Source organism: Neisseria sp. P0018.S001 (assembly GCF_051957355.1).
In the GTDB taxonomy this organism is placed as follows: Bacteria; Pseudomonadota; Gammaproteobacteria; order Burkholderiales; family Neisseriaceae; genus Neisseria; species Neisseria subflava_A.
The window spans coordinates 1-57,671 of the sequence record NZ_JBQCWN010000005.1 but is presented as its reverse complement, the minus strand read 5'-3'; the positions used below and the strand labels follow the sequence as shown (position 1 = coordinate 57,671).

The window sequence follows — 57,671 nt, the reverse complement described above, 5'->3', positions numbered from 1 at the left end:
TGATTTACGGTGCGTCTTATACCCTGTGGATGTACAAACGCGTTATTTTTGGTACGATCCACAATCCGCACGTTGCCGAAATGAAAGACATCAATTGCCGCGAATTTGCGATTTTGGCAATTTTGGCGGTTGCTGTATTGGGCATGGGTCTGTATCCGCAAGCGTTTATCGAAGTGGTGCATCAAGCGGCAAACGATTTGATTGCCCATGTGGCACAAAGCAAGATTTGAGGTGTGTAAATGAACTGGTCTGATTTGAATTTAATGCCCGCCATGCCCGAAATCGTGCTGCTTGCGCTATTGGGTGTCGTATTGCTGGCAGACTTGTGGATTTGCGATAAAAACCGCTATTTGACCCATCTGATGAGTTTGGGAACGGTCATTATTGTGGCTATTACCCAATTGGCGGTATGGGAGCAGGGCAGTGTCGATGCCTTTCACGGTATGTATATTGCAGACGGCATGTCCTGTTTGGCAAAACTGGTGCTGTATGCACTGACGTTTGGTCTGTTTATTTACAGTAAACCGTACAATCAAGACCGCCAAATCTTTAAAGGCGAGTTTTACACCCTGTCATTGTTTGCCCTGTTGGGTATGAGCGTTATGGTCAGCTCGGCACATTTCCTGACTGCGTATATCGGTTTGGAATTGTTGTCTTTGTCGCTGTACGCCATGATTGCCCTGCGCCGCGATTCCGGCCGCTCTGCCGAGGCTGCGCTGAAATACTTCGTATTGGGCGCGTTGGCCTCCGGTTTGCTGCTCTATGGTATTTCTATGGTTTACGGCGCCACCGGTTCCCTTGATTTTGCTTCCGTCTTGGCTTCTGCTTTCAATGAGCAGGCCAATGAATGGTTGTTGAAATTGGGTATGGTGTTTATTGTGGTCGCCATTGCATTTAAATTGGGTGCGGTTCCATTCCATATGTGGGTGCCCGATGTGTACGATGGTGCGCCGACCTCTGTTACCGCCTTTGTGGGTACTGCTCCGAAAATCGCCGCCGTTGTCTTTGCGTTCCGTATCCTTGTTACCGGCATGGGTACCATACATTCAGACTGGGCGCCGATGTTGGCCATTCTTGCCGTTGCTTCTTTGGTGGTCGGTAACCTTGCTGCCATTATGCAAACCAATATCAAACGTATGCTTGCCTATTCCACCGTATCGCACATGGGCTTTATCCTGTTGGCGTTTATGGCAGGCGCGGTCGGCTTTACCGCAGGTTTGTATTACGCCATTACCTATGCTGTGATGGCGGCAGTCAGCTTCGGTGTTTTGATGGTATTGTCTACCAAAGACATTGAGTGTGAAGAAATCAAAGACCTCGCTGGCCTTAACCACCGCCATGCATGGTTTGCCTTCTTGATGTTGCTGTCCATGTTCTCCATGGCAGGTATTCCGCCGCTGATGGGCTTTTATGCCAAGTTCGGCGTGATTATGGCGCTCTTGAAACAAGGCTATGTTTGGTTGTCAGTGTTTGCCGTCATCATGTCTCTGATTGGCGCGTTCTACTACCTGCGCGTGGTCAAAGTCATCTACTTCGATGCGCCTGACCATGACCAGCCGGTCGGCAGTAACTATGCCGCTAAATTTGTCCTGACGGTCAATGCCTTCCTGCTGCTCCTCTGGGGTATCATGCCGCAAACCGTTATCGACTGGTGTGCCAAAGCATTGGAAAATACCCTGTAAGCTTCAAACAAAACCAACGGCGGCTGTTCCAAAGTCGCCGTTTTTGTTAGGATTCGCATTCGGATGAAATATACCCAAAGTTCAGACGGCCTCAAGCCTTTGAACAATCATCAAGCAGGTATCATCAAGATATTGAATATCCCACGGATAATGATGGGCAAGAATGCCCATTTAACATGTTAAAATCACACGCAGGCCGTCTGAAAACAGAAAGACCATCATGACCGCATCCATGTACATTCTTCTGCTGTTGGCACTTATCTTTGCCAACGCACCATTTATTACCACCAAATTCTTCGGCATCATCGCCCTGAAACGCAAACACATCGGCCATCACTTGATCGAATTGTTGGCAGGCTTCCTTCTTACCGCGATTCTCGCCTATATCCTCGAATCGCGCGCCGGAGCCGTACATGCCCAAGATTGGGAGTTTTATGCGACCGTTGTCTGCCTCTACCTGATTTTTGCCTTCCCATGCTTCGTATGGCGTTACTTTTGGAATGAGCGGAATAGAGAGTAGGATTTGAATAAGGAAAAGGCCGTCTGAAAGATTTTCAGACGGCCTTGTATTTGAGAATGTAGGTGGCAATGACTACATCTTTGAGTTAGGTAGATATGGATTCAATAAAGACTTTATCTTCTTTTTGGATAAAAGTAGCGGAGAGACAATAATCTGTCTCATAAACACATCCCATAATTTTGACTTTATTTTTGTTTTTCCATTCAATACCGGCAACAATGGTCTCCAAAGGATAGTCTTTAGTTTCTGAGAAAGGCGTTACAGAACGAGATTTTGGTAATTGTGCCATTGTTACGGTTGTTTTGGGTATGCCGTTTTTTAAAATGGGAAACCAAAGAAAAGGGATGGACTCACCTTTCTTTTTATTCCATTGAGCAGAATATTTGCTAAAAGCAGTAATGGCATCGCTTAGTCCCCCTTGGTAAAAGCATCTTTGGCTTTCCCCAATCATTTCTTCTACGGGCTTTTTACAATGTAAGTTTCCAGCCAAAGAAAAAGAGGGGAGGATGAATAGAACTGTAAAAATAAGTTTTCGCATAATTAATACCCCGTATTTAGAGTCAGAAGACTGATGGAAAAGATAGAAAAGGCTTTTTTCATTTTTTATCTCTCAATGGTTGAATGAAATATAAGTCTTTAAAAGTGATTAAAAAGAAATCTCATATCGAGATTTCTTTACGTAGTTATGTGTAACATTTGCAAACATTGTAACATAGTAAATTCAATGCTACAGTTATTTGATATGTTTAATCAATTTAGATAATTGGTCATTATAACCGATTATCGGTATATTTCCCGAGGAAATTCATTTCGATTGAAAAGAGTAGAGTTGTTTATATCTATTAGCAATAAAATTCGTTCTTTGTGTGGATGGAAACAATGGTCTCAAGATAGAAGCTTAGTTTCCAAATAAATTCAGGAAAAGGCCGAGTTGATGTAGTTGCTTGAAACAATAAAGGCCGTCTGAAAGATTTTCAGACGGCCTTTATTTTGTTTGATGTTAAATATCGGTTAGAAAACAAGGATGTTGGGGCGTAAAGCCTTGTCGTGGGGGCGGTTTAACGGTACTATTCTCGGTTAATCCTGTTTTATTCCTATGAAATTGAAAGTATAAGATGATTAATGATATTCAAAAGACAGCTGAAGGCAAAATGCAGCGTTCTCTGGAAGTATTGAAAGACAATTTGGCTAAAGTGCGTACCGGCCGTGCGCATACCGGCCTGCTTGACCAAGTGGAAGTGGAATACTGGGGCAGCATGGTGCCTGTGAGCCAAGTAGCGAATGTGACGCTTTTGGATGCGCGTACGATTGGGGTGAAACCTTTCGAGAGCAATATGGCTTCAAAAGTTGAGAAAGCGATCCGTGATTCCAACTTGGGCCTGAACCCTGCTTCTGTCGGCGATTTGATCCGTGTCCCTATGCCTATGTTGACTGAGGAACGCCGTAAAGATTTGATCAAAGTGGTACGCGGCGAGGCGGAAGAAGGCCGTGTGTCTATCCGCAATGTGCGCCGTGATGCAAACGACCACATCAAGAAATTGTTGAAAGACAAAGAGATTTCTGAAGATGAAGCCCGCCGCGGCGAGGAAGCGGTTCAGAAGTTGACCGACAAATACATTGCTGAGGCAGACAAGCTCTTGGCTGCCAAAGAAGAAGATTTGATGGCGATTTAATCCTGTGTGCAAACCGTTCAGACGGCCTTTGGACGGTTTGCTCCTTGAAAGGCAGACATGAAAAGCAGTACGCAGACGATTTTGGAACACTCTGCCATCCCCCGACATATTGCTGTGATTATGGACGGCAACGGACGTTGGGCAAAGAAGCGTTTTCTTCCCCGTGTGATGGGGCATAAGCGCGGCTTGGATGCGCTGGAGAACATGGTGAAGCATTGTGCTGAACTGGGTGTGCAGTATTTGACCGTGTTTGCTTTTTCGACTGAAAACTGGCGACGCCCCGAGGAAGAAGTTTCTTTTCTGATGGGGCTGTTTTTGCAGGCTTTGCAAAAGCAGGTGCGCCGTTTGCACGATAACAATATGCGCTTGAGGGTCATCGGCAGCCGCGAGCGGTTTAATGCTGAAATCCTGAAGGGGATTGAGGCGGCCGAGGCGTTGACGGCAAATAATACCGGTTTGACTTTGAGCATTGCCGCCGATTATGGCGGCCGCTGGGATATTTTGCAGGCGGCAAATCAGTTGATTGCTGAGGGAGTCACTGAGATTACGGAAGAGGCGTTGTCGCGCTATTTGATGTTGGGCGATGCACCCGAGCCGGATTTGTTTATCCGAACCGGCGGCGAGACGCGCATCAGTAATTTCCTGCTGTGGCAGATGGCGTATGCAGAATTGTATTTTACGGATACGCTGTGGCCTGATTTTAATGAGAAATCGCTGAATGAAGCGATTGTTTCGTTCCAAAAACGGGAACGCCGCTTCGGGCGGACTTCCGAACAGCTGCCGGTTGAGCAGCAACGGGGTTGAGAACTATGTTGAAACAACGGATTTTGACGGCGCTGTGGCTCTTGCCGCTGATGCTGGGTATGCTGTTTTATGCACCTATGTGGCTGTGGGCGGCGTTTTGCGGCCTGATTGCCATGCTGACTTTGTGGGAATATGCCCGCATGAGCGGCTTGGACAAGCTGAAAATCAATCATTATTTGGCGTCAACGCTGGTGTTCGGCGTGATTGCTTATGCCGGCGGTTGGCAGCTGCCTGATTTGGTTTGGTATGTCGTATTGGCGTTTTGGCTGATTGTCATGCCTTGGTGGCTGAAAGCGAAATGGAAGCTAAACGGCGGCTGGCAGGCTTACACGGTCGGTTGGTTGTTGGTGATGCCGTTTTGGTTTGCACTGGTTTATCTGCGCCCTCAGCCTGAAGACGCGCTGTCTTTATTGGCGATTATGGGCTTGGTGTGGGTGGCCGATATTGGCGCGTATTTCTGCGGCAAGTCGTTTGGTAAGCACAAAATTGCGCCGACCATCAGTCCGGGTAAAAGCTGGGAAGGTGCGATCGGCGGCGCATTATGCGTTGCTGTGTACATGACCATCGTATGGAAAGCCGGTTGGCTGGCTTTTGAAGCCGGTTGGTTCAAAACGATTTTGATCGGCTTGATTCTGACCGTGGTCAGCGTGTGCGGCGATTTGCTGGAAAGCTGGCTCAAACGTGCGGCCGGTATCAAAGACAGCAGCAATCTGTTGCCGGGGCACGGCGGCGTGTTCGACCGTGTGGACAGCCTGATTGCCGTTATCAGCATTTATGCCGCCTTTGTATATTTGTTTTAAACCGCCTGTCTCACATTGTTGAGGGAGCTGATTATGTCCGAACAAAAACAGATTTCATCTTTATCGATCTTGGGCGTATTGTTGGCACTGGGATTGATGGCTGCGGCGTTTATTTTGGGCGTGCAGTTTAAAAATCTGCGCCAACCGGGGACGATTACCGTAAAAGGTTTGGCGGAGAAAAACTTCCAATCCGACAGCGCAACGTGGAATACGGGCGTGAACGCGCACGGCGAGAGCTATCAGGAAGTTTTGGATTTGCTGACGGCAAGACGCAAGAAGCTGTCTAAATTTTTGGGCGAGCAAGGCTTTACGGCGGCTGAAATGAAAGTGGGACTGCCCGAAGTGTCGCGCGTTTTCAATGAAACCCGCGATGAACTGGGCAACGTAACCCGCACGCCCAACGGCTACGATGGCGACCTCAATATTGTGGTCAACACCAAAAAACTGGACAAAATCCAAGCCGCCCAGCGTGCCATTTTGCATTTCCGTGCGCAAAACGAATTTATCCGCTTCGACAATCCTCAATATTTGCTGGGCAATTTGGAAACCATCAAACGCGATTTGATTACGCAGGCGACTGAGGATGCGCAGAAACGCGCGGCCGAATTTGCCAAAACCGGCGGCGGCAAAGTGGGCGCCATGCGTTCTGCTTCGCAAGGTTCGTTCAATATCTATGCCGACACCGGCAGCAGCGAGGACGACGAGTACGGCGGTTCTTACGATAAAAGTACCGTCGGTAAACAAGTCCGATTGGTTGTTACCATCGAATACGGCATTGAGTAATTCTTTCAGACGGCCTTTGTAGCTGGGAGGCAAAAGGCCGTCTGAAAATTGGAAACGGCAAAGAAATTTATTTCAAATACACTAAATACCGTTTGCACAGCACATAAAGAACACACCATGACACAACAAGTTCTGACCATATTAGGCAGTACCGGCAGCATAGGCGAAAGCACTTTAGACGTTGTTTCCCGCCATCCCGAAAAATTCCGCGTGTTCGCGCTGGCAGGGCATAGGCAGGTGGACAAGCTGGCGGCACAATGCAAACAGTTCTGTCCGGAATATGCTGTTGTCGGCGATGCCGGTCATGCGGCCGAGCTGGAAAAGAAACTCAAACAAAAAGGCATCAGTACGCAGGTTTTATATGGTGCTCAAGCCCTGATTGATGTGGCTTCTGCCGATGAAGTCAGCGGCGTAATGTGTGCCATTGTCGGCGCGGCCGGCTTGCCGTCGGCTTTGGCCGCCGCTCAAAAGGGCAAAACCATTTATCTGGCCAACAAAGAAACGCTGGTGGTTTCCGGCGCATTGTTTATGGAAACCGCCCGTCAAAACGGCGCCACCGTCTTGCCGATTGACAGCGAACACAACGCCATCTTCCAAGTATTGCCAAGGGATTACACAGGCCGTCTGAATGAGCACGGTATCAATTCGATTATCCTGACCGCATCGGGTGGCCCGTTCCTTAACACCGATTTAAGTACATTTGATAGCATTACGCCCGAGCAGGCGGTCAAGCATCCGAATTGGAGTATGGGGCGAAAAATTTCCGTCGATTCCGCGTCAATGATGAATAAGGGCTTGGAGTTGATTGAGGCGCATTGGCTGTTTAACTGTCCGCCGGAAAAACTGGAAGTCGTCATTCATCCGCAATCTGTGATACACAGCATGGTGCGTTATCGCGATGGTTCGGTATTGGCGCAGTTGGGTAATCCCGATATGCGTACGCCGATTGCTTATTGCTTGGGCCTGCCCGAACGTATCGATTCCGGCGTGGGTGAGTTGGATTTCGGCGCATTGTCCGCATTGACCTTCCAAAAACCTGACTTTGACCGTTTCCCATGTCTGAAATTTGCCTATCAGGCCATGAATGCAGGCGGCGCCGCGCCTTGCGTGTTGAACGCTGCCAACGAAGTTGCCGTGGCCGCTTTTTTAGATAAACGCATCAAGTTTACCGATATTGCCAAAGTCGTTGCCCACTGCCTTGCCCAAGATTTTTCAGACGGCCGTCACGATATCGAAGGCCTGTTGGCGCAAGACGCGCAAACACGCAGACAGGCAGAAGCCTTTATCGGCAAACAATAAAGCTTCAATGACAGGCCGTCTGAAACGCCAACCGCTTGGCATTTAGGCAGACAAAATGGAACAACTGCCTTTATAATCGGTTTTCAGACGGCCTTATCCGTTGCTCATCACATTCCACTCAGGGGATTTTTTTGCAAACCTTTTTAGCCTTTATCGTCGCCATTCTGATTTTGGTCAGCCTGCATGAGTTCGGACACTATATTGTTGCCCGCTGGTGCGGCGTTAAAGTCGTGCGCTTTTCTGTTGGCTTCGGTAAGCCCTTTTTCACTCGAAAACGCGGCGATACCGAGTGGTGTCTTGCCCCGATTCCGCTGGGCGGTTACGTTAAAATGGTCGATACGCGCGAAGGCGAGGTGGCGGAAGCAGATTTGCCGTACGCCTTTGACAAGCAGCATCCGGCCAAGCGCATCGCCATTGTCGCCGCCGGCCCTTTGACCAATTTGATTTTGGCCGTTTTGCTTTACGGTTTGAGCTTTTCCTTCGGCGTAACCGAGTTGCGCCCCTATGTCGGCATGGTCGAGCCTGCCAGTATTGCCGCCAAAGCAGGTTTTCAGGCAGGCGATAAGATTGTTTCGGTCAACGGAATTGCCGTTAAAGACTGGAGTGATGCGCAAACCGAGATGGTGCTGAACCTTGAAGCCGGTCCTGTAAAAGTCGCCGTTCAGACGGCCTCAAATACCCAAACCATCCGCATAATTGATGCCGCCGGCACGCCTGAAGCAGGTAAAGTTGCGAAAAACCAAGGCAACATCGGCCTTTTGCCTTTTAGAATTACTAACCGCATCGGCAAAGTCTTGGCCAATAGTCCGGCCGAAAAAGCAGGTTTGAAGGAAAACGACAAACTGCTGACCGCCGATGGGAAGCCCATCGAAAGCTGGCAGGCATGGACGGAACTCTTCCGCGCCAGCCCCGGCAAACGAATCGAACTGACTTACGAGCGCGACGGTAAAATACTGGCGACCGCTATCCGGCCGGACAGCGTTGAGCAGTCGGCAGGTGTGCTGGTGGGTAGAGCAGGGCTCGCCGCCCAGGCGGATAAAGAGTGGGATAAAACCATCCGCTACCGTTATACGCCTTCCGTTGCCCAAGCCTTTGAATTGGGTTGGAACAAAACTGTCAACTATTCGTGGACGACCCTCAAATTTTTCGGAAAACTGGTTACAGGCAATGCCTCTTTAAACCATATTTCCGGTCCCCTGACCATTGCCGATGTCGCCGGACAGTCCGCCAAACTCGGATTGCAGAGCTACCTCGAATTTCTGGCCTTGGTCAGCATCAGCTTAGGCGTGTTGAACCTTTTGCCCGTGCCCGTTTTAGACGGCGGACATCTGGTTTTCTATACCGCCGAATGGATACGCGGAAAGCCTTTGAGCGAGCGCATACAGGCAGCCGGCCTGCGCTTCGGACTGGCAGCCATGCTTTTGATGATGGCTGTGGCTTTCTTTAATGACATCAACCGTTTGTTTGGATAATTTATGAAACTGAACCAGATTGCTTCCGCTTTAATGGTATTGAGCCTGTCCCCACTGGCATTGGCTGACTTTACCATTCAGGACATCCGCGTCGAAGGCCTGCAACGCACCGAGCCGAGTACCGTCTTCAACTACCTGCCCGTTAAAGTCGGTGATAATTTCAATGATGCGCGCAGTGAAGAAATCATCAAAAAACTCTACGCAACCGGTTTCTTTGACGACGTACGCGTCGAGACCATGGACAATCAAGTCCTGCTGACCGTGATTGAGCGTCCGACCATCAGCTCGCTCAATATTACTGGCGCGAAAATGCTGCAAAACGATGCCATCAAGAAAAACCTTGAAGCATTTGGTTTGGCGCAATCCCAATACTTCAACCAAGCAACGCTGAACCAAGCCGTTGCCGGTTTGAAAGAAGAGTATTTGAGCCGTGGCAAACAGTCTGTCCAAATCACTCCGACCGTAACTAAACTCGCCCGCAACCGCGTGTCTATCGATATTGCCATCGAAGAGGGCAAATCTACCAAGATTACCGATATTTCCTTTGAAGGCAACGAAGTTTATTCCGACCGCCGCCTGCTGAAACAAATGTCCCTGAGCGAAGGCGGCATGTGGACTTGGATCACTAAGAGCAACCAGTTCAATGAGCAAAAATTTGCTCAGGACATGGAAAAAATCACCAATTACTACCAAAACAACGGCTACTTCAACTTCCGTATTTTGGATACCGACATCCAAACCAACGAAGACAAAACTAAGCAAACCATTAAAGTAACCGTCAGCGAAGGCGACCGCTTCCGTTGGGGTAATGTACGCATCGAAGGCGATACGCTGGAAGTGCCGAAAGAAGATTTGGAAAAACTGCTGACCATGAAGCCGGGCAAATGGTACGAGCGCGCGCAAATGTCCAATTCGCTCGAAGCCATTCAAAACCGCATGGGTCAGGCAGGTTACGCATTCAGCGAAATCAATGTCCAACCGATTCCAAATGCCGAAACGCATACCGTTGATTTTGTACTGACCGTTCAACCGGGCCGCAAAATCTATGTAAACGAAATCAACATTACCGGTAACAACAAAACCCGTGACGAAGTCATCCGCCGCGAGTTGCGCCAAATGGAATCGGCGCCTTACGATTCTGCCAAACTGCAACGTTCTAAAGAGCGCGTTGAGTTGTTGGGCTACTTCGACAACGTTCAATTTGATGCGGCTCCTGTGGCCAATACGCCTGACCAAGTCGACCTGAACATGAGCCTGACCGAACGTTCTACCGGCTCGCTCGACTTGAGCGCAGGTTGGGTTCAGGATACCGGTTTGGTGATGTCTGCCGGCGTGGCTCAAGACAACCTGTTCGGTACGGGTAAATCCGTTGCCTTGCGTGCTTCCCGCAGTAAAACCACAGTAAACGGCTCATTGTCGTTTACCGACCCATACTTCACACCTGACGGCGTAAGCTTGGGCTACGACCTTTACGGCAAGACTTACGACCCGCGTAAAGCTTCTTCCAGCGCGAAACAGTATAAAACCACGACTTTCGGCGGCGGTTTGCGTATCGGTATTCCGGTTACCGAATATGACCGTGTGAATTTCGGTTTGGCCGCAGAGCGTCTGACCGTGAATACCTACAAAGGCGCGCCTAAACGCTATGCCGACTTTATCAACCAATACGGTAAAGGCGACGGCAGCGGCGTGGGTAGCTTCAAAGGCTGGTTGTACAAAGGTACCATCGGCTGGGGCCGCAACAAAACCGACAATGCCTTGTGGCCGACTCGCGGTTACCTGACTGGCGTAAACGGTGAAATCGCCTTGCCGGGCAGCGACCTGCAATACTACACCCTGACCCATAACCAAACTTGGTTCTTCCCGTTGAGCAAAGATTTCACATTGATGCTGGGTGGCGAAGTCGGTTATGGCAACGGCTACGGCAAAACCAAAACCATGCCGTTCTTTGAAAACTTCTACGGCGGCGGCTTAGGTTCTGTCCGCAGCTTTGAAAGCGGTACGTTGGGCCCGAAAGTCTATGACGAATACGGCGAGAAAATCAGCTACGGCGGTAACAAAAAAGCCAACGTTTCCGCAGAGTTGCTCTTCCCGATGCCGGGGATTAAAGACTCACGTACCGTCCGTCTGAGCCTGTTTGCCGATGCAGGCAGCGTGTGGGACGATAAAACCTACAACGACAGCAGCAGCAATTCTTATTACACCAATGGCGCGCTCCAAAACGTGTACGGCGTAGGCACAACGCACAAATCGACATTTAAAAACGAATTGCGTTACTCTGCCGGTGCTGCCGTGACTTGGCTCTCTCCGCTGGGTCCGATGAAGTTCAGTTATGCTTATCCGATTAAGAAAAAAGAAGGCGACGAAATCCAACGCTTCCAATTCCAACTCGGTACGACATTCTGATGATGTTTAGGCCGTCTGAAACCGGGTTTGTCCGTTTCAGACGGCCTCATGGCAGATTGGCGGCAAGCTTATTGCAAACCGCTCGTTTGTTTTCAAGCAAGGATTTTTATCATGAGTAAAATAGCCGACACCCTCCGTGTCCTCGCCGTAGCCCTGCCGGGTTTCGTGCTGTTGCCGCAAGCGGCGGCGGATGGAGTGCAGAAAATCGGTTTTATCAATACCGAGCGCGTTTATCAGGAATCCAAGCAGGCGCAAAACATTCAGATGACTTTGGAAAAAGAGTTCAAAAGCCGTCAAACCGCCTTGCAAAAGCTGCAGCAGGAAGGCGAGGCTTTGGAGCGAAAACTGAGCGGCGACAAGCTCAGCGACAGCCAAAGGGAAGCGGAAACCCAAAAATGGCGCAATCTGGTACAAAAATTCCGCAAACAGCAGACCGAGTTGGCTGAAGACTACAACTTGCGCCGCAATGAAGAATTCGCCGCGCTCCAGCAAAATGCCAACCGCGTCATCGTCGATTTAGCCAAACGCGAAGGTTATGACTTCATCTTGCAGGACGTGATTTACGTCAACGGCCGCTACGACATTACCGACAGCGTTATTAAAGCCCTAAATGCTCACTGACCCTGCTCGGCAGCGAATGTAACCATACAGACAAACCTAAGGCCGTCTGAAACCCAAACCGGCATCTTTCAGACGGCCTGACATCTTGACGGCAGATTATCATGACTTCACAAGCATACACCCTGTCCCAAATCGTTTCCCAACTCGGCGGCGAATGGAAAGGCGAAGACATCGCCATTACCGCCGTCCGTCCGTTGGATCAGGCGCAGGCAGAACACATCAGCTTTTTGGCTAACCCGAAATACAAAGCCGAAGTACACGACAGCCAAGCAGGCGCAGTGATTGTGTCGCCGAAAGCCGCAGATGAATTTGCGGGCCGCAACCTGATTGTGGCTGCCGACCCTTATCTTTATTTTGCCAAAGTGGCACGATTGTTCTCGCCGATTGTCAAAGCACAGGGCGGCATACATCCGACTGCCGTTATCGAGGCCAGCGCCAAAGTACCGGCAAGCTGCGAAATCGGCGCGAATGCCTATATCGGCGCGAATACCGTATTGGGCGAAGGCTGCCGTATTTTGGCCAATGCCGTTGTTCAACACGATTGCACGTTGGGCGATGAAGTCGTATTGCATCCCAACTCCGTCATCTATTACGGCTGCACTTTGGGCAACCGTGTCGAAATCCACAGCGGCGCCGTCATCGGCGCGGACGGTTTCGGCTTAGCCTTCGCCGGCGATTCATGGTTTAAAATTCCGCAAACCGGCGCAGTCACGCTGGGCGATGATGTGGAAATCGGTTCGAACACCAATATCGACCGTGGCGCAATGAGCGACACGACCGTCGGCAACGGCACCAAAATCGACAACCAAGTCCAAATCGGCCACAACTGCAAAATCGGTTCGCACACCGTTATCGCCGCCAAAACCGGTATTTCCGGCAGCGTCACCATCGGCAATTATTGCATTATCGGCGGCGGCGTCGGCACGGTCGGACACATCGAAATCGCCGATAAAACCACCATCGGCGGCGGTACATCAGTTACCCACAGCATTACCGAAAGCGGCCAGCATCTGGCCGGTATTTTCCCGATGTCGGGCTACAAAGACTGGGCGCGCAATGCCGTTTATATCCACCGTTTGAGCGAAATGAACAAACGCCTCAAAACGCTGGAAAAACAGCTTGCCGACAGCGACGAAGCCTAAAGGCGGCGCAAACAGTCCGCGCCCCGCATCCGAATACGTTTAAACCCAATACAAATAAGGAAAGACGAACATCATGGACGTACAACTCCCGATCGAAGCCAAAGACATTCAAAAACTTATCCCACACCGTTATCCGTTTTTGCAACTCGACCGCATTACTGCGTTCGAACCGATGAAAACCCTGACTGCGATTAAAAACGTCACCATGAACGAGCCGCAGTTCCAAGGCCACTTTCCCGACCTGCCCGTGATGCCTGGCGTGTTGATTATCGAAGCCATGGCGCAAGCGTGCGGCACACTGGCCATCCTCAGCGAAGGCGGCCGCAAAGAAAACGAATTCTTCTTCTTCGCCGGTATCGACGATGCCCGTTTCAAACGCCAAGTCATCCCCGGCGACCAACTGGTTTTTGAAGTCGAGCTGCTGACCAACAAACGCGGTATCGGCAAATTCAACGCCGTTGCCAAAGTCGACGGCCAAGTTGCCGTTGAAGCCGTGATTATGTGCGCCAAACGCGTGGTGTAAGAATGGGACAGGCCGTCTGAACGTTCAGACGGCATCTTGCAGGCAATACCTGTATCAGACAGCAAGGAGACAGCATGACCCTTATCCATCCGACCGCCGTCATCGACCCTAAAGCCGAACTCGACTCCAGCGTCAAAGTCGGCCCATACAGCATCATCGGCCCCAATGTGCAAATCGGTGCGAATACCGAAATCGGCCCGCACGTCGTCATCAACGGCCATACGACCATCGGTGAAAACAACCGCATTTTCCAATTTGCCAGCCTCGGCGAAATTCCGCAGGACAAAAAATACCGCGATGAGCCGACCAAGCTGATTATCGGCAACGGCAACACCATTCGCGAATTTACGACGTTCAACCTCGGCACGGTTACCGGTATCGGCGAAACCCGTATCGGCGACGACAACTGGATTATGGCCTACTGCCACCTCGCCCATGACTGCGTGGTCGGCAACCATACCATCTTCGCCAACAACGCCTCACTCGCAGGCCACGTTACCATCGGCGACTACGTCGTCTTGGGCGGCTACACGCTGGTGTTCCAGTTCTGCCAAATCGGCGACTACGCCATGACCGCGTTTGCCGCCGGCGTACACAAAGACGTACCGCCGTACTTCATGGCTGCAGGCTACCGCGCCGAACCGGCCGGCCTCAACAGCGAAGGTATGCGCCGCAACGGTTTCACTGCCGAACAAATTGCCTCCGTCAAAGATGCGTATAAAACCATTTACCATCGCGGCATTCCGTTTGAAGAGGCCAAGGCAGACATTCTGAAACGTGCCGAAACCCAAAGCGAATTGGCGGTATTTAAAGACTTTTTTGCACAATCCACACGCGGCATTATCCGTTGATGGATGGATTGAAGGCCGTCTGAAACTTTTTCAGACGGCCTTTGGATTGCAAAAATCCGCGCAGTAGGGCAGGTTTCCTGTCTGTTTGCCGCCGATGCCGTCTGAAAACGGGCGGGCAAATGTCTGCCCAAAATCTTTTAGCTTTTAAACCTCAACACATGAATTCCAATCCTTCCCCCCTTATCGCCATCAGCGTCGGCGAAGCTTCCGGCGACTTGCTCGGCGCACACTTAATCCGTGCCATTAAGGCGCGTTGCCCGAATGCGCGGTTTACCGGCATCGGCGGCGAGCGCATGAAGGCGGAGGGTTTCGAGAGTTTGTACGATCAGGAAAAGCTGGCGGTACGCGGTTTTGTTGAGGTCATCAAACGCCTGCCGCAAATTTTGAGAATTCGCAAAGGGCTGGTGAACGATTTAATCCGCCTCAAGCCGGATGTGTTTATCGGCATCGATGCGCCGGACTTTAATCTCGGCGTGGCGGAAAAACTCAAGCAGGCAGGCATTCATACCATTCATTACGTCAGCCCGTCGGTTTGGGCGTGGCGGCGCGAACGGGTCAATAAAATCGTACATCAGGTCAACCGCGTGTTGTGCCTGTTTCCGATGGAGCCTCAGCTTTATATCGATGCCGGCGGCAAGGCCGAATTTGTCGGCCATCCAATGGCGCAAACCATGCCCGTGGAAGCGGATAGGGCGGCGGCACGGCAGAAGCTGGGCGTGCCTGCGGACGTGCCCGTGTTTGCGATATTGCCCGGCAGCCGCGTGAGCGAAATCGATTACATGGCGGCGGTGTTTTTTCAGACGGCCTTATTGCTGCTGAAACGTTATCCGCAGGCACAGTTTTTGCTGCCTGTGGCGACGGCCGCAACGCGCAAACGCATTACCGAAATTTTGGCGCAGCCTGAGTTCGCCGCCCTTCCCATTACGTTGACCGACAAGCAGTCGGATACGGTTTGCACCGCTGCCGACGTGGTATTGGTCACCAGTGGTACGGCGACTTTGGAAGTGGCCTTGTGCAAGCGGCCTATGGTCATCAGCTACAAAATTTCGCCGCTGACTTATGCGTATGTGAAAAACAAAATCAAAGTGCCGCATGTCGGTTTGCCCAATATTCTGTTGGGTAAAGCCGCCGTTCCCGAGCTGCTGCAACACGATGCCGTCCCTGAAAAACTGGCGCAGGCCGTTGCAGACTGGTATGACCGCCCTGAGGCAGTGGCCGCATTGGAACAGGATTTCCACGCCTTGCATCTGCTGTTGAAGAAAGATACGGCGGCATTGGCGGCGGCGGCAGTATTGGAAGAAGCCGGATTTTCAGACGGCCTGAAAGACAATTAAGGAAAATACATGAATTTATTGGGAGCCTTGGCCAAGGTTGGCAGCCTGACGATGGTGTCGCGCATTTTGGGCTTTGTGCGCGATACGATTATTGCCCGTGCGTTTGGTGCAGGCATGGCGACGGATGCGTTTTTTGTCGCGTTCAAACTGCCCAACCTGCTGCGGCGCGTGTTTGCAGAAGGCGCATTTGCCCAAGCCTTTGTACCGATTTTGGCGGAATACAAAGAAACCCGCTCACCCGAAGCCACGCAGGCGTTTGTGCGCCATGTGGCCGGTATGTTGTCGTTTGTGCTGGTCATCGTTACCGCGCTGGGTATACTTGCCGCGCCGTGGGTGATTTATGTTTCTGCGCCCGGTTTTGCCAAAGAAGCCAATAAGTTTCAGCTCTCCATCGATCTGCTGCGGGTGACATTTCCTTATATCTTTTTGATTTCCTTGTCGTCTTTTGTCGGCTCAATACTCAACTCCTATCATAAATTCGGCATTCCCGCCTTTACGCCGACTTTTTTGAACATCTCCTTTATCGTCTTTTCCCTGTTTTTCGTACCGTATTTTGATCCGCCTGTTATGGCTTTGGCGTGGGCGGTATTTGTCGGCGGCGTGTTGCAGCTGGTGTTCCAACTGCCTTGGTTAGCAAAATTGGGCTTCTTGAAAATGCCCAAACTCAGCTTTAAAGACGCAGCGGTCAACCGCGTAATGAAACAGATGGCCCCGGCTATTTTGGGCGTGAGCGTGGCGCAGATTTCCTTGGTTATCAACACCATTTTTGCCTCATTTTTGCAGTCCGGCAGCGTGTCGTGGATGTATTACGCCGACCGACTGATGGAATTGCCGACCGGCGTTTTGGGTGTGGCACTCGGTACAATCTTGCTGCCTACCTTGTCCAAACACGCCGCCAGTCAGGATACCGAGCAGTTTTCCGGCCTGCTCGACTGGGGTTTGCGCCTGTGCATGCTGCTGACCCTGCCTGCCGCCGTCGGCCTTGCCGTATTGTCTTTCCCTCTGGTTACAACCTTGTTCATGTACCGTGAATTTACGCTGCACGACGCGCAAATGACCCAACACGCGCTGATTGCCTATTCCTTCGGCTTGATCGGGCTGATTATGATTAAAGTATTGGCCCCCGGCTTCTACGCGCGCCAAAACATCAAAACCCCCGTTAAGGTCGCTATTTTCACGCTGATTTGCACGCAGCTGATGAACCTTGCCTTCATTTCGCCGCTCAAACACGTCGGTCTGTCCCTCGCTATTGGTTTGGGCGCGTGTCTGAATGCAGGCTTGCTGTTTTTCCTTTTGCGCAAACACGGCATCTACCGCCCCGGCAAAGGTTGGGCAGCGTTTTTAGTTAAAATGGCCATCTCTTTGGTCGTCATGGGCGGCGGTTTGTGGCTGGCGCAATATTATCTGCCGTTTGAATGGGTACACGTCGGCGGCTTTAAAAAAGCAGGCCAACTCTGCATTCTGATTGCCTTGGGCGGAGGCCTCTACTTCGTTTCCCTCGCCGCGCTCGGTTTTCGTCCGCACCATTTCCGCAGGGTGGAAAAATAAGCAGCCGTAGTGCGTATTGCTTTGGCTTAAAGGCTATTCGCTAAAAAGGCCGTCTGAAATATTTTCAGACGGCCTTTTCTTGCGTTACGTTTTAACTGTAAAGCTTCGCTCCTTTTTTGACGAACTCAATCGCTTTTTCTTCCATGCCTTGCTGTTGGGCTTTTTGCTTGTCGGCGTAGTCGCGCACTTCCTGCGTGATTTTCATCGAGCAGAATTTTGGGCCGCACATCGAGCAGAAGTGGGCGATTTTCGCGCCTTCTGCAGGCAGGGTTTCGTCGTGGAAGCTTTCGGCGCGTTCGGGGTCGAGGCTGAGGCGGAATTGGTCGCGCCAGCGGAACTCGAAACGCGCCTTGCTCAGAGCGTTGTCGCGCAACTGTGCGCCTGGCCAGCCTTTGGCGAGGTCGGCGGCATGGGCGGCGAGTTTGTAGGTGATGATGCCGGTGCGCACGTCTTCTTTGTCGGGCAGGCCGAGATGCTCTTTCGGGGTAACGTAGCAGAGCATGGCTGTGCCGTACCAGCCGATGTTGGTCGCGCCTATGCCCGAGGTGATGTGGTCGTAGCCGGGGGCGATGTCGGTAACGAGCGGGCCGAGGGTGTAGAAAGGTGCTTCAAAGCAATGTTGCAGCTCTTCGGTCATGTTTTCTTTCACGCGTTGCAGCGGTACATGGCCGGGGCCTTCGATCATAACCTGTACGTCGTGTTCCCATGCTTTGGCGGTCAATTCGCCCAAGGTGTGCAGCTCGGCAAATTGGGATTCGTCGTTGGCATCGGCAATGCAGCCGGGACGAAGGCCGTCGCCGAGGCTGAACGATACGTCGTAGGCTTTCATGATTTCGCAGATTTCGTCGAAATGTGTGTAGAGGAAGTTTTCCTGATGATGGGCGAGACACCATTTCGCCATGATGGAGCCGCCGCGTGATACGATGCCGGTCAGGCGGTCGGCCGTCATCGGTACATAACGCAGCAATACACCTGCGTGCAGGGTGAAATAGTCCACGCCTTGTTCTGCCTGCTCGATTAAGGTATCGCGCACCAAATCCCAAGTCAGGTCTTCGGCAATGCCGCCGGTTTTTTCCAAAGCTTGGTAAATCGGCACCGTGCCGATGGGGACGGGCGCGTTGCGGATAATCCATTCGCGCGTTTCGTGGATGTGCGCGCCTGTGGATAAGTCCATAATCGTGTCCGCGCCCCAACGCAGCGACCATACCATTTTTTCGACTTCTTCGGTCAGGCTGGAGGTTACGGCGGAGTTGCCCAAGTTGCCGTTGATTTTGACGCGGAAGTTGCGGCCGATAATCATCGGTTCGAGTTCGGGGTGGTTGATGTTGGCAGGGATAATCGCACGTCCGGCGGCGATTTCTTGGCGCACGAATTCGGGCGTGATTTGGTCGGGATGGGTTGGGATATTCGCGCCGAAACTTTGCCCTGCGTGTTGTTTCAAGAGCTTGGCGTATTCAGGCCGTCTGAAAAGTTCGTCCAGCTTCATGCGTTCGCGTATGGCGACAAACTCCATTTCCGGCGTAATGATGCCTTGGCGGGCGTAGTGGAGCTGGGTTACATTGCGGCCTGCTTTGGCGCGGCGCGGACGGGTGATTTGGTTGAAGCGCAGATGGGCGGTTTTCGGATCGTGTGCGCGTTCGGTGCCATATTCGCTGGAAAGCTTGGGCAGGATTTCGGTATCGTCGCGTTCATCCAGCCATGCGGTGCGGACGTGTGGCAAACCCTGTTTTAAGTCGATGTGTGCCGCCGGGTCGCCGTATGAGCCGCTGGTGTCGTACACTGGAATTGGCGGATTGGCTTCCGTACCTTGTGCCGTGTAGGTATCGTCCTGACGGATTTCGCGCAAAGGCACGCGGATGTCGGCGCGGCTGCCCGGGATATAGACGCGGTTGGAATTGGGATATTGGAAGCGGATGCCGATGTCTTCGCTCAAGTCGGAAAGACGGCGCGCCTCATCGCCGGTTTTTTTAGCGGTAGTCATAAAAAATTGCTCCTGTTTTTCGGTTATGAAATGGAAACAGGAGCATTGCTTTTTTTTCAGACGGCCTTGTGGATATCTTCAATCAACCGTCTAAAAACACATTTGCCGAAACTCCCCACGCAGGTATTATCCTGTTCGGGTGTAAAGGGTATTTCTCAGCCGCTCGGTTTGAAAGCAGCACCCCTGTTTCTTTATTAAGGAAAAATTAAACCATGCGGATGGTTTTTTGTAAAGCGGCGTTTTTCGCATTTTCTGTCAAAAACGCTTGACAGCGATTCCGTCTTTCCGTATAGTTACAACTTCTGACGCGGGATGGAGCAGCATGGTAGCTCGTCGGGCTCATAACCCGAAGGTCGTAGGTTCGAATCCTGCTCCCGCAACCAAATATAAAAATCCCCTGCAATCGCAGGGGATTTTGCTTTATGCGGTATTTATTGTTGCTTGGATTGATTGAAAGAGGCCGTCTGAACCATTGGGTTTCAGGCGGCCTTTTTTATGTGCTGATGTCATCAGCGGCTAATTCGCTTTTATTTTGTGAGTTTGCGTTTTTCAGACGGCCTATTGTTACTCCGGATCGGTATCGTTGCGTAGGTATTCTTTCAAGCGTTGCAATTCTTTTTTGTCCAACCATTTATTGCGCGAACGTTGCAACAGGATCACCAATGCGGCGATTTCGTTACGCATATTGGTGCTGAGCCAGAGGAAGCCTTGCCAGTCGTAATGCAGGCGGGCGGCCGGTTTGCTTAGTTCGGTATTGAGCGAAGTATCGATGCGAATGCGGCGGGCGTAGTGGCCTTTGATGAGGCGGACGGTCAGCCGAAGCTCGCGTTGGAGTTGGTTGAAATGGCGGTCGAGCAGGCGGATTTCGCTTTCGTTGAGCGTGGGCGCGCGCAGTTTGGCGGCTGTGGTCAGGAGCAGCTCGGTGGTGTTGACGATTTTGCGGTGGGCATGCTGCATGGCTTCCATCATATTGTTGCTGATGTGGCTTTCACCGGATGTTGCGGCCAGATGGCTGCGGCTTTTGACCATGCGGGCGTTGATTTTGCGCATTTTAATCATGTTTTGCTCCAAACGCTCGCGCGTCATGCGCTTACCGTTGCTGATTTCTGCAATCATTTTGGCGCAGTCGGTGAGGTTGTCGGCAAGCATGAAGCGCCACATCAGGGTGGAGCGCAGGGGCAGAAGTTTGGCGGCGGCAATGGCGATGGCGGCACCAATCAAAACGTTCATGGCGCGCATCAGACCGCTGTCGAGCCAATGGTGGCTGCTGTCGCCGATGAGCATACACATGGTCAAACCGGCAAGCATGGCGACGTAGCCGTTTTTGCCGACCGCAGACCAACCGGCCACCGCGCTGGCGGCACCGATAATCAGATAGAAGAAAACGCCGTCTTGCAAATAATGCTGGTTCAACCATAAAACGGCCAAACCGACGCCCAAACCGATGGCCGTGCCGAGCATGCGTTCGACTGCTTTGGAGTAAATCGCGCCTTGGAATTGCAGCATGCCGAGGACGACAAAGACGGTCATGCCGATCCACTCGCCGTGTTGCAGGTGGAAGACTTTGGCCAACAGGGTGGAAAACACGATTGCCAAGCCGAGGCGGAAGGCGTGGATATGGCGGCGATAGCGGTAGCGTTCGTAGGCGTTGAGCCAGCGTTCGGAAAAATGGAGGCGTTCGGATTGGGCAGGCATGTTGTAAGACGTATGGGTATGTGGGGATGTAAATTATAACTGATTGGTAAAGCAGATGAAATTTGAACTGCTCCCAAACGGCTTGTCCTATTGCGGATTTTATCTGCCGCAAGCGGATATAATGGCGGCTTTGAATCAGACAGGCGGTGAAGAAATGGCGACGGTTTTAAGCGCAGGCGTGGACGAAGCGGGGCGCGGCCCTTTGGTCGGCAGCGTATTTGCGGCGGCAGTGATTTTGCCGGAACATTTTGACCTGCCGGGTTTGACCGACTCAAAAAAACTGAGCGAAAAAAAGCGCGATATGTTGGCGCAGATGATTAAGGAACAGGCGGTTGCATGGAGCATTGCCTTTGCCGATCCCGACGAAATCCTGCAACTGAACATCCTGCACGCAACCATGGCCGCGATGAAGCGCGCAGTCGAGGGGTTGTCGGTCGTGCCTGACAAAGTATGGATAGACGGCAACCGTGTGCCGAAAGATTTGAATGTCCCTGCAGAGGCCGTGGTCAAAGGCGACAGCAAAATTATTGAAATCTCCGCCGCTTCGGTTTTGGCCAAAACCGCGCGTGATGCAGAAATGTATGAATTGGCGAAACGCTATCCGCAATACGGGTTTGACCGCCACAAAGGCTACGGCACGGCGCAACATTTGGCCGCATTGAAACAATACGGCGTATTGCCGGAACACCGCCGCGATTTCGCACCGGTCAAAACCTTATTGGCACAAGGCAATCTGTTTGAAGAATGAAAGCATAGCAAAAGGCCGTCTGAAAGATTTCAGACGGCCTTGTTTTTTAGGAAAGTATCATTTCAACGCAGCCAAACACTCTTTAATCAACTCAGGGCCGCGATAAATCAAACCGCTGTACACCTGAACCGCACTGGCACCCAAGCGGATTTTTTCTGCCGCGTCCGCGCCGTTCATGACGCCGCCGACGCCGATAATCGGCAGCTTGCCGTCAATGCGTTCCGCCAAAAGTTTCAACACCTGATTGCTTTTCTCGCGAACGGGCAAGCCGCTCAAGCCGCCTTGTTCGCCTGCGAGCGGATGGCTGTCCAAGCTTGATTTGTCGATGGTTGTGTTGGTGGCGATGATGCCGTCCATTTCCACAGATTTGACCACATGGGCGATGTCGTCGATTTGCGCTTCGTCCAAATCCGGCGCGATTTTGACCGCCAGAGGCACATATTTGCCATGCGCGGCTGCCAGTTGCGCCTGTTTGTTTTTCAAGGCCTCCAACAATGCGCTCAATTCGTCGCCGCCCTGCAAGGCGCGCAGGTTTTTCGTATTGGGGGAGGAAATATTGACCGTGATGTAGCTTGCGTGGGCGTAGGCTTTTTCCAAGCAAATCAGATAATCGTCGGCCGCATTTTCAATCGGCGTAACGGCATTTTTGCCGATGTTGATGCCCAAAATGCCTTTAAAACGGCTGTTTTCAATGTTGCGGATCATTGCGTCGATGCCGTGGTTGTTGAAACCCATGCGGTTAATGATGCCTTGGTGTTCGGGAACGCGGAAAAGGCGCGGCTGCGGATTGCCCGGCTGCGGCTTGGGCGTTACCGTGCCGATTTCGACAAAGCCGAAACCCAAAGCGGCAAACGCATCGATGCACTCGCCGTTTTTGTCCAAACCCGCCGCCAAGCCGACCGGATTGGGCAGCTGCAAACCCATCAGCTCGGTTGGCCGGGTGTGGCTGTCTACTTTGGGCAGCAGGCCGAGTTTTTCGATAGAACGCAAACTGTTGAGCGTGAAATGATGGGCCTTTTCTGCATCGAAACGGAACAGGATAGGGCGGACGAGTGAATACATGGCGGCGGCTTTCTGAACGGTTGATGAATTTGGCGTTATTCTACCTGAAACCGTCAAACTGCCCCAAACGTCTGTATCGATATGATTTTATTGTTTGGCGTCAAATGAAAATAAATAGGGCTTTTGCGTGTAATCGGATAGTTCATTAAAATGGTAAGAGAGAGGCTTTTCAGACGGCCTGATGGATGTATCAAAAGGCCGTCTGAAAAGTTTTGATTTGATTGTTTACCTGATACAGGAAGATTTTTTATGAAACAGGCGGTTGATCCTTATGCGAGTTTCCGTGAACTGACGCTGCGGGGGATGATACTCGGCGCGTTGATTACGGTGATTTTTACGGCATCCAATGTGTATTTGGGCTTGAAGGTGGGCTTGACTTTTGCGTCTTCGATTCCGGCTGCGGTGATTTCGATGGCGGTTTTGAAGTTTTTTAAAGGCAGCAATATTCTGGAAAATAATATGGTGCAGACTCAGGCTTCGGCCGCGGGGACGCTCTCCAGTATTATTTTTATTCTGCCGGGTTTGCTGATGGCCGGTTATTGGGCGGGCTTTCCGTTTTGGCAGACTACGCTGCTGTGTATGTCCGGCGGTATTTTGGGCGTGATTTTCACTGTGCCTTTGCGTTATGCGATGGTGGTGAAGAGCGATTTGCCTTATCCGGAAGGCGTGGCGGCGGCCGAGATTTTGAAGGTCGGCGACCATGATGCGGACCAGCAGGAAGGCGGCAGCGGTATCAAGGAATTGGTGTCGGGCGGCGCATTGGCCGGTTTGATGAGCTTCTGCGCAAGCGGTTTGCGCGTGGTGGCGGACAGTGCGAGCTTTTGGTTTAAAGGCGGTGCGTCGGTGTTCCAAGTGCCGATGGGCTTTTCGCTGGCTTTGTTGGGCGCGGGCTATTTGGTCGGACTGACCGGCGGTATCGCGATTTTGCTGGGTATCTCGATTGCTTGGGGCGTGGCCGTGCCTTATCTGTCGGCACATATTCCGCAACCTGCCGATATGGAGATGATTCCTTTTGCGATGTCTTTGTGGAAGGAAAAAGTTCGTTTTATCGGCGCGGGTACGATCGGTATTGCGGCTATTTGGACGCTGTTGACTTTGATGAAACCGATGGTCGAGGGTATGCGCCTGTCTTTCCGCAATTTCGGCGGTGCGCAGATGACCGAACGCACGGAACAGGATTTGTCGCCTAAGGCGATGATTGCCTGGGTGTTGGCGATGATGCTGGTGTTGGGCGTGTCTTTCTTCCACTTTATCGGCGACTCGCATATTTCCGGCGGTTTGGCTTGGCTGTTGGTGGTTGTATGTACGCTGCTGGCTTTGATTATCGGCTTTTTGGTGGCGGCGGCTTGCGGTTATATGGCTGGTTTGGTTGGTTCGTCTTCCAGCCCGATTTCGGGTGTGGGCATCGTCTCTATCGTTATTATTTCGCTGGTGTTGCTGTTGGTTGGTGAATCCGGCGGCTTGATGGCTGATGAGGCAAACCGCAAATTCCTGCTGGCGTTGACGCTGTTTTGCGGCGCGTCTGTGATTTGTGTGGCTTCGATCTCCAATGACAATCTGCAGGATTTGAAAACGGGTTATCTGGTAAAAGCGACGCCTTGGAAACAGCAGGTTGCGTTGATTGTCGGCTGCGTTGTCGGTGCATTGGTGATTTCGCCTGTGTTGGAGCTTTTGTATGAAGCCTACGGCTTTACCGGCGCGATGCCGCGCGAAGGCATGGATGCGGCCCAAGCACTTGCCGCGCCTCAGGCAACTTTGATGACCACCATCGCCCAAGGTATTTTCTCGCACAATCTGCAATGGGATTATATTTTTACCGGCGTGGGCATCGGCGTGGCGTTGATTGCGGTCGATCTCACATTGCGTAAATCTTCCGGCGGCAAGCGCGCTTTGCCGGTATTGGCCGTGGGCATGGGCATTTACCTGCCGCCGTCTGTGAATATGCCGATTGTAATCGGCGCGGTATTGGCGGCGGTGTTGAAATCCGTCATCGCCCGCCGTCAGGAAAACCGTGAAGGCCGTCTGAAAAATGCGGAACGTATCGGTACGCTGTTCTCCGCCGGTTTGATTGTCGGCGAGAGCCTGATCGGTGTGATTATGGCGTTTATCATCGCCTTCTCCGTAACCAACGGCGGTTCGGATGCGCCTTTGGCCCTGAACCTGGAAAACTGGGATACGGCCGCCAAATGGCTGGGCTTGGCGTTTTTTGTTTTCGGTATGTTCGTGTTTGCACGCCGCGTGTTGAAAGCAGGACGTTAAGTTTGTAGGTTGAGAAAAGGCCGTCTGAAACCCAAAAAATTGGGGTTTCAGACGGCCTTTTTAGTGGAAATTTGTTTGGAATGATTTTAGGAAGTTTGGGTATAATTGTTGCGGGGCTGGTAGCAAAAAAGCCCCATTGCAGTGGGGCTTTGTGCTGAAACCGCCCTAGAAAGGATGGTTTCAATCATGAAACATACCACTCGCACGGGTCGTTCATGGCTGAGACTGCGGACAGTCGTTAGGATTATCTTAACCCTGTTCCTGCTCTTAGTCAATTAAACGGCTGAAAACAAAAAACTGTTTTTCAGTTTCCGCCTGTTTGTCATGAACAGGCGGTTTTTTATTGTTTAACGCTATTCAAACAATCTGCAATCGCTTTGGCAATTTTGGCACTGGCGCCTTGGTGTTGCGAAATGAATTGCTCGGTGTGGCTAATTAGCTGTTGACGCAGCGTTTCGTTGTCGAGGTATTGGCGCGTGGTTCTGTACCAGGCTTTGGCAGTTTCGACGCGGACGGCGGCTTTGGCTTCGACTGCGCCTTTGCAGGCTTGGGCGAAGTTGTAGTTGGAGTAGCCGAAGAGGGTGGGGACGCGGCAGGAGATGGGTTCGATGATGTTTTGGCAGCCGGCATCGACGAGGCTGCCGCCGACGAAGGCAATGTCTGCGCTGAGATAGTAGGCGGCAAGCTCGCCCATGCTGTCGCCTATCCAAACCTGTGTATCGGGGGAAACGGGTTGTCCGTCGCTGCGTTTTTGGACGGTATAACCAAGCGATTTGGCGGTATCGTAGGCCGTCTGAAAGTTTTCAGGGTGGCGCGGTACGATGACCAGCAAGGCATTGCCGCGGTAGCCCTGCCATGCTTTGAGGAGCAGCTCGGCTTCGTCTGTGCCTTTGTACACGCGTGTGCTGGCGCAGACGACGACGGCTCGTGCGCCGATGCGTTCTTTAAAGGCAGCGGCAAGCGGGCGCGAGTCGTCGGGGGGCGCGATGTCGTATTTGGTGTTGCCGCAGACGTGGACGTTGGACGCGCCGATAAGGTGCAGGCGTTCGGCATCGGCGGCGGTTTGGGCAAAGCAGCCGGAGAGGCTCTGCATGGCAGGCTCGACCAGCTTACGGATTTTGAGGTAGCCGCGTTGGGATTTTTCGGAGAGGCGCGCATTGGCCAAAAAGAGGGGAATGCCTGCTTCTTGGCAGCCGTGCATCAGGTTGGGCCAGATTTCGGTTTCCATCAAAATGCCGCAGATGGGGCGGTGTTCGGCTAAAAATCGGGCGACCCATTCGGATTTGTCGTAGGGCAGGTAACGGCATTGCGCCTCGGGGAACAGGGATTGCGCGGTGGCGCGGCCGGTCGGCGTCATTTGGGTAATCAAAAACGGCGAGTCGGGAAAATGGCGGCGTAATGCCTGCACCAAAGGTTCGGCCGCACGCGTTTCACCGACGGATACGGCGTGTATCCAAATCGGGCGTTGCACGGGATTGGGATACGCCTGCCCGAAACGCTCGTCCCAATGCTCGAGATAGGCTGGGGATTTGAGGGCGCGGCGGCGCAGGTGGCGGCGGATCAGGAAGGGGGCGAGGTGCCACAACGTGGCGTAAAGGCGGCGTATCATGCTTACGGGTCTTGTGTCGGAATAGGCCTATTTTATCGGAAACTGAAACGGAAGATATAGCTTTGATGCGTGTTTTACGCAAAGGAAACAGGCCGTCTGAAAGGTTTCAGACGGCCTTTAATACAGGCATAAACGCGTTTACTTCACTTGCGCCATGTATTTTTTCAGACGGCCTTTGCTTTGCATGGCGCGGTTTTCCATTTCATCGACAACGGCTTGCGCTTTGGCTTTGTTCACCGGTTTGCCGACCTGAATCACGCCGCTCATGTTCATCATGCGGTGCGGCGGACAGGTGTAGACGTACACGCCTTCTTTGTCGAGTTTGAGCGTGAAGTCTTTGCCGTCTTCGGAAAGGAAGTCGGCAACGCCGTCGGGCAGGGCTTTGCTTTGCACCCAGTGGCCGCTGTTGGCGGCTTTGAAGGTAACAGTGTCGCCGACTTTGGCGTTGACGTAGCCGGGCTCGAACACCATGCTGCCGTCTTTGCCGTTGTCGAGCATTTTGACTTCGTGGTTGGCGGCGTATGCGCTAAGGGACGCGGTCAGCATCAGGAGGAAGAGGGTTTTTTTCATGGAGAAAGTCCTTTCTAAGGATATAGTGGATTAAATTTAAATCAGGACAAGGCGACGAAGCCGCAGACAGTACAAATAGTACGGCAAGGCGAGGCAACGCCGTACTGGTTTAAAGTTAATCCACTATAAAAAATATGGGACGGGCTGATGAGTCTAAGAGGCAAACCTTGGGCTTACCGCCCTCTCCCGCAGGAGAGGGGATAAGTTGCAGGGAGTTTGCAGGCCGGATGCTCACATCCGACATTTGCAGGAGCGGTTAAGTTACGCACTCTTCCGCATCGGGCGGATAACGGGCAGGCCTTTGCTGCAGTACAAAAGCTCGATGTCCACTTTGTACAATCTGCCGATCATGTCCGCCTGTAACACGTCCTGCGGCGCACCCTGCGCCTGTACTTTGCCTTCGCCGAGCAGAATCACGCCGTCTGAAAACTGCGCGGCGAGGCTCAAATCGTGCAAGACCATCAGCGTAACCAGATTGTGTTCGTGCGTGTATTGCACCACGCGCTCCAAAAGATTGAGCTGATGGTGCATATCCAGCGCGCTGACCGGTTCGTCCAGCATCAGGATTTCAGGGCGGCGCAGCATGACTTGGGCAAACATGACGAGCTGCCGCTGTCCGCCGGAAAGCCGCATGACGTCGCGGTGTGCCAGATGGCCGATACCCAGCTCAGCCATGATACTTGCGGCTTCGTGCAGCAGTTCGTCACCGACGTGCATGTGCAGCGCGTCCATGCGGCCGAGCAACACGACTTCCAGCGCGGTCAGCGAGGCTTCGGCGGCGGTGTCCTGCGGCATATAGCCTATGCGTTTACGCCAGCTTTGCAGGTGGATTTTGCTCAACACTTCGTCGCCGTAGCGGATGGTGCCTTTGTGCGCGACTTCGCCGAAAATCGTTTTCATCAGTGAGGATTTGCCCGTGCCGTTGGGGCCGAGCACGGAATAGACTTTGCCTTGTTCCAGCGTCAAATCGATATTGTCGGCGACCACATAATCGCCGCGCCGGATGTGTACGTTTTCAAGTTTCAACATTTCAGACGGCCTATCGTTTCGTTAATACAATCCAGAAGAAGAATGGCACGCCGACAAACGACGTAACAATCCCCACCGGAAACAGCGCGCCCGGGATAATCACCTTGGACAACACGCTGGCCACCGACAAAAACGCCGCTCCCGTCAGCATTGCGCCGGGCAGGAAGAAACGTTGGTCTTCGCCCAAAAGAATCCGCGCCACATGCGGGGCAACCAAGCCGATAAAGCCGATGACGCCGACAAAACTGATTGCCGTTGCCGTCATTACCGCCACCAACACCAGCGTTTTCAGGCGCAAAAGTTGCAGATTGATGCCCAGCCCGACGGCGCGTTCCTCGCCCAAGCGCAGCGCAGTCAACTTCCACACATCGCGTGAAAGCAGCAGCACGCATACCGCCGTAACCGCCGCCGTAACGATGACCGTTTCCCAAGTTGCTTTGTTCAAACTGCCAAACAGCCAAAACAAAATCTGCTGCGAAATCTCAGGCGCGGCGATAAATTGAATCAGCGACAAAATCGACTGAAACAGAAACAACAGCGCAATCCCCACCAACACCAGCATCGCCGAATTGAAGCGGCGTGCCGAGGCAAACAGAAACAAGATGCCCGAAGCCAGCATGGTCATCACAAACGCGCCGATGGGAACGGCGACCGTTTCAGGCAGCCCGAAACCGCCGAACGCAATCACCGCCGACGCGCCCAAACCCGCTGCCGCCGCCAAGCCCAGCGTATAAGGGCTGGCCATCGGGTTGTTCAGGAGCGTTTGAATTTCCGCACCGCCGACACCTAAAGCCGCGCCGACCACCAAGGCCATCACCGCAATCGGCAGGCGCAAATCCATCACAATCAGGCGGTTCATTTCATCGACTTCGGGTTTGCCCAGCAAAACATTGACCACTTCGCCGACGGGCAGCGTGTCCGTCATCGCAGGGCCGGTGGCAATGTCGAATAGGAAACTGACCGCTGCGATGACTAAAAACATCAACACAATCAACCAACGCTTGCCTTCCAACTTGCGCTGGTTTTTCACAATCTCGGCGACAACCGAATCATTCATGTTTCAAACCTTTAAAAAAGAGTGTTGTGAAAGGGGAGAACAGGTTTGCCTTTTTCTTCCGCAAAAATTTCAGACGGCCTTCCGATTTAAAAGGCCGTCTGAAAATCTAAATTACCTTATTGTCCTTTCGGATAGAGGTAGAACGTGCCGTTCGGTACGACGGGCAGGTTTTGGCGGTAGAAGTCCAGATAGGTCTTCTCAGGGTTGAAATCCTTAAACAACTGCGGATAAATCGCTTTGGCCATAAACTGAATCGACGCGCTGTCGGACAGCGTGCGCGAGTTGGCGTGGTAGGCGGCGTAGAGGCGGTTGTTTTTAATCGCAGGCAGGTTTGCCCAGCCGGCGCGTTTGGCAAAACCTGCCAAGCGTTTTTCCGCTTCCGTTTTCGGAATGCCCCAGCCCATGACCATGGCGGCAGGGTTTTTCTTCAATTCGGTTTCGCGGCCGGTAATCACGATCACGTCGGGTTTGGCGGCGAGGACTTTTTCAGGATTGATCGGGCCGTAGAATTCGACCGAAGAAGCGGCGATATTGTTGCCGCCGACCAGCGTCGCCATCGAACCCCACATGCTTTTGCCGAAGGTAACGCTGTGCTCTGCAGGGCCTTTGTTGCCGAACTCGACATAGACTTTAGGCTTGGGCAGGTTGGCTTTTTGGACGCGCGCTTGGATGGTGTCGGCGATGCGTTTGTAGTCCGCCGCCAGTTTGTCGGCTTTTTGCTGCTGGCCGGTCAGCGTGCCGATGAGCTTGGTCGATTGAACGTGTTTGGCCACCGTTTGCGCGTTGTAGTCCAACACGACGATGGGGATGCCGGCTTTGTTGATGCGGTCGAGATCGGAACCCAAAGCCTTGTATTGCCATTCGGCCAAAACCAGCAAATCGGGTTTCAGCGCCAATACTTTCTCAATCGAGAATGTGCCGACTTCCACTTCGCCCACGTCGGTCAGCTGATTCAGTTTAGGCACGGCTTTGCTGAATGCCGCCCAGCTTGGCGGCGCCCAGTCGGCCCAAACTGCTTTGGAAAAACCGACGACGTTGTCCAGCGCAGTTTTACCGCCGATGGCCATGTAGTCTTGGTAATAGAAGCCCAACACCACGCGCTTGGCAGGCAGGTCGACAGTTACCTTACGGCCGAGGATATCGGTCAGCTGAACGGGTTTGGCAAAAGCGGATACGGAGCCGACTGATAAAGCGGCGGCGGCAATCAAAGCAGAAAGTTGCGTAAATCTCATGAATCATTCCTTTAAAATATGATGATAATTACTATCATTTTATAAATTTACAAGGTATTGAATCTTTTTTCAAGTAAACGAGTGAGTAGACATATTTCGAAATAAAAAGTTTCATCATTAAAACGAAGGGATAGTGTTTATATAGGGCTTGGGTGTACTGAAGACCTAGTAAAAAGGAATGATATAGGGTACCTAAAGCCATAGTGGGCAGTAGCTGGAATAGATCGGTAAAGGGTTTTTTATTGCAAAAAAATAAAAGGTATTCGGTTGAAAACAAGGCCGTCTGAAACCTTGCAATCAGGGTTCAGACGGCCTTTAATGCAGGCATAAACGTTTTTACTTCACTTGCGCCATATATTTTTTCAGACGGCCTGCAAGCAATATTTGGGAAAAGTGAAAAAGGTCGGTTTTTGAAATGGCGAAATAGGGAAGAAGGGGGCTTGAGGGAGAATCGGGCGCAAACCCAAAATGGGGACGAATAAAAGGGCGTGTATCGAAACACGCCCTTGCCGGAGGTTCAGACGGCCTGTGATTCCGCCTGTTCGCTTTGGTTGAGGATTTTAATCAGTTTTTCGGCTTTTTCCGGATCTTCGCAGCGCAGGATTTTGGCGGCATCGTTTTCGAGATGGCCGGTGTGGCTGTGCAGGATGATGTTTTTAACCGAAAGCAGGTTGTTGGGGTTCATGGAGAAGCGGCGCAGGCCCATGCCGAGCAACAGTCGGGTGAAGACGGTATCGCCGGCCATTTCTCCGCAGATGGACACGCCTTTTTCCATGCGGTTTGCGGTGCGGATGATGTGTTGCAGCGTTTTGAGGACGGCAGGGTGGCCGGGTTGGTAGAGGTGGCTGACGCTGTCGTCGCCGCGGTCAACCGACAAGAGGTATTGAATCAGGTCGTTGGTGCCGACGGAGATGAAATCGACGAGCTTAAGGATGCTGCCGACGGTCATGGCGGCGGACGGGATTTCAATCATGCAGCCGATGCTGACCGGGCCGAAGGTTTCGCCGCGTTCGGTCAGTTGGCGTTGGGCCGTGTCCAGATGGATAAGGCATTGGCGCACTTCGGAAATGGATGTGATCATCGGCCACATCATACGCACGGTGCCGTGGGCGGCGGCGCGGAGGATGGCGCGCATTTGGGTGCGGAACATGACCGGCTCGGCGAGGCACAGGCGGATGCCGGTCAGGCCGAGTGCGGGGTTGAGGCTGCCGTTGGGCGTGCTGTTTTGGCCGAACCAGCGCGGATTTTTATCGACGCCCAAATCGACAGTACGGATGGTGATGTTTTTGCCTTTGAGTTTTTTGACGATGCCGGCATAGACTTCGTATTGTTCGTCTTCGGTCGGCATGTTGTCGCGGTTGAGGTAGAGGAATTCGCTGCGGAACAGGCCGACGCCGTCTGCGCCGAAGTTGTGCAGGGCTTTGATGTCTTCGGCGGATTCGATGTTGGCGAGCAACTCAATGTTGATGCCGTCGGCCGTGGTGGCGGCGGTTTTTTTGATTTTGTTGAGTTCGCGTTTGTGGCTGCGGTATTCGCGAGCGAGGCGACGGTATTCGTTGAGGACGACTTCGTCGGGATCGATGATGAGGATGCCGTTGATGCCGTCGACAATGACGATTTCGTTTTCGGTGATGAGTTTGCGGGCGTTGTGCAGGCCGATGACGGACGGGATGTCGAGGCTGCGGCCTAAGATGGCGGTGTGGCTGGTCGGACCGCCGGCATCGGTTACGAAGGCGGTAATGTGCTGCTCTTTGAACAATACGGTATCGGCAGGCGAGAGGTCGTGCGCGATGAGGACGGTGTCGTCAAACAGGTTGCCGGCGAGGTTGATTTCGTTGCTCTGGCCGACAAGGTTGTTGTGGATGCGGCGGACGACTTGGAGCATGTCCTGTTTGCGTTCGCGCAGGTAGTCGTCGTCGATGCTGTCGAACTGGGCGGCGAGCTTGTCGCTTTGCTGTTTCAATGCCCATTCGGCGTTGATTTTTTGCTCGCGCAAAATGTCGATGGGTTCGCGCGAGAGGGTAACGTCGGTCAGCAGCATCAGGTGCAGCGAGATGAATGCGCCCAATTCGGTCGGGGCGTTTTCGGGAATTGCGCCGCGCAGCTGTTCCAATTCTTTGCGCGTGGCTTTGATGGCGTTGTCGAAACGGGCAACTTCGGCATCGAGTTTGTCAGGATCAATGTCGTATTGGGGGACTTCCGTTGTGCCGCGCGTGATGAGGTGGGCGTGGCCGATGGCAATGCCTTTGCCCGCGGCTACACCGTGTAGGACGATGCTCATTATTCGCCCTCGCCGAAGTAGTCGTTGATGAGGTCGGTCAACGCCTGCATGGCGGCGGCTTCGTCTGCGCCTTCTGTTTCCAGCTCAATCACGCTGCCTTTGGCGGCGGCCAGCATCATCAGGCCCATGATGCTTTTGCCGTTGACGCGGTTGCCGTTTTTGGTGACCCAGACTTCGCTTTGGAATTGGGAGGCGGTTTGGGTGAATTTGCTGGAGGCGCGCGCGTGCAGGCCGAGTTTGTTGATGATTTCGATTTCTTGTTTGAGCATGGATGTCCCCTAAATGTTCGTAAAGTGAATGTTTTCAGACGGCCTTAGCCGTGTTCTTTGCACACCAGGTCTTCAGGTGCGGATGTAATGGCGAAAATGCCCCGGATGGCGGCTTCTTTGACGGTTTCGGTGAAGTCGGAGAGATTTTCGGCTTGTGATGAGTATTGGATGGCTTTAATCATCATCGGGGCGTTGAGGCCGGTCAGAATGGCGGATTTGTTTTCGCGCACCAGCCGGCGTGCGGCGTTGCACGGGGTTGCGCCGAAGATGTCGGTCATGATCAGCACGCCGCGGTTGTCGGGAAATTCCTGCAACGCGGCGATGGCGTTGTTGATGATGTCGTTTTGATCCTCGTCGGGCTGTACGCCGAGGATGTGGAGATTTTCGGGGAAGCCGTTGGGGAAGAAATGGTCGGCCAAACCGCGATAGGCTTCACCTATGGTTTCATGTGTAATGATTAACAAACCTATCATGATGTGTTCCTAGCATGGGGGTTGAGGCCGTCTGAAGATTTTTCAGACGGCCTTTGTTTTATTTATTGTTTAAGGCGTAGATTTCGCCGAGGTTGCGCCAACAGCCGGCGGCATCCATGCCGTAGCCGAAGACGTAGCGGTTGGGCACGTTCAAACCGACATAATCGGCTTTGGTCGGTTTTTCTTTGTCGATCAGTTTGTTGGCAAATACGGCCGCACGGCAGCTTGCCGCGCCCATTTCCAACAGTTTTTCCTGAATGGCGGCCATGGTGTGGCCTTCGTCCAGAATGTCGTCTAAAACGACTACATGACGGCCTTTGATTTGCTCGGGGTCGGGCATGCGTTTCCAGTTGAACGCGCCGCCTGCGAGCTTGTCGCCGTAGCGGGAAACGTGGACGTAGTCAAAGTCCAAAGGGAAGCGCAACAGCGGCAGCAGCTGCCCTGTAAACACCACCGCACCACCCATCACAGGCAAGAGCAGGGGGTATTTGTCGCCCAAGTCGCGGGTGATGTCGTCGGCAACTTTTTGCAAGGCCGCGCGGCATTGTTTTTGGTCAAACAGCAAGTCGGCATTGTCCAGCATGGCCTGGGTTTCAAGGCGTTTGGTTTCTAAGTCGGTCATGATAGGTCGTGTTGAGTGCGGTTAAAAACAAATTATATAGCGGATTCAATCAATTTTCGATACAAGGCGCGGCAATAGTGTAGTGAATGTGAAGGGAGTTTGAGCCGACCACGTTCAGACGGCCTTTTGCCCTTCCGCTTCGTCCACCAGCAAAAATGCCGTCAAAGCCAAAGCGGTCAATACCGCCGTCAACACCATCGCCCGTCCGTAATTGTCCGCACCGGCGCGTCCGAGATAATCGTAAATCAAAGTGGTCAGCGTCTGCCATTCGGGGCGAGACAGGAACAATGTGGCCGCAAATTCGCCGATACACGTTGCCGAAGCCAAAGTCAGGCCGCGCCGCAAAGCCGGTTTTAATAAAGGCGCGGTGACATAACAGGCCGTCTGAAAACCGTTTGCGCCCATGGTGCGCGCCGCCGCTGCGTAATCTTTGGGCAAACCGTCCCACGCGGCCAGTACGTCTTTGGCCACAAATGGATACGCCAACAGCGCGTAAGTCGCGGTCAGTAGCCACAGCGAAGCCGTCCACTGCGGATAGAGCAACAATACGCCAAACGCGATGCACACGGGCGACACCATAAACGGCAAAAACATCAGCGCGCGCAACCACGCCATTTGCCGTGCCGCCGCCGCATACAGCACGCCCAAAACCGTCGCCGCCGCCACCGCTGCCGCAGAGAAACGGATGGTGTTCCACACAGCCGCCCAAGTCTGCGCTTCAAACAAAACCGACCACGAAGAGCCTGCCGATACCGCCTTGAGCCACACCGCCGCCAAAGGCAGCAGGCAGCACACTGCCAACATGGTCAATACCGTTGCTGTCAGCCATTTTTCCCAAGCCCATATCGGCGCACGTGGAGGCAAAGGCGAGACCGACTTATCCACAGCCACGCGCCTGCTCCAATACGCATACAAACCGCCTGCCGCCGCCGTGACCGCCAGCACCAGCCACACCAACACCGACGCACGCGCCATGTCCAACTCATACGCCACCAGCCGGTAGATTTCCACTTCCACCGTCGCAAAACGTTCGCCGCCGAGCAGCAAGGCCAGCCCGAAGCCTGAAAAACAATATAAAAACACCAGGCACGCGCCGCCGGCAACCCACGCACGAACCACCGGCCACTCGACCCAGACAAACCGCCTCCACGCGTCCGCGCCCAAAGATTGCGCCGACAGCAACCGCGCCTGCGGCACACGCACAAATCCCTGATACGCCGAGCGCACCAAAACCGGCAGGTTGAAAAACACGTTGCCGTAAATCAGCAGCCACGGCGTGTCCTGCCAACCTGCCGCCAGCATACCGTGTGCGCCAAACAAGGCTAGCACGCCCATGCCTGCCACCAAAGTCGGCATCACAAAAGGCAGCATCAGCAGGCGTAAAACCGTGCGCCGTCCGGCAAAGTCCATCCGAGCCAACACCCACGCCGCAGGCACGCCCAAAGCCGTGACCAAGACGCAGGTCAAAATTGCCTGCGCCACCGTCCAGCCCAAGCGCAGGCGCATATAGTCATCAGCCACCACTTCCGCCCAAGCGCCTTCGCCGTCGTAAAACGCCAACGACAGCAAAGGCGCGGCCACCATAATCGCTAAGAAACCTAAAGGCAGAAGCAACAGCGCAAACCGCCGAATCCAAACCTGCATCGATGCGTACCCGAGAATAAAAACGCCTATTTTAGCCCGAGTTCGGTATAGAAGGTGGTATTCCTGCCCTTGTTTTCAGACGGCCCGGGCAGCCTGACGGATAAAACCGCCGTTTCTTCAAATTTTCCAAACATTTACGAAATCTCTTCAAAAAGGCAACATAATTGTTTGGGCATTTTTGTTACAATGCCGCCGATTCAAAAAACCAAACAAATCAAAAACAAGGAAACATTATGACCGCTACACGCCCACAAACCTACGATGCCGTCGCGCGCGCGTTGCACTGGCTGACCGTACTCGGTTTCATCGGCATCCTCTCCACCATTACCGTTTGGACCATCTACGATGGCGAAGAATGGGTCAAATCGCTCTTCGGCGTGCATAAATCCATCGGTTTCATCACGCTGCTGGTAATTGCCGTGCGCATTGTTTGGGCTTTGCTCAATGCGTCCAAACGTCCTGCCGCCGACAGCTTTGCCGCCAAAGCAGGCCACCTTGCCCTTTACGTCCTCATGCTCGCCGTTCCCGTTATCGGCATGATCCGCCAATACGGCGGCGGCCGCGGCCCGTTGAAAGTATTCGGTGTCGAAGTGATGCAGGGTTCGCCTGAAAAAATCGAATGGATGTCCAACCTCGGCAATATGGCGCACGGCAAACTCGGCTGGCTGCTCTTCGCGCTTGTCGCCGGCCACATTGTCATGGTTGTCGTCCACCGCATTCAAGGCCACGACGTTTTGTACCGTATGATCGGCCGCCGTTCTTAAGTGTAAAACGGTAAACAGCCAAGGCCGTCTGAAAACAGTTTGACCAAGCAAAACTGTTTTCAGACGGCCTTTTTGTATTTGTGTTAATCTGCAAAAGTAGGTCAGGCATTTTGCCTGATGTTGTTCAAATACTGTAAACCGTACCGAGAAACACCATGACTGCTCCCATTCTCGCCATCACCTCCGGCGAACCGGCCGGCATCGGCCCCGACATCTGCCTTGATTTGGCTTTCGCCGACCTTCCTTGCCGCCCCGTTGTTTTGTGCGACAAAAACCTGTTGGCGCAAAGGGCCGAACAGCTTGGCAAATCCGTCATCCTGCGTGACTTTCAAGCCCAAGCGGCCGATCTGTTGCCCAAGGGCGAACTCGAAGTCCTGCATATTCCCTTAGCTGCCGAGTGTCGGGCGGGCGAACTCAATCCTGCCAATGCCGCGTATGTGCTCCGGCTGCTGGATACGGCGTATCAGGGCATTTCAGACGGCCTGTTTGCAGGTATGGTGACCGCGCCGCTGCACAAAGGCATCATCAACGATGCCCACGCAGGCAACGGCTTTTTCAGCGGTCATACCGAATACCTCGCCGAAAAAAGCCATACCGAACAAGTCGTCATGATGTTGACCGGCGGCGGCCTGCGTGTGGCGCTGGTTACCACCCATCTGCCGCTTAAAGATATTTCCTCTGCCATCACGAAGCCTTTAATCGAGTCGGTTGTCCGCATTCTTGAACACGACCTGCGCCATAAGTTCGGCATAGCCAAACCGGTCATCCTCGTTACCGGCCTCAATCCCCACGCCGGCGAAGGCGGCCATTTGGGACACGAAGAAATTGACACCATTATTCCGGCGCTTCATGCCCTGCAGGCCGAAGGCATAGACGCACGCGGCCCTTATCCGGCCGATACTGTGTTCCAACCCTTCCTGCTCAAAGATGCCGATGCCGTCCTTGCTATGTATCACGACCAAGGGCTGCCGGTGCTCAAATATGCCGGTTTCGGCGAAGGTGTGAATATCACCCTCGGCCTGCCCTTTATCCGCACCTCCGTCGATCATGGCACGGCCTTGAACTTGGCAGGCACGGGCAAAGCCGACTCCGGCAGTTTGATTACCGCCGTCCGCGCCGCGCTTGATATGGCGCACAATATGCAGAAACAGGCCGTCTGAAATGTGGAGGTTTAATCGTTTGCAGGCGTAATGTGTTCCTGTAACAGCATCATCAGGGATATTTGCCTGCCGATTTGATGAAGCCGATGGATGTTTGGACAATAATCAGCGTTTTATTTTAAAAATCATATAAAAAAGGCCGTCTGAAACCCCGATGTTTAGGGTTTAAGACGGCCTTTTGGTTTTTTGGTTTACCAAATTTCAGACAAAGTTTCTTTGACTTTGGCCTTCACTTCCGCACCAAAGCGGCGGCTGAGCATTTTGCTGAAATCGTCTTGCGGCGTGTAGTTGACCAGCTCGGGGGCTTTGACGACATCGCGGGCAACGCTGTAAATGCTGCCGAAGTCGTCAATCAGGCCGACCTGTTTGGCTTCTTTGCCGGTATAGATGCGGCCGCTGAAAACGTCGGGATACTGTTTGTCTTTCAACCTTGCGCCACGGCCGAGTTTGACGGCTTTGATAAATTCTTGGTGGATATCTCCCAACATGGTTTCCCAAATTTGGGTTTGCGCCGGTGTTTCAGGCGTGAAAGGGTCGCCCATGCCTTTGTTGCTGCCGGCGGTTTTCAGACGGCGTTTGACACCGGCTTTGTCCATCAGGCCGGTAAAGTCGAAACCGCCGCCGATCACACCGATGCTGCCGACAATGCTGGAAGGGTCGGCGTAAATTTTGTCGGCTGCGGCAGCAATGTAGTAGCAGCCGGAAGCGCACATGTCTTCGGCAACGAGGTAAACAGGGATGTCTTTGTGTTCGGCTTTGAGGCGGCGGACTTCGTTAAAGGCCGTGTTGGACACGACAGGCGAACCGCCGGGGCTGTTGGCGCGGATGATGATGGCCTTGGCGTTGCCGTTTTCGTAGGCGGCTTCCATGCTGTCGCGCAGGATTTGGACTTGGTCGTCGATGTCGTTGCCGATTTCGCCGGTCAGGTCGATAACGGCGGTGTGTTCGCTGCGGGCATGGATGCTCGTGGTTTTTCCATCTTCTTCTGCGAGGCCGAAGATCAGGCTGAGGAAGATGAGGACGGCGACGCCGCGCCAGATATTGCGCCAAATGCGGGCGCGGCGCTGTTCTTGGTAGGCGGCGAGGAGGACTTCGCGCAGGGTGTTGCGCTCCCAGTTGTCGACGGGTGTGGAGGCTGAAGAGGGTGTGTTTGGGGCATCGCCTTCACGGTGGATTCGGTATTGCATGATGTGATGTGCTTTCTTGTAGGCCGTCTGAATGTTCAGACGGCCTTATCGGTTTTAGTTGATGGAATAGCCGCGCAGGTATTGCGTACGTTCGCGGGTCATGCGGGTTTCACACTGCAGGCGCAGGTATTCTGCTTGTGCGGCGTTGTCTGCGGACGCGGCGGCTTGTTGGCAGTTGAGTTTTTTGCTTTGAATCCAGGCGCGTTGTTCGCCGAGGATTTGTTGCTTGACATCGCTGTCCATGCCGCCCCAGAGGTCGTTGATCTCGCCGTCTGCCTGACGGTTTTGCGCGCGCGCGTTGTCAAGTTCGCTTTGGCTGAGGCCGGGCGGCTCGTTGCGCGGAGTTTCACGGTCAGGGTGCAGGACTTCGTAGTCTGAATCGTCATCATCATCGGTTAAACCGACGGCTTGGCTGGCGGCGTTGTTTTCAAGTATGTCTTGCGGATCAACAGTCGGCGGCTCTTCTGTGTTTTGGTTTTGCAGCAGCTTGATGGCCTGCTCTTTTGATACAGGTTTGCCGTCTATCATGACGATGCTTTTCACGCCGTAGGGCAGCAGGGTGGCGGAAAGGGTTTGGGCTGTGGTGCTCAGGGTGTTGTCTTCGAGAACCAGTTTGCCGTCTTTGTCGGGGGTATAGAGCAGGGTGGTGCTGAACGTGTTGTTTTCAAAAGTCAGGTTGCTGCCCATCAGTTTTTGTTCGAGCATGTCGGACAACGGGGTGTTGCCGTAAATCAGCGGGCTGTTGTCTATGGCCGTTTTGAGGATGGTGTCGGGAATGCGGATTTTGAGGTTGGCGCGGCAGATGGCTTTGCCGTTGTCTTCGGTTTCTTTGGGGTCTTCAAGCAGGGTTTCTAATTCGAGGCCGGCGGCGATGATTTTGTCGGCATCGACGAATTGGCGGCTGTCATTGCGGGCAAAGGAGCGCGCTTGTTGTTTGAGGGTGTCTTCGATGGTGGTACGGATGTTTTGCAGTGTGGCCGGTTGGGCGCAATCAAGCGCGACTTTCGGCTCTTCTTTGTTGCATGCGGCAAGAAGAATCGTGCTTAAAATCAATACGGAAGCGGTTTTTTTGTACATGGGTACTCCTGAAGATGACGGCCTTTCAGACGGCCTGACGTGCCTATCATAACAAAAGCACTTGCAGCAAGTAAATGCGGCAAGTGCTTTTCTATGTCAGACGTATCAGCCTTTGATGACGCTGACAAAGCCGGAGAGGATGGCGGCGTTGAGCAAGTCAACGAAGAACGCACCGACCATAGGTACAATCAGGAAGGCTTTGTGCGACGGGCCGAAGGTTTGGGTCAGGGACTGCATGTTGGCAACGGCGGTCGGGGTGGCACCCAAACCGAAGCCGCAGTGGCCTGCCGCCAATACGGCAGAGTCGTAATCGCGACCCATGAAGACGTAGGTAACGAAAGTGGCGTACAGAATCATCACAACGGTTTGTACGGCCAAGATGATGGTCACAGGGCCTGCCAGACCGGTCAACTCCCACAGTTTCAGATTCAGAAGAGCCATGGCAAGGAAGAGTGACAGGGAAGCGTTACCGAATACGTCGATGGCGCGGTCAAACATATTGACTTTGAAGGCTGCGGTCAGGACATTGCGGATGACCACACCTGCAAACAGACACCATACGAATTTAGGCAAGTCGAAGAAGGCTTTGTCGTAGCCATCCACGATTTCGGCAAATGCCAAACAGCCGGCAAACATAGCCAGGGTTTCGACAGCAGACTCGGCAGTAATCAGGCGGGTGCGCTGTGCTTGTTCGAAGATGTCGTCGGCAGCATCGTTGTCGTCGGATTTGGCAGTTTTGACGACAGGTTTACGGCCCAATTTGTTGATCAGACGGCGTGCAACAGGACCACCGATCAAACCGCCGAATACCAGGCCGAATGTTGCAGAAGCCATACCCAAGCCGGTTGCACCGGTCAGGCCGAATTTGCTTTCAAAGTCAGGACCCCATGCACCGGCAGTACCGTGACCGCCGGTCAGGGTAATCGAACCGGTAATCAGGCCAATCAGCGGATCCAAGCCCAATGCGCTCGCCAAGCCGACACCTACGAAGTTTTGGACGATGATGAATGCACCCACCACGGCGGTAAAGATAACCAAAGGCAAACCGCCCGCTTTCAGACGGGAGAAGTCGGCGCTCAAACCGATGGATGTGAAGAAGATGAGCATGAACGCATCTTGCAGCGGTTTTTCAAATTTGAAGCTGACGCCGTAGGCTTCGTGCAGGGCGAACAGGACGATAGCGGCAATCAAACCGCCGGCGACCGGCTCGGGAATATTGAAGTCTCTTAAGAATTTGATTTTTTGAACCAGAAATTTACCAACCAGCAACACGAGCGTGGCGGCAATCAGTGTGTAATAACTGTTGAATTCCCATTCCATGTTGTTTCACCTCCTAGAAATGTTTTTCCGAGCATCCGTTTTTGTTCCGGATGTAGTGTGTTTCAACGCTTGGCGTTATCCGCCGAGTGTCATGGTATTAATGCGCGGACAAGGTGCTTTCAGAAAGAAATGAAAACAATGACGTGTCCGTGAAAAATAACTGGCAAATATTAGGGGAATAGTTAAAGATTGTCAAAAAATGCGAGTGTAAATCTTTTCAGACGGCCTTTTGCCCGATGGTATGGTGCGCTTCGCGGCGCCATTGTTCTAATAGGGATGTTAAAGATTCGGCCGAAGTGTGGCCGTTGCTGATGGCGGCCTGCAGCCAGTAGCAGGCGGTCGGAACATGACAGCCGACACCTTGCCCGTGATAGTAAAAACAGGCGAGGTGGTATTGGGCGGAAGGGTGGTTTTGTTCGGCAGCGATGGCGTACCAGTGTGCGGCCGCCCGAGGGTCTTGCGTCGTACCGAGGCCGTAATGGTAGATGCGGCCTAAGGCTGCCGCCGCGTTTTTATGGTGGAACTCGGCAGCTTCCATGTAATTTTTGCGCGCAGCATTGTAGTTGGCGGGACGGCCGATGGCGTGGGCTTGTGCTTCCGCCAAACGGTATGTGGTCTCGGTTTGTTGCTGTTGCAGGGCGGCAGTTTTGATTTGATCGTATTGTTGCGGATGGTACAGTGCGGCGTCGCTGATGAGTTTTTGTGCCGCGGCGGCGGAACCTAGCGCGGCGGCCCGGTGGTAGTAATCATGCGCGATATGGTTGTCGGCTTTGATGCCGAGGCCGTAGCGGTAGAGGTCGCCCATGATTTTTAGGGCTTCAGGATAGTCTTTCTCGGCGGCAGCTTTGGCATAGCGCGCCGCTTGGAACGGGTCGCGTTCGGAAAGTTCGCCGGTCAGGGCGTATTGGGCCAGCTTGGCCTGTGCTTCCGCTTGCTCCTTCTCGGCAGCACGACGATACCATTCTAAGGCTTCAGGTTTGTGTTGGGCGGCAAGAAGGTCGGCCAGCAGGGTTTGTGCGGCAGTGTGGCCGGCTTGCGCGGCTTGTTCGAGGTATTGTTCGGCTTGTGCGTGGTTTGGGTTGATACCTGTGCCGTAGAAGTAGATTTGACCGAGTTGCCAGCAGGCGGCAGTCACGCCGAGCGTGGCTGCTTTTTCGTATTGTTCGATGGCTGTCGCAACGTCGCCTTGGCGTTGATGATGGCGTGCCAGATGGTAATAAGCAGGCGCGGCATATCGGGCGGCGGCAAGCTCCGCCCAGTAAAGGGATTGTGGATCGTTGCGTTGCGCGTGGTAACGCATGAGGATTAATTGGGCTTCGAGGTGACCTTGCTCACCCAGCCAGGCGTAGTCGTTGAGAAGCTGTCCGGTCGGAGTGCCGTTGTGTTCGCGTTGTTGCAGCAGGGTAAAGAGTGTCTTAGGATGGCGTTGAGCCGCGGCGGCTTCCAACCATGGAAGTGCCTGCTCCGGATGACCGTTTTGCAGCAGATGGTCGCCCAATACAAAAGCGGCTTCCGTATATCCCTTCTCTGCGGCCTGTTGCAGCAGGGGCAGGGCTTGGGCGGTATTGGATTGTTCCAAAAGGGCGGCGGCTTGCCGGTAGAGGATATCAGGAGCGGCGGTCATGGTTTGCGGGCGGATATAAAGTGGAAGACGGATGCTGCGGCATATGGGCGGCAATACCCGCTGAGGGCTTTGTAAAAATATAGCTCGCCATAGTTTTGTAAAGTGTATTGCCTTGCTGGCTTATCTTTAGGATGTTTGGCTTGTTATATTGTTTTGCCTGGGAGTACATCCATATTTTGTGTGTTATTAAGGCCTCAGCTTGAGTTGGTATGCTTTTATGACATCTCAGTTATTATACTGTCTTTGTAATTTATTGTTAATGATAAATGCAGTTTTTATGTTTTATTTACATGGTAGTAGCTAAGATATTGTTTGCTTCAGGCCGTCTGAAATGTTTTTCAGACGGCCTGAACTTTTCCTTCACTAAGTCAGGTTGTCGGTGTGGAAGAGTCGGAAGTGTTTTTGTGAGGAAAAAAGACCTTACTGTAGAAGTTACCGTTAATTTGGGTCACGTTGAGGTGGTACATTCGGTAGGCATGGAACAGCTCTTTATCAGGCGGTGTCGGATGATTCCAAAATTCTGCCAAGGTATTTTGGTCAGTAATGCCGGGAATATCATAATAGGCACGGCCGAGCACTTTGACAGGCATATTGTGAATCAGGCCGGACAGGCCGCTGGTGCTGTTGATGGTGACCATGCCGAGGCCATGGCGCAGGAAAGCGGGCAGGGGAACATCATGGACGTAAGTCACGCGGCCTTTGAGTTCGGGGTGTTCTTTGATAAAGCGTTTAATGTCGCGCCAGTAGTCGATAAAGCCGCGGTCCATCGGATGATGCTTGATGATGATGTTGGTATCGGCAGGCGCGTGTTCGGCAAATGAACTCAAAACATGGAGCAGGAAGTTGCGGACGCTGGGAAAGTCGCAATGGATACGGACTTGGCTGTCGTTGAATACCTGCAGGGGAACAATAAAAAACTTGCCGTATTTGCCTGCTTCCACACGTTTGGCGATTTGGATGTCTTCAATATAGTAGTTCAAACGCTTGAGGATGGAGAGCGACCACAGTTTGAGGTAATGGCCGGCATTGGGCGCGCGGTGGTGGATGTAGTCGGGGTATTTGCGTGGATTGCGGAACAATTCGATATAGTAACGGATGGCGTTTTTTGCCATGGGCGTAAACCCGCCGCGTACCGGCGTTGGCGCTTCATATTCTTGCTGGGCAAGCTTAGGGAATTGTTCAAGAAAAAAGTCGGCACGGCGCGGTAACGGAGAAAATGCGTTGACGCCGTCTTTTTCTAATGTGATGTAGTAGGGGCGGAAATAGCCTTCTTCAAACGCCCAGAAACTGGCTTGGTTTTCGGTTGCAATGCGTTTTGCAATGACGTGATAAGGGCGTGTGTCGCCAAAGCAGACAACGGCCTGGATGTGATGTTGAACGATGTATTCTTGCAAAAATTAAGGAAAGGCATCGTAGTCGTCGTTAAAAACAACGGTATAAGCTTGAGTGGGCGGATAAAAATAGTCGTCGCCTGCATTAAAGTTGAATTTATGTACGGTTTTGCCGTTTGCAGTCAGCCAGTCGGCAAGACGCAGAAAAAAATTGCCGACAGGACCTTGAAGTAGCAGGATATTTTCTGCGCTTTCAAGCAGGTTTTGCAGGTTGTTTTGGAGGACGGTCTGTTTCATGTCGCAATGTGGTTTTGTTTTTTTATGTAATAGTTTTAGGTTGAACTTTCAAGCATACGCCAAGAGAATTAACGATGCAAAGGCAATAATGACTCAATAGAGGCAAGTTTATGACGTATCGTTAAATTAGATGGTATTTATTTAAAAGATCGATATAGTTGTTTGATTTTACCTAATTTTTTGGCAAAGTACCCGCGATGTAATCCGTTGTTGTTTTTTTGCATATTTTTTTATCGTATCAGGATTTGGGCAGCGGTTTCCGCATTGATGGCCTGATGGGTTTCGGGGTGGATATAGTCGGGATAGTGGATGAGCGTGCCGGCAATCAGCTGCCAAAGCTCAAGCCTGCGGCTGCGGCGCGGAATAGGGAGCAGATCTTGGGTAAGCCCCCAGCCTGTATAGAAAGGAAGGCCGTAGCAGCTGACTTTCTTGCCACGCAACAAGGCTTCAAAACCGGTCAGCGAAGTCATGGTATGTATTTCGTCTGCGTATTGGAGACAGGTCAGGATGTCGGTTTGCTCGGCGGTTTGGTCGGCATATCGTGCAGCATCTTCAGGGGAAATATGGCCGATGCGGTTACCGCTGACTACATCGGGATGCGGTTTATAGATGATATAGGCATCGGGATTGCGTTCGCGTACGGTACGGAGCAGATCCAGATTGCGATAGATTTGGGGCGAACCGTAGCGGATAGACGCGTCATCCTCAACCTGGCCGGGAACGAGAATCACGGTTTTGTTGGTTGATGGGGCGGTAAAGTCTGAGTTGCCGACGTTGTATTTGCTGATGTGGTTTTCGGTCAGCATTTTTTGCAGCTTCAAGGCCGTCTGAAAGTCTCGATCGTCGAAGTTTTGGTTTTGCAGGATGTGTTCAAGACGGGACGGGGTTTCGGCATTGAAATAAATGCCCATATTGTCGGTAACAAGCGACAGCGGCGGCACTAAATTAGAACCGAGTCCGACCGAGCGTATAAAGCCGTCTTCCATGCGCAGCAGGGGGATATGGTGTTGTTCGGCAAAACGGACGATGGCCTCTTTGCCATTGCCCCAAGCAAGGATGTGTGCATCGTCGGACAGTTTGACCCCTGCTAGTTTTTGGGTGGAGGAGATAAATTTCAGACGGCATGAGGGTACGTTAAAGAACGGTTTGGCAACCGCGCGTTTCCACAAAGACATGCCGACGCAATACAACTCGCCACGCAATTTGTCGTTTTTGCGTTTGACCGTCGTCAGATAGTCGATGACATCAAAGAGGCTGCCTGCTTCACCGGTATTGGGGTTGAGGTAGCGGCTGTATTGCAGATAGGTCGCGGCGAAGAGTTGTAGCAAGTTGCGGGGGGCGCGGCGTTGGGTTTGAACAAGGCGGTTGATTTCAGGATGGCGGTCGTCACTCACGCCCCATCCGGCATACCACGGCAGGCCGAAGGTGGTCAGCGGTTTGCCGCACAAAAGCGCCTCAAAACCCATTTGTGAGGTAACGCAATAAACTTTATCGACGTTTTGCAACAAAGAAATCGGATTGATGTCCTCTGCCAAAAGATGGACGCGGTGTTGCTGCGCCAGCTGGGTCAGATAGCCTTGTTTTTTGCCGCACAAAACATCGGGATGGGTTTTGACCCAGATATCGGCTTGCGGGTTTTCATTCAAGGCCGTCTGAAACATCAGTTCAAACGTAGAGGCATCTGCGCCGCCATATTGGATGGCCATATCGCCGAAGGTTTGATCAATGATGAGGACGGTTTCGGGTTTGGATGGGGAACGCAAAGGATGATCGTCTGAAAGTTCGGGCGCGTGGTTGTATTTGGACAGGTGGTGTTGCAGGATGGAATCCATCGCCTGTCGCGCCTGAGCCAAGGTTTTAGACGGCATGGTATCGGCGGCGAGAATCAGTTGTTCCAAACGCGAAGGACGCGTGGTGTCGTAGTAGATGCCGATGTCGTCATAGACGATGGAGTAGGGCGGATAACCGGTGACACCTAGTCCGAGCGATCGCAAAAAGCCGTCTTCCAAAGCAATAAAGGGAAGCTGGTGTTCGGCGGCAAAAGCACGCGCTTTGTGTGTCGTCGGGCGCAAACCCCAGCCAACAACAGCCTCTGCTCCTTTTCCATCTTTGCAGATATGAAATTCAGGCAATAGGGTGGAGAGATGGGGGATTTTGCGAATGCCACGAGAGGGAATGTAGGCGTTTTTCACAATGCGTTTTCGTCGATTATTGTTATTAATGGATTGTAGGCCGTCTGAAAAGAGGAACATTCTTTCAGACGGCCTGAATAGTCTTAAAACGTGACTGCTTCGGTCAATACTTTGCCTGCCAAGTCTTTAGGCGACAGGTTTGGCTCGCCTTGCAGCGGCCAGTCGATGCCGACGGTCGGATCATTCCAAATCAGCGAGTGTTCGGCTTTTGGGTTGTAATAGTCTGTGCATTTATAGACGAACTCGGCTTCATCGCTCAGTACATAGAAGCCGTGAGCGAAACCTTCGGGTACCCACAGTTGGCGTTTGTTTTCTGCGGACAGAATCTCGCCTACCCATTTGCCGAAAGTGGGGGAGTCTTTACGCATATCGACAGCCACGTCGAATACTTCGCCGACAACCACGCGCACGAGTTTGCCTTGTGTGTTTTCAGTTTGATAGTGCAGGCCGCGCAATACGCCTTTGCTGGATTTGGAGTGGTTTTCCTGCACAAAGGTGCGGTCGCAGACTTGGGTCTTGAACCACTCGTCGCGGAAGGTTTCCATAAAAAAGCCGCGCGCGTCGCCGAAGACTTGCGGCTCAAGCAGTTTTACGTCGGGAATGGCGGTATCAATGATGTTCATCGTTTTATCTTTCATCTAAAGGCCGTCTGAAAAGTTTCAGACGGCCTCAAATATTATTTTTTCAACAGGCGCAGCAAATATTGGCCGTATTGGTTTTTCGACATCGGGCGTGCCAGCTCTTCCAGTTTTTCATCGGAAAGCCAACCGTTGCGCCAAGCAATTTCTTCCAGGCAGGCGATTTGCAGGTCTTGGATGTTTTGTACGGTTTGGACGAATGAAGCAGCTTCGTGCAGGCTCTCGTGAGTGCCGGTGTCCAGCCATGCAAAACCGCGTCCCAAAAGTTGCACCGACAATGAACCGTCTTCCAAATACATTTGGTTGAGGTCGGAAATTTCCAATTCGCCGCGGGCAGACGGTTTGATTTGTTTGGCGAACTCGACGACGCGTTGGTCGTAGAAGTACAAGCCGGTTACCGCCCAATCGGATTTGGGCTGTTGCGGTTTCTCTTCGATAGACAGGGCGTTGAAGTTTTCGTCAAATTCAACCACGCCGAAACGCTCGGGATCTTTGACCTGATAACCGAATACGGTTGCGCCGTGGGTCTTGGCGGCGGCCTGTTTCAATGTTTGCGTAAATGATTGGCCGTAGAAAATATTGTCGCCCAAAACCAAGCAAACATTGTCGTTGCCGATAAATTCTTCACCGATGATAAATGCCTGTGCCAAACCGTCCGGACTGGGTTGAACGGCATAGCTGATGGAAATGCCGAAATCGCCGCCGTCGCCAAGCAGGCGCTTGAAAGAGGCGTTGTCTTCGGGCGTGGTAATCACCAAAATATCGCGGATTCCTGCCAGCATCAGTACGGACAGCGGATAGTAAATCATGGGCTTGTCGTACACGGGCAGCAGTTGTTTGGATACTCCGCGTGTGATGGGGTAGAGGCGTGTGCCGCTGCCACCTGCAAGGATAATGCCTTTCATGGGTTTTCTCCTGAGTAGTGTGTGTTTGCGTGATTCTCAGACGGCCTAATAGTGGGAACAGGCCGTCTGAAAACTTATTTTCCGGTGCCTAAACGCTCTAAACGATAGCTGCCGTTCAATACGTTTTGCCACCAGGTTTTGTTGTCCAAATACCATTGCACTGTTTTGCGGATGCCGGATTCGAATGTTTCCTGAGGTTTCCAGCCCAGCTCCCTGCCGATTTTGGCAGCGTCGATGGCGTAGCGCACGTCATGGCCGGGGCGGTCTTGTACGAAAGTAATCAAATCTTCATAACGCGCCACGCCGGCCGGTTTTTCAGGAACAAGCTCTTCCAGCAGGGTGCAGATGGTTTTGACGACTTCAATATTGGCTTTTTCATTGTGGCCGCCGATATTGTAGGTCTCGCCGACAACACCTTCGGTAACAACCTGATACAGCGCGCGCGCGTGGTCTTCGACAAACAGCCAGTCGCGGATTTGCATACCGTCGCCGTAAACGGGCAGCGGTTTGCCGTCAAGCGCGTTCAGAATCATCAGCGGAATGAGTTTTTCCGGGAAATGGTAAGGGCCGTAGTTGTTGGAGCAGTTGGTTACAATGGTCGGCAAACCGTAAGTACGCAACCATGCGCGGACGAGGTGGTCGCTGGACGCTTTAGAGGCAGAGTAGGGGCTGGACGGCGCGTATGGCGTGGTTTCGGTGAACAAATCGTCCGTACCGTGCAAATCGCCATAGACTTCATCGGTAGAAATATGGTGGAAACGGAAGGCTTCGCGTTTTTCAGACGGCATTTGTTGCCAGTAGGCGCGGGCTGCTTCAAGCAGATTGAATGTACCGACGATATTGGTTTGGATAAACTCGCCTGCCGAATCGATAGAGCGGTCGACATGGCTTTCCGCAGCCAAGTGCATCACGGCATCAGGCTGGTGTTGTGCGAATACGCGGTCGAGTTCGGCGCGGTCGCAAATATCCACTTGCTCAAAAGCATAGCGAGGATTGCCTGCTACCTCGGTCAAAGATTCCAAATTGCCGGCATAAGTCAGCTTATCGACATTGACGACAGAGTCTTGGGTGTTTTGGATAATATGACGGACAACGGCAGAACCGATAAAGCCCGCACCGCCGGTAACAAGGATTTTTTTCATAAGTTTCAGAGGATAGTCAAAATAATATAAACGGATTATAGCAGACAGAAAGTGTGTTTTTCAGATAAAGAGGCCGTCTGAAAACATCTCTTTCAGACGGCCTGTATCAGGTCAACTTAATCTTCGTAGCCATTTGGGTTGTTGCTGACCCAACGCCATGAGTCTTCCATCATCTGCGCCAAATCACGCTTAGTTTCCCAACCGGTCTGCGCTTTGGTGTAGGCGGGATCGGCGTAGAAACAGGCCAAATCGCCATCGCGACGCGGTTTGATTTGGAACGGAATGGTCAAACCGGAGGCTGCTTCAAAGGCACGGATGATTTCCAATACCGAATAAGCACGTCCCGAACCTAAATTAAACAGGTGTACGCCTGAAACATCGCTTTTCGCCTGCATCGCCGCTACATGGCCTTCCGCCAAATCCATCACATGGATATAGTCGCGCATACCCGTACCGTCGGGAGTAGGGTAGTCATCGCCGAAAACCGACAACTGCGGCAGCTTGCCTGAAGCCACTTGGCAGATATAAGGCAGCAGATTGTTTGGGATGCCGTTTGGCTGCTCGCCGATCAAACCACTTTCATGCGCACCGATAGGGTTGAAATAGCGCAACAAAATCACACTCCAACGCGGATCGGCCTTTTGGATATCCGTCAAAATGCGCTCCACCATAGACTTAGACGTACCGTAAGGGCTGGTCGTATCCCCCGGTTGCATATCTTCCGTATAAGGCACTTTACCCGGATCACCGTAAACCGTAGCAGATGAGCTGAACACAATCTTAAATACGCCGGCACGCGCCATTTCTTCAGCCAAAACCAAACTGCCCGACACATTGTTGTCGTAGTATTTCATTGGTTCGGCCACGCTTTCACCGACTGCCTTCAAGCCGGCAAAATGGATGACGGCATCAATATCGTGTTCCGCAAAGATTTGACGCAACACTTCACGATCACGGATATCCCCTTGGTAAAAAGGCGCAGACTTGCCGGTAATCTTTTCCAAGCGCGGGAGGATGTTGGCAGACGAATTGCACAAATTGTCCAAAATCACGGCATTAAAGCCTGATTTCAGCAGGGAAACAACGGTATGAGAACCGATAAAACCGGTACCGCCGGTGATAAGAATAGTCATTGGTTTTCCTTATACAGCATATGTTATCTTGTTTTGAATGAAGTGTATCAGTATTATCCTTTGTCTTCCCAAAAATTATCTTACGTTGTGCTGTCCTATCAATCGTTCAGATGGAATATGAAGGAATATATGAACATTACCCAAATCCTCTCTCAAGAACTCTCTGCCACCACTGCGCAAATTAATGCCGCTATTGAGCTTTTAGATGACGGTGCGACCGTCCCCTTTATCGCCCGTTACCGCAAGGAAGCCACGGGTGGGCTGGACGATACGCAGCTGCGCCAGCTTGCCGAGCGGCTGCAATATCTGCGCGAGTTGGAAGATCGCAAAGCCGTTGTGTTAAAAAGCATTGAAGAGCAAGGTAAGCTTTCAGACGACCTCAAAGCGCAAATCGAAGCCGCCGACAACAAAACCGCGCTGGAAGACCTGTATCTACCCTACAAACCCAAACGCCGAACCAAAGCGCAAATCGCGCGCGAACACGGTTTGCAGCCGCTGGCGGACGTGTTGCTTGCCGAGCAGCCGCAGGATGTTGAAGCCGCCGCGCAAGGCTACCTGAACGAAAATGTTCCCAATACTAAAGCTGCACTGGACGGCGCACGCGCGATCCTGATGGAGCAGTTTGCCGAAGACGCGGAACTCATCGGCACGCTGCGCGACAAGCTGTGGAACGAAGCCGAAATTCATGCGCAAGTCGTTGAAGGCAAAGAAACCGAAGGCGAAAAATTCAGCGATTATTTCGACCATCGCGAACCTATTCGCACCATGCCCAGCCACCGTGCGCTGGCGGTATTGCGCGGCCGCAACGAAGGCGTGTTGAACATCGCGCTCAAATACCAGCCCGACGACACGCCGATTACGCAGCAAAGCGAATACGAGCAAATCATTACCCGCCGTTTCAAGGTTTCAGACGGCCACAAATGGCTGCGCGACACCGTACGCCTGACTTGGCGCGCGAAAATCTTTTTGTTGCTGGAACTCGAAGCCTTAGGTCGTCTGAAAGAAGCCGCCGACACCGACGCGATTACCGTGTTCGCCCGCAATCTCAAAGACTTGTTGCTCGCCGCGCCCGCCGGACGGCTGACCACTTTGGGTCTCGACCCGGGCTACCGCAACGGCGTGAAATGCGCCGTAGTGGACGACACGGGCAAGCTGCTGGATACCGTCATCGTCTATTTGCATCAAGAAAACAATATGTTGGCAACGCTGTCGCGCCTGATTAAGCAACACGGCGTGAAGCTCATCGCCATCGGTAACGGCACTGCCAGCCGCGAAACCGACAAAATCGCGGGCGAACTGGTGCGCGGAATGCCGGAAATGGGGCTGCACAAAATCGTCGTTTCCGAAGCCGGCGCATCGATTTATTCCGCGTCCGAACTGGCGGCGCGCGAGTTCCCCGACTTGGACGTTTCCCTGCGCGGCGCGGTGTCCATTGCCCGCAGGCTGCAAGACCCGCTTGCCGAGTTGGTCAAAATCGACCCCAAATCCATCGGCGTGGGGCAATATCAGCACGACGTGAACCAAAGCCAGCTCGCCAAATCGCTGGACGCGGTGGTCGAAGACTGCGTGAACGCCGTCGGCGTGGACGTGAACACCGCTTCCGCCCCGCTCTTGGCGCGGATTTCCGGTTTAAATCAAACCCTTGCCCAAAACATCGTTGCTTACCGCGATGAAAACGGCGCGTTCGACAGCCGCAAAAAACTGCTGAAAGTACCGCGCTTGGGCGAAAAAACTTTCGAGCAGGCAGCAGGCTTTTTGCGGATTAACGGCGGCAAAGAGCCGCTCGATGCGAGCGCCGTCCACCCCGAAGCCTATACCGTCGTCGCCAAAATGCTGGCGCAACAAGGCATTACTGCCGCCGAACTCATCGGCAACCGCGAGCGCGTGAAGCAAATCAAAGCGTCCGACTTCACCGACGAACGCTTCGGCCTGCCGACCATTCTGGACATCCTGTCTGAGCTGGAAAAACCCGACCGCGACCCGCGCGGCGAATTTCAGACGGCCTCCTTCGCCGAAGGCATCCACGAAATCAGCGACTTGCAAGTCGGCATGATACTCGAAGGCGTGGTTTCCAACGTCGCCAACTTCGGCGCATTCGTGGACATCGGCGTCCATCAGGACGGCTTGGTGCACATCTCCGCCCTGTCCAATAAATTTGTCCAAGACCCGCGCGAAGTGGTGAAAGCCGGCGACGTGGTGAAAGTGAAAGTGCTGGAAGTCGATGCCGCCAGAAAACGCATCGCGCTCACCATGCGGCTGGATGACGAACCAGGCGGTGCAGCCAAAGGCAATAGGCCGTCTGAAACCCGACATCAAGAACGCCGCGACCGCAAACCCCAACGTAACGAGCGTGCCCCAACCAATTTGGCAATGGCGGATGCGTTTGCGAAGTTGAAGCGGTAAGGTAGAAATTAATTGAAGGTCGTTTGAGAAGTGATGTTCAGACGGCCTTTATCGTATGGGACGGATTAGATAATTGGTGGAATGGATATAGTGCTGCGTCTATTGAATCTTACTGATACATTTTGTAGTAGGCACATGCAAACAAGCGTATAGTTCCAAATATTACAAACCCATCATTACAACCTTAGGAGTTCAAACCATGAAACCTGTTTTGTTTGCCGCGCTGATTTCCTGTTTCTCTGTTGCTGCGTATGCGGCCTGTACCGACAGCCAGCAGCAGTGCGTGATTTATAAAAACGGTAATGTTGCGACAGAAGGCGGCTGTACGGTCAGCAAGTGCCAAAGTGCCGATGCGCAAGTGTTGAAATGGAAGCTGAAAAACGGCAAAGGCGTAACCGTTGAAATCGGTAAAAACGGTAAGGTTTTGGTGAACAAGAAACCGGGTGCGAAAGCGAACAACAGCAATGCGTCAGGCATGGGTTTGACATGCTATGCCGCCGATGCGGACAAACGCGAACAGTTCTGTTCGACCAATTATTGATTGGATTGTTGCTTTGATTAAAGGCCGTCTGAAAAGTGTTTCAGACGGCCTTGATGTTTATCCTTCCGATATTTTTTTATTGAGAAAGTCGATAAAGCTGCGCACTTTCGCGCTGAGGAATGCCCTGTCGACATAAGTGGCATTCAGTTGGTCTGTCCAGATGGTGTAATCGGGCAGAAGTTGGATCAATGTGCCGTCCTTCAATTCCTGCTGAACTGCCCAAAGGGGCTGATAGCCTATGCCTGCACCTGCTTTAATCAGCTCGCGGATCATCAGTGTATTGTCGCTGCGGATAACCGGGGAGAGGTGGAGAATGGCTTTTTCTCCGGTGTGGTTTGTCCGCTGACTTGTCCTTCCTCATCAACTTCTATGGCCTGACGCTGTTTGCTGCCGGCGGTCTGAATAATGGTGGCGTCAATGACGGCGGCGGATGCTTTCTTTACTTTTAAGCCTTTTTCGGTCAGTTGGCGGTTGATCAGTTCCAGCAATTCGGACAGGGTGTCGTCTTACGCCAGCCAATTGCGGTAGCGGCATAAGGTGCTGTAATCGGGGATGCTCAACTCGTCGAAACGGCAAAACAGGTTGAAGTCGATGCGGGTGATGAGGCTGTGTTCGAGTTCGGGATCGGAGAGGCTGTGCCATTGTCCGAGCAGGACGGCTTTGAACATGGACAACAGGGGATAGGCGGGACGGCCGCGGTGGTCTCGGAGGTAACGGGTTCTTTGACGATTCAGGTATTGTTCGATCGGTTGCCAATCAATCACCTGATCCAACTTCAATAGTGGGAAACGGTCGATGTGTTTGGCAATCATGGCTTGGGCAGTTTGCTGGAAGAAGGTGGTCATGGAAAATCCCCTAAATGTCTTGGTGAGAATTTAGGGGATTTTGGGGAATTTTGCAAAGGTCTCAGATAGTACGGCTATGCGAGGCAACGCCGTACTGGTTTAAAGTCAATCCACTATAAGTCTTTTATTCGAGATTCATGTCCAGTTGAGCAAACCCGCCAAACAAAACAAAAAACCCGCAGCATAGCTGCGGGTTTGATACCTATTTAACACTAAACCAGTATTACCATTCGTAGTTCACGCCTACGTTGTAAGATGCAGAGCCGCCTGAAGAGGTGCCGACTGCAAGACCGGCCTTGGCTGCAAAGTTTTCATTGAAGCGGTAGCCTGCACCGACTGCAACTGCGGTGTCAGATTTGAAACCACCCAAAGCAGCGGTAACGTTAAACTTACCAACGCTGTAAGGTTGGAACAGACCGCTGAGGGCTGCTTGTGCAGCAAGACCTTGGCGGGTCTCTTTGCGCAGATTAGCTACGTTTTTGTCCAAGTTGTCGATACGCGCTGAGTTTTTAGCAATACCGGCAGCGTGTTGGTTGCTTGCTGTTTGCAGGGTAGCAATATCGGCTTTGTTAGCGGCAACTTGTGTGGCATTAGCTTTAACTGCATCTTGAGCTTGAGCAGCAGCAGTTTGCGCCGCACTTGCTACATTATTGGCAGCATCAGCGGATGTTTTTGCAGCTTTGGCATGGCTTTCAGCAGTTTCAGCAGATTTTTGGGCAACTTCAACAGCACCTTTTACCACTTGAGCTGATTTTTGAGCTTCAACAGCTATTGTTCTTACGCTTTCTACAGCAGTCTTATCAGCTTTGGTCTCAATTGCTGCTTTATTGGCGTCGATGTCTTGACGGTTAGCTTCTAAAGCGTCAGCTGCTGCTTTACCGGCTAATGCGAGATCACCGATGTCTTTATCCAAGCTGGCGATCGCATTATTGAAGCCTTCGTTAGCTTCTTTTTGCTCTTCAAGTTTGGCAGTATTTTCAGCGATTGCTGCTTTATTGGCGTCGATGTCTTGACGGTTAGCTTCTAAAGCGTCAGCTGCTGCTTTACCGGCTAATGCGAGATCACCGATGTCTTTATCCAAGCTGGCGATCGCATTGTTGAAGCCTTCGTTAGCTTCTTTTTGCTCTTCAAGTTTGGCAGTATTTTCAGCGATTGCTGCTTTATTGGCGTCGATGTCTTGACGGTTAGCTTCTAAAGCGTCAGCTGCTGCTTTGCCGGCTAATGCGAGATCACCGATGTATTTTTTATTGGCATCAATATCTTTACGGTTGGCTTCCAAAGCCTCAGTTGCTTTCAGACCTGCTTGTGCCAAGTCAACGATGTCTTTATCGTGACGAGTGATAGCTGCGCTAGTCGCGTCGCTCAGGGCAGTTACTTCATCACCGATGTCGTTAACTTTTTTACCCATGTCGGCAGTGTATTTTGCCAATTCTTCGAAGTCAGCTTTATCGGCTTTAGTTTCGATTGCTGCTGTGTTGGCATCAATATCTTTACGGTTGGCTTCCAAAGCCTCAGTTGCTTTCAGACCTGCTTGTGCTAAGTCAACGATGTCTTTATCGTGACGAGTGATAGCTGCGCTAGTCGCGTCGCTCAGGGCAGTTACTTCATCACCGATGTCGTTAACTTTTTTACCCATGTCGGCAGTGTATTTTGCCAATTCTTCGAAGTCAGCTTTATCGGCTTTAGTTTCGATTGCTGCTGTGTTGGCATCAATATCTTTACGGTTGGCTTCCAAAGCCTCAGTTGCTTTCAGACCTGCTTGTGCCAAGTCAACGATGTCTTTATCCAAGCTGGCAATCGCATTATTGAAGCCTTCGTTAGCTTCTTTTTGCTCTTCCAATGCTGCTTTATTAGCATTTACATCTGCGCTGATGGCGTTAACAACTTCTGCAGTTTTTACCAATGCTTCGCTGTTGTCGTTGACGGTTTCAGTCAAGTCACCCAATGCCTCATCGTGTGCAGCTACAACTTCTTTCAAACCCAATCCGCCAAAGCCGTCAGCTTCAACATCTGCTTGTGTAGCTTCACGGACGGTTTTGCTGCCATCTTCATTAGTAGCGACGAAGTTGCTGCCGGCAGCAAAGCCATTAACTGCCTGCTCCAGCTCCATAGTTTTCAACAACAGGGCTGAGCTCTCCTTGTCAAAAGTGAATTTCCCAGTATCTTGATCGAATTTGGTGTTTTCACCAAAAACGGTCTGAAATGCCATAGCATTTTGTGCCTTTTCGGGAATTGAACCCAGATCTCTTTCAGCCGCGCCCGCTGCGCTGCTTACCACAGCTGCCGCAATAGCCAAACTCAATGCTTTAACGTTGAATTTTTTCATGTTTTTTACCTTTTTGTGGTGGGTGTAGGGACGTTATTCAAGCTTCTCTTTCCCCGTAAACTGAAAAAGGGACACCGCATGGTCTTAACGGTGATAGTCACTTGAAGAAAGTCGCACCCTCCATTGTAAAAAAATGAAATTTAAATGCAAGTATTCTGTATAGATTTTTCACATATCATGAAAATATGTTGTACATATACATCATTCGGATAAGATGCAAGGAGCACAAAAAATAACGCAAATAGAGACCTTTGCAAAATCCCCCCAAAAATCCCCTAAATTCCCACCAAGACATTTAGGGGATTTCTCATGAGCACCTTCTTTCAGCAAACCGCCCAAGCCATGATTGCCAAACACATCGACCGTTTTCCACTATTGAAGTTGGATCAGGTGATTGATTGGCAGCCGATCGAACAATACCTGAATCGTCAAAGAACCCGTTACCTCCGAGACCATCGCGGCCGTCCCGCCTATCCCCTGTTGTTCATGTTCAAAGCCGTCCTGCTCGGACAATGGCACAGCCTCTCCGATCCCGAACTCGAACACAGCCTCATCACCCGCATCGATTTCAATCTGTTTTGCCGTTTTGACGAACTGAGCATCCCCGATTACAGCACCTTATGCCGCTACCGCAACTGGCTGGCGCAAGACAACACCCTGTCCGAATTATTGGAACTGATTAACCGCCAACTGACCGAAAAAGGCCTAAAAGTAGAGAAAGCATCCGCCGCCGTCATTGACGCCACCATTATTCATACCGCCGGCAGCAAACAGCGCCAGGCCATAGAAGTCGATGA

The 57,671-nt window shown here is 52.4% G+C and carries 46 protein-coding genes, 1 tRNA gene, 4 pseudogenes and 1 riboswitch (1 of these 52 running past the window's edge); of the genes and pseudogenes, 24 read left to right on the top strand and 27 right to left on the bottom strand.

The genetic code is table 11. The annotated features are described in order from the left end of the window. The 3 genes from ACTHTJ_RS04810 to ACTHTJ_RS04800 form a co-directional block, all read left to right on the top strand. Positions 1 to 230, top strand: partial view of an NADH-quinone oxidoreductase subunit M gene (locus ACTHTJ_RS04810; RefSeq protein WP_070584411.1) — the 3' portion only. Its footprint begins 1,267 nt before the window's first position; the window shows 230 of its 1,497 coding nt (coding positions 1,268-1,497); its start codon lies off the left edge, out of view; the stop codon is at positions 228 to 230. Between the two features lie 9 nt (positions 231 to 239). Next, on the top strand, positions 240 to 1,682 hold the full coding sequence (gene nuoN, locus ACTHTJ_RS04805; protein WP_070584409.1) for an NADH-quinone oxidoreductase subunit NuoN: 1,443 nt from the start codon (positions 240 to 242) through the stop codon (positions 1,680 to 1,682). 220 nt (positions 1,683 to 1,902) lie between these two features. Then, positions 1,903 to 2,202 carry a DUF2818 family protein gene (locus tag ACTHTJ_RS04800; protein ID WP_003686671.1) on the top strand — a complete coding sequence of 100 codons (300 nt, stop codon included), beginning with the start codon at positions 1,903 to 1,905 and terminating at the stop codon, positions 2,200 to 2,202. Between the two features lie 85 nt (positions 2,203 to 2,287). Here ACTHTJ_RS04800 and ACTHTJ_RS04795 read toward each other — a convergent pair whose 3' ends face one another. Beyond that, on the bottom strand, positions 2,288 to 2,740 hold the full coding sequence (locus ACTHTJ_RS04795) for a hypothetical protein (protein ID WP_036493924.1): 453 nt from the start codon (positions 2,738 to 2,740) through the stop codon (positions 2,288 to 2,290). 577 nt (positions 2,741 to 3,317) lie between these two features. Between ACTHTJ_RS04795 and frr the strand changes: the two genes are divergently transcribed. The 13 genes from frr to murJ all read left to right on the top strand — a co-directional run bounded on the left by frr (position 3,318) and on the right by murJ (position 17,458). Further along, the gene (frr, locus tag ACTHTJ_RS04790; RefSeq protein WP_049332978.1) at positions 3,318 to 3,875 is read left to right on the top strand and encodes a ribosome recycling factor; all 558 of its coding nucleotides are present in this window, start codon (positions 3,318 to 3,320) and stop codon (positions 3,873 to 3,875) included. 57 nt (positions 3,876 to 3,932) lie between these two features. After that, complete coding sequence (locus tag ACTHTJ_RS04785) at positions 3,933 to 4,679, top strand: isoprenyl transferase (RefSeq protein ID WP_070584408.1); 747 nt, start codon at positions 3,933 to 3,935, stop codon at positions 4,677 to 4,679. A gap of 5 nt (positions 4,680 to 4,684) precedes the next feature. Continuing rightward, positions 4,685 to 5,479: a phosphatidate cytidylyltransferase gene (locus ACTHTJ_RS04780; protein ID WP_070584406.1), complete on the top strand. Its 795-nt coding sequence runs from the start codon at positions 4,685 to 4,687 to the stop codon at positions 5,477 to 5,479. 33 nt (positions 5,480 to 5,512) lie between these two features. Next, a complete protein-coding gene (locus ACTHTJ_RS04775) occupies positions 5,513 to 6,262 on the top strand; it encodes an SIMPL domain-containing protein (protein ID WP_070584405.1) in 750 nt (249 codons plus the stop codon). 117 nt (positions 6,263 to 6,379) lie between these two features. Then, positions 6,380 to 7,561 carry a 1-deoxy-D-xylulose-5-phosphate reductoisomerase gene (gene ispC / locus ACTHTJ_RS04770; RefSeq protein ID WP_070584403.1) on the top strand — a complete coding sequence of 394 codons (1,182 nt, stop codon included), beginning with the start codon at positions 6,380 to 6,382 and terminating at the stop codon, positions 7,559 to 7,561. A 131-nt stretch (positions 7,562 to 7,692) separates the two neighbouring features. After that, the gene (rseP, locus tag ACTHTJ_RS04765; protein WP_070584401.1) at positions 7,693 to 9,033 is read left to right on the top strand and encodes an RIP metalloprotease RseP; all 1,341 of its coding nucleotides are present in this window, start codon (positions 7,693 to 7,695) and stop codon (positions 9,031 to 9,033) included. Positions 9,034 to 9,036: 3 nt separating this feature from the next. Then, entirely contained in the window at positions 9,037 to 11,439 is a 2,403-nt protein-coding gene (gene bamA / locus ACTHTJ_RS04760; RefSeq protein WP_440360797.1) for an outer membrane protein assembly factor BamA, read from the top strand. A 111-nt stretch (positions 11,440 to 11,550) separates the two neighbouring features. Beyond that, entirely contained in the window at positions 11,551 to 12,060 is a 510-nt protein-coding gene (locus ACTHTJ_RS04755) for an OmpH family outer membrane protein (protein ID WP_070584397.1), read from the top strand. Between the two features lie 101 nt (positions 12,061 to 12,161). Further along, a complete protein-coding gene (lpxD, locus tag ACTHTJ_RS04750; protein WP_070584396.1) occupies positions 12,162 to 13,202 on the top strand; it encodes a UDP-3-O-(3-hydroxymyristoyl)glucosamine N-acyltransferase in 1,041 nt (346 codons plus the stop codon). A 73-nt stretch (positions 13,203 to 13,275) separates the two neighbouring features. Beyond that, positions 13,276 to 13,725, top strand: coding sequence for a 3-hydroxyacyl-ACP dehydratase FabZ (gene fabZ / locus ACTHTJ_RS04745; protein WP_003681704.1), 450 nt, complete (start codon positions 13,276 to 13,278; stop codon positions 13,723 to 13,725). A 74-nt stretch (positions 13,726 to 13,799) separates the two neighbouring features. Next, positions 13,800 to 14,576, top strand: coding sequence for an acyl-ACP--UDP-N-acetylglucosamine O-acyltransferase (gene lpxA / locus ACTHTJ_RS04740; RefSeq protein WP_107723875.1), 777 nt, complete (start codon positions 13,800 to 13,802; stop codon positions 14,574 to 14,576). A 158-nt stretch (positions 14,577 to 14,734) separates the two neighbouring features. After that, positions 14,735 to 15,910 (top strand): lipid-A-disaccharide synthase, encoded by a 1,176-nt coding sequence (lpxB, locus tag ACTHTJ_RS04735; protein ID WP_107792311.1) that lies wholly within the window; start codon positions 14,735 to 14,737, stop codon positions 15,908 to 15,910. Between the two features lie 9 nt (positions 15,911 to 15,919). Continuing rightward, a complete protein-coding gene (gene murJ / locus ACTHTJ_RS04730) occupies positions 15,920 to 17,458 on the top strand; it encodes a murein biosynthesis integral membrane protein MurJ (protein ID WP_070584392.1) in 1,539 nt (512 codons plus the stop codon). A gap of 91 nt (positions 17,459 to 17,549) precedes the next feature. Here the strand turns inward: murJ and thiC are convergent, their stop codons facing one another. Beyond that, complete coding sequence (gene thiC, locus ACTHTJ_RS04725) at positions 17,550 to 19,439, bottom strand: phosphomethylpyrimidine synthase ThiC (protein ID WP_070584390.1); 1,890 nt, start codon at positions 19,437 to 19,439, stop codon at positions 17,550 to 17,552. A 95-nt stretch (positions 19,440 to 19,534) separates the two neighbouring features. Further along, positions 19,535 to 19,634: riboswitch (TPP riboswitch) on the bottom strand. Between the two features lie 111 nt (positions 19,635 to 19,745). On the opposite strand from thiC, the gene ACTHTJ_RS04720 reads away from it, so the two are divergent. Continuing rightward, positions 19,746 to 19,822, top strand: a tRNA-Met gene (locus ACTHTJ_RS04720). 181 nt (positions 19,823 to 20,003) lie between these two features. Here the strand turns inward: ACTHTJ_RS04720 and ACTHTJ_RS04715 are convergent. Continuing rightward, on the bottom strand, positions 20,004 to 21,134 hold the full coding sequence (locus tag ACTHTJ_RS04715; protein WP_070584389.1) for an FUSC family protein: 1,131 nt from the start codon (positions 21,132 to 21,134) through the stop codon (positions 20,004 to 20,006). Between the two features lie 154 nt (positions 21,135 to 21,288). Here ACTHTJ_RS04715 and rnhB point away from each other — a divergent pair, with 154 nt between their 5' ends. Continuing rightward, entirely contained in the window at positions 21,289 to 21,882 is a 594-nt protein-coding gene (rnhB, locus tag ACTHTJ_RS04710) for a ribonuclease HII (RefSeq protein WP_063068644.1), read from the top strand. Positions 21,883 to 21,939: 57 nt separating this feature from the next. Here rnhB and ACTHTJ_RS04705 read toward each other — a convergent pair whose 3' ends face one another. After that, positions 21,940 to 22,944, bottom strand: coding sequence for a quinone-dependent dihydroorotate dehydrogenase (locus ACTHTJ_RS04705; RefSeq protein WP_070461070.1), 1,005 nt, complete (start codon positions 22,942 to 22,944; stop codon positions 21,940 to 21,942). Between the two features lie 249 nt (positions 22,945 to 23,193). On the opposite strand from ACTHTJ_RS04705, the gene ACTHTJ_RS04700 reads away from it, so the two are divergent. Continuing rightward, positions 23,194 to 25,203, top strand: coding sequence for an OPT family oligopeptide transporter (locus ACTHTJ_RS04700; protein ID WP_070584387.1), 2,010 nt, complete (start codon positions 23,194 to 23,196; stop codon positions 25,201 to 25,203). 340 nt (positions 25,204 to 25,543) lie between these two features. Here ACTHTJ_RS04700 and waaA read toward each other — a convergent pair whose 3' ends face one another. The 10 genes from waaA to ACTHTJ_RS04650 form a co-directional block, all read right to left on the bottom strand. Continuing rightward, on the bottom strand, positions 25,544 to 26,812 hold the full coding sequence (gene waaA / locus ACTHTJ_RS04695) for a lipid IV(A) 3-deoxy-D-manno-octulosonic acid transferase (protein WP_070584385.1): 1,269 nt from the start codon (positions 26,810 to 26,812) through the stop codon (positions 25,544 to 25,546). A gap of 138 nt (positions 26,813 to 26,950) precedes the next feature. After that, entirely contained in the window at positions 26,951 to 27,382 is a 432-nt protein-coding gene (locus tag ACTHTJ_RS04690; protein WP_070584383.1) for a plastocyanin/azurin family copper-binding protein, read from the bottom strand. A gap of 261 nt (positions 27,383 to 27,643) precedes the next feature. Continuing rightward, positions 27,644 to 28,411, bottom strand: coding sequence for an ABC transporter ATP-binding protein (locus ACTHTJ_RS04685; RefSeq protein WP_114926475.1), 768 nt, complete (start codon positions 28,409 to 28,411; stop codon positions 27,644 to 27,646). Between the two features lie 10 nt (positions 28,412 to 28,421). Further along, complete coding sequence (locus ACTHTJ_RS04680) at positions 28,422 to 29,468, bottom strand: FecCD family ABC transporter permease (protein ID WP_440360796.1); 1,047 nt, start codon at positions 29,466 to 29,468, stop codon at positions 28,422 to 28,424. A 116-nt stretch (positions 29,469 to 29,584) separates the two neighbouring features. After that, positions 29,585 to 30,700, bottom strand: coding sequence for an ABC transporter substrate-binding protein (locus ACTHTJ_RS04675; protein ID WP_440360795.1), 1,116 nt, complete (start codon positions 30,698 to 30,700; stop codon positions 29,585 to 29,587). 517 nt (positions 30,701 to 31,217) lie between these two features. Beyond that, the gene (ptsP, locus tag ACTHTJ_RS04670; RefSeq protein WP_070584379.1) at positions 31,218 to 32,981 is read right to left on the bottom strand and encodes a phosphoenolpyruvate--protein phosphotransferase; all 1,764 of its coding nucleotides are present in this window, start codon (positions 32,979 to 32,981) and stop codon (positions 31,218 to 31,220) included. After that, positions 32,981 to 33,250: an HPr family phosphocarrier protein gene (locus ACTHTJ_RS04665; protein ID WP_070584375.1), complete on the bottom strand. Its 270-nt coding sequence runs from the start codon at positions 33,248 to 33,250 to the stop codon at positions 32,981 to 32,983. Before ACTHTJ_RS04665 ends, ptsP begins: the two co-directional genes overlap by 1 nt. Positions 33,251 to 33,294: 44 nt before the next feature. Then, a complete protein-coding gene (locus ACTHTJ_RS04660) occupies positions 33,295 to 33,723 on the bottom strand; it encodes a PTS sugar transporter subunit IIA (protein ID WP_049344952.1) in 429 nt (142 codons plus the stop codon). Positions 33,724 to 33,781: 58 nt separating this feature from the next. Then, positions 33,782 to 34,345 (bottom strand): hypoxanthine-guanine phosphoribosyltransferase, encoded by a 564-nt coding sequence (locus tag ACTHTJ_RS04655; RefSeq protein ID WP_070584372.1) that lies wholly within the window; start codon positions 34,343 to 34,345, stop codon positions 33,782 to 33,784. A 114-nt stretch (positions 34,346 to 34,459) separates the two neighbouring features. Beyond that, positions 34,460 to 35,989, bottom strand: coding sequence for an ABC transporter permease (locus ACTHTJ_RS04650; protein ID WP_070584371.1), 1,530 nt, complete (start codon positions 35,987 to 35,989; stop codon positions 34,460 to 34,462). A 233-nt stretch (positions 35,990 to 36,222) separates the two neighbouring features. Between ACTHTJ_RS04650 and ACTHTJ_RS04645 the strand changes: the two genes are divergently transcribed. Together ACTHTJ_RS04645 and pdxA are read left to right on the top strand one after the other, a co-directional pair. Further along, entirely contained in the window at positions 36,223 to 36,753 is a 531-nt protein-coding gene (locus ACTHTJ_RS04645) for a cytochrome b (RefSeq protein ID WP_083297191.1), read from the top strand. A gap of 155 nt (positions 36,754 to 36,908) precedes the next feature. Next, the gene (gene pdxA, locus ACTHTJ_RS04640) at positions 36,909 to 37,913 is read left to right on the top strand and encodes a 4-hydroxythreonine-4-phosphate dehydrogenase PdxA (RefSeq protein ID WP_070584367.1); all 1,005 of its coding nucleotides are present in this window, start codon (positions 36,909 to 36,911) and stop codon (positions 37,911 to 37,913) included. 191 nt (positions 37,914 to 38,104) lie between these two features. Here the strand turns inward: pdxA and ACTHTJ_RS04635 are convergent, their stop codons facing one another. The 10 genes and pseudogenes from ACTHTJ_RS04635 to galE all read right to left on the bottom strand — a co-directional run bounded on the left by ACTHTJ_RS04635 (position 38,105) and on the right by galE (position 50,759). After that, positions 38,105 to 39,100 carry a S49 family peptidase gene (locus ACTHTJ_RS04635; RefSeq protein ID WP_070584365.1) on the bottom strand — a complete coding sequence of 332 codons (996 nt, stop codon included), beginning with the start codon at positions 39,098 to 39,100 and terminating at the stop codon, positions 38,105 to 38,107. Between the two features lie 54 nt (positions 39,101 to 39,154). Then, positions 39,155 to 40,177 carry a lysozyme inhibitor LprI family protein gene (locus ACTHTJ_RS04630; RefSeq protein WP_070584363.1) on the bottom strand — a complete coding sequence of 341 codons (1,023 nt, stop codon included), beginning with the start codon at positions 40,175 to 40,177 and terminating at the stop codon, positions 39,155 to 39,157. Between the two features lie 105 nt (positions 40,178 to 40,282). Then, on the bottom strand, positions 40,283 to 41,497 hold the full coding sequence (gltS, locus tag ACTHTJ_RS04625) for a sodium/glutamate symporter (protein ID WP_070461095.1): 1,215 nt from the start codon (positions 41,495 to 41,497) through the stop codon (positions 40,283 to 40,285). Positions 41,498 to 41,714: 217 nt separating this feature from the next. Then, the gene (locus tag ACTHTJ_RS04620) at positions 41,715 to 43,121 is read right to left on the bottom strand and encodes an SEL1-like repeat protein (protein ID WP_070584361.1); all 1,407 of its coding nucleotides are present in this window, start codon (positions 43,119 to 43,121) and stop codon (positions 41,715 to 41,717) included. A gap of 368 nt (positions 43,122 to 43,489) precedes the next feature. Further along, a pseudogene (locus ACTHTJ_RS04615) lies at positions 43,490 to 44,749 on the bottom strand (capsule biosynthesis protein). A 137-nt stretch (positions 44,750 to 44,886) separates the two neighbouring features. Then, positions 44,887 to 47,001, bottom strand: a pseudogene (locus ACTHTJ_RS04610) (capsular polysaccharide biosynthesis protein). A 23-nt stretch (positions 47,002 to 47,024) separates the two neighbouring features. Then, positions 47,025 to 47,564, bottom strand: coding sequence for a dTDP-4-dehydrorhamnose 3,5-epimerase (rfbC, locus tag ACTHTJ_RS04605; RefSeq protein ID WP_039861926.1), 540 nt, complete (start codon positions 47,562 to 47,564; stop codon positions 47,025 to 47,027). Positions 47,565 to 47,617: 53 nt separating this feature from the next. Next, complete coding sequence (rfbA, locus tag ACTHTJ_RS04600; RefSeq protein WP_070584359.1) at positions 47,618 to 48,484, bottom strand: glucose-1-phosphate thymidylyltransferase RfbA; 867 nt, start codon at positions 48,482 to 48,484, stop codon at positions 47,618 to 47,620. A gap of 74 nt (positions 48,485 to 48,558) precedes the next feature. Next, positions 48,559 to 49,626: a dTDP-glucose 4,6-dehydratase gene (rffG, locus tag ACTHTJ_RS04595; RefSeq protein WP_070584357.1), complete on the bottom strand. Its 1,068-nt coding sequence runs from the start codon at positions 49,624 to 49,626 to the stop codon at positions 48,559 to 48,561. A 116-nt stretch (positions 49,627 to 49,742) separates the two neighbouring features. Beyond that, positions 49,743 to 50,759 carry a UDP-glucose 4-epimerase GalE gene (gene galE / locus ACTHTJ_RS04590; protein ID WP_070584356.1) on the bottom strand — a complete coding sequence of 339 codons (1,017 nt, stop codon included), beginning with the start codon at positions 50,757 to 50,759 and terminating at the stop codon, positions 49,743 to 49,745. Positions 50,760 to 50,888: 129 nt separating this feature from the next. On the opposite strand from galE, the gene ACTHTJ_RS04585 reads away from it, so the two are divergent. Both ACTHTJ_RS04585 and ACTHTJ_RS04580 read left to right on the top strand, forming a co-directional pair. Further along, a complete protein-coding gene (locus tag ACTHTJ_RS04585; RefSeq protein ID WP_440360794.1) occupies positions 50,889 to 53,162 on the top strand; it encodes a Tex family protein in 2,274 nt (757 codons plus the stop codon). Positions 53,163 to 53,361: 199 nt separating this feature from the next. Further along, on the top strand, positions 53,362 to 53,703 hold the full coding sequence (locus ACTHTJ_RS04580; protein WP_003683849.1) for a hypothetical protein: 342 nt from the start codon (positions 53,362 to 53,364) through the stop codon (positions 53,701 to 53,703). 57 nt (positions 53,704 to 53,760) lie between these two features. Here the strand turns inward: ACTHTJ_RS04580 and ACTHTJ_RS04575 are convergent. From ACTHTJ_RS04575 to ACTHTJ_RS04565, 3 genes and pseudogenes are all read right to left on the bottom strand, one after another. Further along, a pseudogene (locus ACTHTJ_RS04575) lies at positions 53,761 to 54,030 on the bottom strand (LysR substrate-binding domain-containing protein); the annotation flags it as partial. Next, positions 54,024 to 54,548 (bottom strand): annotated as a pseudogene (locus tag ACTHTJ_RS04570) (transposase); the annotation flags it as partial. The pseudogenes ACTHTJ_RS04570 and ACTHTJ_RS04575, both read right to left, overlap by 7 nt. A gap of 223 nt (positions 54,549 to 54,771) precedes the next feature. Continuing rightward, on the bottom strand, positions 54,772 to 56,874 hold the full coding sequence (locus ACTHTJ_RS04565; protein WP_440360793.1) for a YadA-like family protein: 2,103 nt from the start codon (positions 56,872 to 56,874) through the stop codon (positions 54,772 to 54,774). A 309-nt stretch (positions 56,875 to 57,183) separates the two neighbouring features. On the opposite strand from ACTHTJ_RS04565, the gene ACTHTJ_RS04560 reads away from it, so the two are divergent. After that, positions 57,184 to 57,671 (top strand): transposase (locus tag ACTHTJ_RS04560; protein WP_440360792.1); only part of this gene is annotated, 488 nt, incomplete at its 3' end.

Bases quoted from the DNA above. Each gene is read 5' to 3' on its own strand.
- nuoN (WP_070584409.1), top strand. From the start codon at position 240: ATGAACTGGTCTGATTTGAATTTAATGCCCGCCATGCCCGAAATCGTG.
- ACTHTJ_RS04800 (WP_003686671.1), top strand. From the start codon at position 1,903: ATGACCGCATCCATGTACATTCTTCTGCTGTTGGCACTTATCTTTGCC.
- ACTHTJ_RS04795 (WP_036493924.1), bottom strand. From the start codon at position 2,740: ATGCGAAAACTTATTTTTACAGTTCTATTCATCCTCCCCTCTTTTTCT.
- frr (WP_049332978.1), top strand. From the start codon at position 3,318: ATGATTAATGATATTCAAAAGACAGCTGAAGGCAAAATGCAGCGTTCT.
- ACTHTJ_RS04785 (WP_070584408.1), top strand. From the start codon at position 3,933: ATGAAAAGCAGTACGCAGACGATTTTGGAACACTCTGCCATCCCCCGA.
- ACTHTJ_RS04780 (WP_070584406.1), top strand. From the start codon at position 4,685: ATGTTGAAACAACGGATTTTGACGGCGCTGTGGCTCTTGCCGCTGATG.
- ACTHTJ_RS04775 (WP_070584405.1), top strand. From the start codon at position 5,513: ATGTCCGAACAAAAACAGATTTCATCTTTATCGATCTTGGGCGTATTG.
- ispC (WP_070584403.1), top strand. From the start codon at position 6,380: ATGACACAACAAGTTCTGACCATATTAGGCAGTACCGGCAGCATAGGC.
- bamA (WP_440360797.1), top strand. From the start codon at position 9,037: ATGAAACTGAACCAGATTGCTTCCGCTTTAATGGTATTGAGCCTGTCC.
- ACTHTJ_RS04755 (WP_070584397.1), top strand. From the start codon at position 11,551: ATGAGTAAAATAGCCGACACCCTCCGTGTCCTCGCCGTAGCCCTGCCG.
- lpxD (WP_070584396.1), top strand. From the start codon at position 12,162: ATGACTTCACAAGCATACACCCTGTCCCAAATCGTTTCCCAACTCGGC.
- fabZ (WP_003681704.1), top strand. From the start codon at position 13,276: ATGGACGTACAACTCCCGATCGAAGCCAAAGACATTCAAAAACTTATC.
- lpxA (WP_107723875.1), top strand. From the start codon at position 13,800: ATGACCCTTATCCATCCGACCGCCGTCATCGACCCTAAAGCCGAACTC.
- lpxB (WP_107792311.1), top strand. From the start codon at position 14,735: ATGAATTCCAATCCTTCCCCCCTTATCGCCATCAGCGTCGGCGAAGCT.
- murJ (WP_070584392.1), top strand. From the start codon at position 15,920: ATGAATTTATTGGGAGCCTTGGCCAAGGTTGGCAGCCTGACGATGGTG.
- thiC (WP_070584390.1), bottom strand. From the start codon at position 19,439: ATGACTACCGCTAAAAAAACCGGCGATGAGGCGCGCCGTCTTTCCGAC.
- ACTHTJ_RS04715 (WP_070584389.1), bottom strand. From the start codon at position 21,134: ATGCCTGCCCAATCCGAACGCCTCCATTTTTCCGAACGCTGGCTCAAC.
- rnhB (WP_063068644.1), top strand. From the start codon at position 21,289: ATGGCGACGGTTTTAAGCGCAGGCGTGGACGAAGCGGGGCGCGGCCCT.
- ACTHTJ_RS04705 (WP_070461070.1), bottom strand. From the start codon at position 22,944: ATGTATTCACTCGTCCGCCCTATCCTGTTCCGTTTCGATGCAGAAAAG.
- ACTHTJ_RS04700 (WP_070584387.1), top strand. From the start codon at position 23,194: ATGAAACAGGCGGTTGATCCTTATGCGAGTTTCCGTGAACTGACGCTG.
- waaA (WP_070584385.1), bottom strand. From the start codon at position 26,812: ATGATACGCCGCCTTTACGCCACGTTGTGGCACCTCGCCCCCTTCCTG.
- ACTHTJ_RS04690 (WP_070584383.1), bottom strand. From the start codon at position 27,382: ATGAAAAAAACCCTCTTCCTCCTGATGCTGACCGCGTCCCTTAGCGCA.
- ACTHTJ_RS04685 (WP_114926475.1), bottom strand. From the start codon at position 28,411: ATGTTGAAACTTGAAAACGTACACATCCGGCGCGGCGATTATGTGGTC.
- ACTHTJ_RS04680 (WP_440360796.1), bottom strand. From the start codon at position 29,468: ATGAATGATTCGGTTGTCGCCGAGATTGTGAAAAACCAGCGCAAGTTG.
- ACTHTJ_RS04675 (WP_440360795.1), bottom strand. From the start codon at position 30,700: ATGAGATTTACGCAACTTTCTGCTTTGATTGCCGCCGCCGCTTTATCA.
- ptsP (WP_070584379.1), bottom strand. From the start codon at position 32,981: ATGAGCATCGTCCTACACGGTGTAGCCGCGGGCAAAGGCATTGCCATC.
- ACTHTJ_RS04665 (WP_070584375.1), bottom strand. From the start codon at position 33,250: ATGCTCAAACAAGAAATCGAAATCATCAACAAACTCGGCCTGCACGCG.
- ACTHTJ_RS04660 (WP_049344952.1), bottom strand. From the start codon at position 33,723: ATGATAGGTTTGTTAATCATTACACATGAAACCATAGGTGAAGCCTAT.
- ACTHTJ_RS04655 (WP_070584372.1), bottom strand. From the start codon at position 34,345: ATGACCGACTTAGAAACCAAACGCCTTGAAACCCAGGCCATGCTGGAC.
- ACTHTJ_RS04650 (WP_070584371.1), bottom strand. From the start codon at position 35,989: ATGCAGGTTTGGATTCGGCGGTTTGCGCTGTTGCTTCTGCCTTTAGGT.
- ACTHTJ_RS04645 (WP_083297191.1), top strand. From the start codon at position 36,223: ATGACCGCTACACGCCCACAAACCTACGATGCCGTCGCGCGCGCGTTG.
- pdxA (WP_070584367.1), top strand. From the start codon at position 36,909: ATGACTGCTCCCATTCTCGCCATCACCTCCGGCGAACCGGCCGGCATC.
- ACTHTJ_RS04635 (WP_070584365.1), bottom strand. From the start codon at position 39,100: ATGCAATACCGAATCCACCGTGAAGGCGATGCCCCAAACACACCCTCT.
- ACTHTJ_RS04630 (WP_070584363.1), bottom strand. From the start codon at position 40,177: ATGTACAAAAAAACCGCTTCCGTATTGATTTTAAGCACGATTCTTCTT.
- gltS (WP_070461095.1), bottom strand. From the start codon at position 41,497: ATGGAATGGGAATTCAACAGTTATTACACACTGATTGCCGCCACGCTC.
- ACTHTJ_RS04620 (WP_070584361.1), bottom strand. From the start codon at position 43,121: ATGACCGCCGCTCCTGATATCCTCTACCGGCAAGCCGCCGCCCTTTTG.
- rfbC (WP_039861926.1), bottom strand. From the start codon at position 47,564: ATGAACATCATTGATACCGCCATTCCCGACGTAAAACTGCTTGAGCCG.
- rfbA (WP_070584359.1), bottom strand. From the start codon at position 48,484: ATGAAAGGCATTATCCTTGCAGGTGGCAGCGGCACACGCCTCTACCCC.
- rffG (WP_070584357.1), bottom strand. From the start codon at position 49,626: ATGAAAAAAATCCTTGTTACCGGCGGTGCGGGCTTTATCGGTTCTGCC.
- galE (WP_070584356.1), bottom strand. From the start codon at position 50,759: ATGACTATTCTTATCACCGGCGGTACCGGTTTTATCGGTTCTCATACC.
- ACTHTJ_RS04585 (WP_440360794.1), top strand. From the start codon at position 50,889: ATGAACATTACCCAAATCCTCTCTCAAGAACTCTCTGCCACCACTGCG.
- ACTHTJ_RS04580 (WP_003683849.1), top strand. From the start codon at position 53,362: ATGAAACCTGTTTTGTTTGCCGCGCTGATTTCCTGTTTCTCTGTTGCT.
- ACTHTJ_RS04565 (WP_440360793.1), bottom strand. From the start codon at position 56,874: ATGAAAAAATTCAACGTTAAAGCATTGAGTTTGGCTATTGCGGCAGCT.